Annotated in this window: 53 protein-coding genes and 1 tRNA gene (1 of these 54 running past the window's edge); 30 read left to right on the top strand and 24 right to left on the bottom strand. The window is 48.8% G+C overall.

The genetic code is table 11. The features are described from left to right. From I0P70_RS19020 to mutY, 6 genes are all read right to left on the bottom strand, one after another. Nucleotides 1-626 carry the beginning of a hypothetical protein gene (locus I0P70_RS19020; RefSeq protein WP_196120730.1) on the bottom strand. 835 nt of this gene lie to the left of the window's left edge, so only the first 626 of its 1,461 coding nucleotides appear in the window; its start codon is at nt 624-626; its stop codon lies off the left edge, out of view. 182 nt (nt 627-808) lie between these two features. Continuing rightward, on the bottom strand, nt 809-2,905 hold the full coding sequence (gene recG / locus I0P70_RS19015; RefSeq protein ID WP_196120729.1) for an ATP-dependent DNA helicase RecG: 2,097 nt from the start codon (nt 2,903-2,905) through the stop codon (nt 809-811). Nucleotides 2,906-3,546: 641 nt separating this feature from the next. Next, a complete protein-coding gene (gene gldD / locus I0P70_RS19010; RefSeq protein WP_196120813.1) occupies nt 3,547-4,101 on the bottom strand; it encodes a gliding motility lipoprotein GldD in 555 nt (184 codons plus the stop codon). 25 nt (nt 4,102-4,126) lie between these two features. Further along, nucleotides 4,127-5,380: a gliding motility-associated protein GldE gene (gldE, locus tag I0P70_RS19005; RefSeq protein ID WP_196120728.1), complete on the bottom strand. Its 1,254-nt coding sequence runs from the start codon at nt 5,378-5,380 to the stop codon at nt 4,127-4,129. 143 nt (nt 5,381-5,523) lie between these two features. After that, entirely contained in the window at nt 5,524-6,006 is a 483-nt protein-coding gene (locus I0P70_RS19000; RefSeq protein ID WP_196120727.1) for a single-stranded DNA-binding protein, read from the bottom strand. A gap of 110 nt (nt 6,007-6,116) precedes the next feature. Then, a complete protein-coding gene (gene mutY, locus I0P70_RS18995; RefSeq protein ID WP_196120726.1) occupies nt 6,117-7,208 on the bottom strand; it encodes an A/G-specific adenine glycosylase in 1,092 nt (363 codons plus the stop codon). A 352-nt stretch (nt 7,209-7,560) separates the two neighbouring features. On the opposite strand from mutY, the gene I0P70_RS18990 reads away from it, so the two are divergent. The 3 genes from I0P70_RS18990 to I0P70_RS18980 all read left to right on the top strand — a co-directional run bounded on the left by I0P70_RS18990 (nt 7,561) and on the right by I0P70_RS18980 (nt 10,595). Beyond that, nucleotides 7,561-7,866, top strand: a complete 306-nt coding sequence (locus I0P70_RS18990; RefSeq protein WP_007655567.1) for an HU family DNA-binding protein — start codon at nt 7,561-7,563, stop codon at nt 7,864-7,866. A 73-nt stretch (nt 7,867-7,939) separates the two neighbouring features. Continuing rightward, the gene (locus I0P70_RS18985; RefSeq protein WP_196120725.1) at nt 7,940-8,800 is read left to right on the top strand and encodes a lipopolysaccharide assembly protein LapB; all 861 of its coding nucleotides are present in this window, start codon (nt 7,940-7,942) and stop codon (nt 8,798-8,800) included. A 208-nt stretch (nt 8,801-9,008) separates the two neighbouring features. Continuing rightward, nucleotides 9,009-10,595 (top strand): Rne/Rng family ribonuclease, encoded by a 1,587-nt coding sequence (locus tag I0P70_RS18980; RefSeq protein ID WP_196120724.1) that lies wholly within the window; start codon nt 9,009-9,011, stop codon nt 10,593-10,595. Nucleotides 10,596-10,679: 84 nt separating this feature from the next. On the opposite strand, the gene I0P70_RS18975 is transcribed toward I0P70_RS18980, so the two are convergent. Further along, nucleotides 10,680-11,357, bottom strand: a complete 678-nt coding sequence (locus tag I0P70_RS18975) for a porin family protein (protein ID WP_196120723.1) — start codon at nt 11,355-11,357, stop codon at nt 10,680-10,682. Nucleotides 11,358-11,424: 67 nt separating this feature from the next. Here I0P70_RS18975 and gldB point away from each other — a divergent pair, with 67 nt between their 5' ends. Both gldB and I0P70_RS18965 read left to right on the top strand, forming a co-directional pair. Beyond that, nucleotides 11,425-12,420, top strand: coding sequence for a gliding motility lipoprotein GldB (gene gldB, locus I0P70_RS18970; protein ID WP_230392299.1), 996 nt, complete (start codon nt 11,425-11,427; stop codon nt 12,418-12,420). A 29-nt stretch (nt 12,421-12,449) separates the two neighbouring features. After that, entirely contained in the window at nt 12,450-13,652 is a 1,203-nt protein-coding gene (locus I0P70_RS18965; protein WP_196120722.1) for a glycosyltransferase family 4 protein, read from the top strand. Between the two features lie 3 nt (nt 13,653-13,655). Here I0P70_RS18965 and I0P70_RS18960 read toward each other — a convergent pair whose 3' ends face one another. Next, nucleotides 13,656-14,189 (bottom strand): hypothetical protein, encoded by a 534-nt coding sequence (locus I0P70_RS18960; RefSeq protein ID WP_196120721.1) that lies wholly within the window; start codon nt 14,187-14,189, stop codon nt 13,656-13,658. A 305-nt stretch (nt 14,190-14,494) separates the two neighbouring features. On the opposite strand from I0P70_RS18960, the gene I0P70_RS18955 reads away from it, so the two are divergent. Further along, a complete protein-coding gene (locus tag I0P70_RS18955) occupies nt 14,495-15,019 on the top strand; it encodes a DUF4890 domain-containing protein (protein WP_196120720.1) in 525 nt (174 codons plus the stop codon). Nucleotides 15,020-15,083: 64 nt separating this feature from the next. Here I0P70_RS18955 and nth read toward each other — a convergent pair whose 3' ends face one another. The 6 genes from nth to I0P70_RS18925 form a co-directional block, all read right to left on the bottom strand. Continuing rightward, entirely contained in the window at nt 15,084-15,770 is a 687-nt protein-coding gene (nth, locus tag I0P70_RS18950) for an endonuclease III (RefSeq protein WP_196120719.1), read from the bottom strand. A gap of 19 nt (nt 15,771-15,789) precedes the next feature. After that, nucleotides 15,790-16,020 carry a hypothetical protein gene (locus I0P70_RS18945; protein WP_196120718.1) on the bottom strand — a complete coding sequence of 77 codons (231 nt, stop codon included), beginning with the start codon at nt 16,018-16,020 and terminating at the stop codon, nt 15,790-15,792. After that, nucleotides 15,995-16,597 (bottom strand): RNA polymerase sigma factor, encoded by a 603-nt coding sequence (locus I0P70_RS18940; protein WP_007655595.1) that lies wholly within the window; start codon nt 16,595-16,597, stop codon nt 15,995-15,997. Before I0P70_RS18940 ends, I0P70_RS18945 begins: the two co-directional genes overlap by 26 nt. A 381-nt stretch (nt 16,598-16,978) precedes the next feature. Next, nucleotides 16,979-17,368 (bottom strand): group III truncated hemoglobin, encoded by a 390-nt coding sequence (locus I0P70_RS18935; protein ID WP_196120717.1) that lies wholly within the window; start codon nt 17,366-17,368, stop codon nt 16,979-16,981. 158 nt (nt 17,369-17,526) lie between these two features. Further along, nucleotides 17,527-17,862 carry a hypothetical protein gene (locus I0P70_RS18930; RefSeq protein ID WP_007655597.1) on the bottom strand — a complete coding sequence of 112 codons (336 nt, stop codon included), beginning with the start codon at nt 17,860-17,862 and terminating at the stop codon, nt 17,527-17,529. A gap of 403 nt (nt 17,863-18,265) precedes the next feature. Then, nucleotides 18,266-18,388: a 30S ribosomal protein THX gene (locus tag I0P70_RS18925; RefSeq protein WP_196120716.1), complete on the bottom strand. Its 123-nt coding sequence runs from the start codon at nt 18,386-18,388 to the stop codon at nt 18,266-18,268. A gap of 347 nt (nt 18,389-18,735) precedes the next feature. On the opposite strand from I0P70_RS18925, the gene uvrA reads away from it, so the two are divergent. The 7 genes from uvrA (at nt 18,736) to I0P70_RS18890 (ending at nt 30,910) form a co-directional block, all read left to right on the top strand. Beyond that, entirely contained in the window at nt 18,736-21,543 is a 2,808-nt protein-coding gene (gene uvrA / locus I0P70_RS18920; protein ID WP_196120715.1) for an excinuclease ABC subunit UvrA, read from the top strand. 230 nt (nt 21,544-21,773) lie between these two features. Continuing rightward, the gene (gene tpiA / locus I0P70_RS18915) at nt 21,774-22,535 is read left to right on the top strand and encodes a triose-phosphate isomerase (protein WP_196120714.1); all 762 of its coding nucleotides are present in this window, start codon (nt 21,774-21,776) and stop codon (nt 22,533-22,535) included. Nucleotides 22,536-22,627: 92 nt separating this feature from the next. After that, on the top strand, nt 22,628-22,999 hold the full coding sequence (locus I0P70_RS18910; RefSeq protein ID WP_040574044.1) for a DUF6150 family protein: 372 nt from the start codon (nt 22,628-22,630) through the stop codon (nt 22,997-22,999). 9 nt (nt 23,000-23,008) lie between these two features. Then, on the top strand, nt 23,009-23,839 hold the full coding sequence (gene prmA, locus I0P70_RS18905; RefSeq protein WP_196120713.1) for a 50S ribosomal protein L11 methyltransferase: 831 nt from the start codon (nt 23,009-23,011) through the stop codon (nt 23,837-23,839). An 18-nt stretch (nt 23,840-23,857) separates the two neighbouring features. Beyond that, nucleotides 23,858-28,648 carry a hypothetical protein gene (locus tag I0P70_RS18900; protein ID WP_196120712.1) on the top strand — a complete coding sequence of 1,597 codons (4,791 nt, stop codon included), beginning with the start codon at nt 23,858-23,860 and terminating at the stop codon, nt 28,646-28,648. A gap of 162 nt (nt 28,649-28,810) precedes the next feature. After that, nucleotides 28,811-29,455: a glycerol-3-phosphate 1-O-acyltransferase PlsY gene (gene plsY / locus I0P70_RS18895; protein WP_007655617.1), complete on the top strand. Its 645-nt coding sequence runs from the start codon at nt 28,811-28,813 to the stop codon at nt 29,453-29,455. A 93-nt stretch (nt 29,456-29,548) separates the two neighbouring features. After that, a complete protein-coding gene (locus tag I0P70_RS18890) occupies nt 29,549-30,910 on the top strand; it encodes a dipeptidase (RefSeq protein WP_196120711.1) in 1,362 nt (453 codons plus the stop codon). A gap of 92 nt (nt 30,911-31,002) precedes the next feature. On the opposite strand, the gene I0P70_RS18885 is transcribed toward I0P70_RS18890, so the two are convergent. The 8 genes from I0P70_RS18885 to I0P70_RS18850 form a co-directional block, all read right to left on the bottom strand. Continuing rightward, on the bottom strand, nt 31,003-31,662 hold the full coding sequence (locus tag I0P70_RS18885; RefSeq protein WP_196120710.1) for a porin family protein: 660 nt from the start codon (nt 31,660-31,662) through the stop codon (nt 31,003-31,005). 156 nt (nt 31,663-31,818) lie between these two features. Continuing rightward, entirely contained in the window at nt 31,819-32,484 is a 666-nt protein-coding gene (locus I0P70_RS18880) for a porin family protein (RefSeq protein ID WP_230392298.1), read from the bottom strand. 357 nt (nt 32,485-32,841) lie between these two features. After that, nucleotides 32,842-33,426 (bottom strand): porin family protein, encoded by a 585-nt coding sequence (locus I0P70_RS18875; protein WP_230392297.1) that lies wholly within the window; start codon nt 33,424-33,426, stop codon nt 32,842-32,844. 244 nt (nt 33,427-33,670) lie between these two features. Beyond that, nucleotides 33,671-35,209 carry a YifB family Mg chelatase-like AAA ATPase gene (locus tag I0P70_RS18870; RefSeq protein ID WP_196120709.1) on the bottom strand — a complete coding sequence of 513 codons (1,539 nt, stop codon included), beginning with the start codon at nt 35,207-35,209 and terminating at the stop codon, nt 33,671-33,673. A 264-nt stretch (nt 35,210-35,473) separates the two neighbouring features. Then, complete coding sequence (gene lpcA, locus I0P70_RS18865; protein WP_196120708.1) at nt 35,474-36,049, bottom strand: D-sedoheptulose 7-phosphate isomerase; 576 nt, start codon at nt 36,047-36,049, stop codon at nt 35,474-35,476. An 8-nt stretch (nt 36,050-36,057) separates the two neighbouring features. Then, on the bottom strand, nt 36,058-36,399 hold the full coding sequence (locus I0P70_RS18860; RefSeq protein WP_196120707.1) for a hypothetical protein: 342 nt from the start codon (nt 36,397-36,399) through the stop codon (nt 36,058-36,060). A gap of 128 nt (nt 36,400-36,527) precedes the next feature. Beyond that, nucleotides 36,528-38,366 carry an ABC transporter ATP-binding protein gene (locus I0P70_RS18855; protein WP_196120706.1) on the bottom strand — a complete coding sequence of 613 codons (1,839 nt, stop codon included), beginning with the start codon at nt 38,364-38,366 and terminating at the stop codon, nt 36,528-36,530. A gap of 258 nt (nt 38,367-38,624) precedes the next feature. Continuing rightward, nucleotides 38,625-40,304, bottom strand: a complete 1,680-nt coding sequence (locus I0P70_RS18850) for a hypothetical protein (RefSeq protein ID WP_196120705.1) — start codon at nt 40,302-40,304, stop codon at nt 38,625-38,627. Nucleotides 40,305-40,520: 216 nt separating this feature from the next. Between I0P70_RS18850 and upp the strand changes: the two genes are divergently transcribed. From upp to I0P70_RS18835, 3 genes are read left to right on the top strand one after another with little or no spacing between them, the layout of a single operon-like run. Beyond that, nucleotides 40,521-41,183, top strand: coding sequence for a uracil phosphoribosyltransferase (gene upp / locus I0P70_RS18845; protein ID WP_196120704.1), 663 nt, complete (start codon nt 40,521-40,523; stop codon nt 41,181-41,183). Nucleotides 41,184-41,198: 15 nt separating this feature from the next. Then, nucleotides 41,199-41,642, top strand: a complete 444-nt coding sequence (locus tag I0P70_RS18840) for a GNAT family N-acetyltransferase (RefSeq protein ID WP_196120703.1) — start codon at nt 41,199-41,201, stop codon at nt 41,640-41,642. Between the two features lie 41 nt (nt 41,643-41,683). Then, nucleotides 41,684-42,133 carry a small multi-drug export protein gene (locus I0P70_RS18835; RefSeq protein WP_196120702.1) on the top strand — a complete coding sequence of 150 codons (450 nt, stop codon included), beginning with the start codon at nt 41,684-41,686 and terminating at the stop codon, nt 42,131-42,133. Between the two features lie 37 nt (nt 42,134-42,170). On the opposite strand, the gene I0P70_RS18830 is transcribed toward I0P70_RS18835, so the two are convergent. After that, nucleotides 42,171-43,511 carry a DEAD/DEAH box helicase gene (locus I0P70_RS18830; protein WP_196120701.1) on the bottom strand — a complete coding sequence of 447 codons (1,341 nt, stop codon included), beginning with the start codon at nt 43,509-43,511 and terminating at the stop codon, nt 42,171-42,173. 305 nt (nt 43,512-43,816) lie between these two features. Between I0P70_RS18830 and I0P70_RS18825 the strand changes: the two genes are divergently transcribed. The 9 genes from I0P70_RS18825 (at nt 43,817) to I0P70_RS18785 (ending at nt 51,006) form a co-directional block, all read left to right on the top strand. Continuing rightward, complete coding sequence (locus tag I0P70_RS18825) at nt 43,817-44,248, top strand: hypothetical protein (RefSeq protein ID WP_196120700.1); 432 nt, start codon at nt 43,817-43,819, stop codon at nt 44,246-44,248. A 64-nt stretch (nt 44,249-44,312) separates the two neighbouring features. Further along, complete coding sequence (locus I0P70_RS18820; RefSeq protein ID WP_196120699.1) at nt 44,313-45,545, top strand: serpin family protein; 1,233 nt, start codon at nt 44,313-44,315, stop codon at nt 45,543-45,545. Nucleotides 45,546-45,648: 103 nt separating this feature from the next. Next, nucleotides 45,649-46,983, top strand: coding sequence for a dihydroorotase (locus I0P70_RS18815; RefSeq protein WP_196120698.1), 1,335 nt, complete (start codon nt 45,649-45,651; stop codon nt 46,981-46,983). 23 nt (nt 46,984-47,006) lie between these two features. After that, nucleotides 47,007-47,477 (top strand): DinB family protein, encoded by a 471-nt coding sequence (locus I0P70_RS18810; protein WP_230392296.1) that lies wholly within the window; start codon nt 47,007-47,009, stop codon nt 47,475-47,477. A gap of 62 nt (nt 47,478-47,539) precedes the next feature. Continuing rightward, on the top strand, nt 47,540-47,908 hold the full coding sequence (locus I0P70_RS18805) for a hypothetical protein (protein ID WP_196120697.1): 369 nt from the start codon (nt 47,540-47,542) through the stop codon (nt 47,906-47,908). 134 nt (nt 47,909-48,042) lie between these two features. Further along, nucleotides 48,043-48,119 (top strand) — tRNA-His (locus tag I0P70_RS18800). Between the two features lie 153 nt (nt 48,120-48,272). Continuing rightward, nucleotides 48,273-49,196, top strand: a complete 924-nt coding sequence (locus I0P70_RS18795; protein ID WP_196120696.1) for a PfkB family carbohydrate kinase — start codon at nt 48,273-48,275, stop codon at nt 49,194-49,196. Nucleotides 49,197-49,348: 152 nt separating this feature from the next. Then, nucleotides 49,349-49,573 (top strand): hypothetical protein, encoded by a 225-nt coding sequence (locus tag I0P70_RS18790; RefSeq protein WP_196120819.1) that lies wholly within the window; start codon nt 49,349-49,351, stop codon nt 49,571-49,573. 197 nt (nt 49,574-49,770) lie between these two features. Next, nucleotides 49,771-51,006: an NAD(P)/FAD-dependent oxidoreductase gene (locus I0P70_RS18785; RefSeq protein WP_196120695.1), complete on the top strand. Its 1,236-nt coding sequence runs from the start codon at nt 49,771-49,773 to the stop codon at nt 51,004-51,006. Here the strand turns inward: I0P70_RS18785 and I0P70_RS18780 are convergent. Next, the gene (locus tag I0P70_RS18780; RefSeq protein ID WP_196120694.1) at nt 51,003-52,727 is read right to left on the bottom strand and encodes a M61 family metallopeptidase; all 1,725 of its coding nucleotides are present in this window, start codon (nt 52,725-52,727) and stop codon (nt 51,003-51,005) included. The genes I0P70_RS18785 and I0P70_RS18780 overlap by 4 nt on opposite strands. A 229-nt stretch (nt 52,728-52,956) precedes the next feature. Here I0P70_RS18780 and rpmH point away from each other — a divergent pair, with 229 nt between their 5' ends. The 5 genes from rpmH to I0P70_RS18755 all read left to right on the top strand — a co-directional run bounded on the left by rpmH (nt 52,957) and on the right by I0P70_RS18755 (nt 56,566). Continuing rightward, entirely contained in the window at nt 52,957-53,115 is a 159-nt protein-coding gene (gene rpmH / locus I0P70_RS18775; RefSeq protein WP_007659000.1) for a 50S ribosomal protein L34, read from the top strand. Between the two features lie 41 nt (nt 53,116-53,156). Beyond that, complete coding sequence (gene rnpA / locus I0P70_RS18770; RefSeq protein WP_230392295.1) at nt 53,157-53,561, top strand: ribonuclease P protein component; 405 nt, start codon at nt 53,157-53,159, stop codon at nt 53,559-53,561. A 29-nt stretch (nt 53,562-53,590) separates the two neighbouring features. Beyond that, nucleotides 53,591-55,240 (top strand): S41 family peptidase, encoded by a 1,650-nt coding sequence (locus tag I0P70_RS18765; protein WP_196120693.1) that lies wholly within the window; start codon nt 53,591-53,593, stop codon nt 55,238-55,240. 105 nt (nt 55,241-55,345) lie between these two features. Further along, on the top strand, nt 55,346-56,044 hold the full coding sequence (gene tsaB, locus I0P70_RS18760) for a tRNA (adenosine(37)-N6)-threonylcarbamoyltransferase complex dimerization subunit type 1 TsaB (protein WP_196120692.1): 699 nt from the start codon (nt 55,346-55,348) through the stop codon (nt 56,042-56,044). 9 nt (nt 56,045-56,053) lie between these two features. Continuing rightward, complete coding sequence (locus tag I0P70_RS18755) at nt 56,054-56,566, top strand: DUF2480 family protein (RefSeq protein ID WP_196120691.1); 513 nt, start codon at nt 56,054-56,056, stop codon at nt 56,564-56,566. Nucleotides 56,567-57,671 lie beyond the last annotated feature (1,105 nt).

Below are 57,671 nucleotides of genomic sequence, written 5' to 3'. Positions count from 1 at the left end.
TCATTCACGATCACCTCAGCTGATACAATACCGCGCAGGTCAGTCAGGCTGTACTTCGTATCTTTTACTTTCTGAAGTTTGCCGTCATACAGGCTGCCGCTGATAGACTGCAGAACCTGATTGCCAGAAACGCTATAGCGGTAAGCCAGCAGTTTGGTGCCGTCAGGTGAGATAGCTATACCCGCTTTACGGGCATTGGCTGAGGCTTCGAGCAATAGCACGGGCTTCTCTTTCTGACCGCTATGCAGGTCTACCCGATGCGCATACAGCGCTTGGTTGCCCTGCTCGTTTGTGCGGTGCGTGACCAGCAGTACAGCATCCTGGTTTCTGGCAAAAGCTTCCACCGTTTCTTCAGCGGCTAGTGGTACAGCGGCTGACCAGGCTTTTTTGAGGGCGGCATTGTAGCGTTCAATGGCATATTCAGCTGGCTTGCTGCGGCTGAGGATTACAAAGCCCTCGGCTCCCAGCGGGAGCGTCTTGCTGCTAATGCTCTGGTTATACTGGTCCTCTGTGTTGTCAGGGAGATAGGTAAAAGGTATAGCGGCTTTGCGACCTTGGGACTGCGCAGTTGTGGCAGTATAGCATAGGCCCAGCAAAATGAATATGAAGAGGTGAAGTGCTTTCAAGGGTATAAGGTATAGCGGTTTAGAAAATCAATGTAAGGACAATGTAAGTAGCACATAAATTTGCTGTATACGGTTATACTTTGCAAATGCCTATATAGTAAACTGCAACTTGTTTCGCGTGGAACCCACTTTTAAATATAATCAGATTTGTGCTCAGGCCACTATCATAATCAGGGCAGTCTTTAACTTATGCGGCTCCAGTTGATAGTGTTCACACTCAATGATTTGATGTGACGCATAATGTTCTGATTCTGTGCTTGCTCCAATTGTGGGTCTTCGTTCAATACACGTTGAGCAGCTGCACGAGCCTCCTGCAGGATAGGCGCATCTTTGGCCAGGTCAGCGATGAGCAGGTCGAGCACACCGCTTTGCTGCGTACCCATCAGGTCGCCCGGTCCGCGCAACTTCAGATCAATGTCAGCAATCTCAAATCCATTGTTGGTGCGCACCATCGTCTCCAGTCTGGTCTTGCTATCTTTGCTCAGCTTATATCCTGTCATCAGGATGCAGTAGCTCTGTTCAGCACCCCGGCCCACCCTGCCACGCAACTGGTGCAGCTGTGACAGACCAAAGCGCTCCGCACTCTCGATAATCATCACGGAGGCGTTGGGCACGTTTACGCCTACTTCAATTACAGTCGTAGCTACCATGATCTGCGTCTCGTGGCGCACAAAGCGCTGCATTTCGTAGTCTTTGTCCTGCGCCTTAAGTTTGCCATGCACCATGCTCACCTGGTACTCCGGAAATGCACGGCGTATACTTTCATAGCCGTCCATCAGGTCCTTGTAATCCATCCCTTCCGACTCCTCAATGAGCGGGTACACGATGTATACCTGGCGGCCCAGCTTGATCTGGTCGCGCACAAATTGGAATACCTTCAGGCGGTGTGAGTCGAAGCGGTGCACGGTCACGATCTCTTTACGGCCGGCTGGCATTTCGTCGATCACCGACACATCCAGGTCGCCGTAGAGCGTCATGGCCAGGGTGCGGGGTATAGGCGTGGCCGTCATCACGAGTACATGTGGGATAATGCGTGGGTTCTTACGCCACAGCCTGGAGCGCTGCTCTACTCCGAAGCGGTGCTGCTCATCCACAATGCAAAGACCCAGGTTATGAAACTGTACCACGTCCTCCAGCAGGGCATGCGTGCCCACGATCATTTTCATTTCGCCTGAACGCAGTTGCTCGTGTAGCACTTTGCGATCTTTTGTCTTGGTGGAACCAGTAAGCTTGCCAATGTTTATACCTAACCGGTCAGCAAAAGCTTTGAGGCCAGTATAATGCTGGTCCGCCAGAATCTCAGTAGGTGCCATCAGCACAGACTGTGCTCCATTGTCAGCAGCGATCAGCATGGTAATGAAGGCCACGATGGTTTTACCTGAACCCACATCGCCCTGCAGCAGGCGGTTCATCTGCTTGCCGGCTGTCAGGTCTTTATGTATTTCCTTGATAACCCGCTTCTGTGCATTGGTCAGGTCGAAGGTCATGTGATTCTTGTAGAACTCCGTTACCGTCGGTACATGCCTGAACACCTGACCGGCTAGGTCAGCACGGCGCACTGTTTTCTGGCGGAGCAGACGCAATTGTATGTAAAAGAGCTCTTCAAATTTGAGCCTGAACTTAGCGGCATTATACTTCTCTACTGACTGCGGAAAGTGAATGTTGATCAACGCATCCCGCTTGCTCATCAGGCGATAATGTTCTATAAGCTCCGGTGAAAGCGTCTCGTTAATATTCGGCACTGCCACCTTGAGCAGCATCTCCATGTAGCGGGCTATGACCCTACTCTCAACACGGAATGCCTTTAGCTTCTCGGTGGTATGGTATACCGGTTGCAGAAAAGAGGTCGTCTGTTTCTCTTCCCCCAATTCCTCCAGTTCGGGGTGCGCCATGCTCCACTTGCCATTAAACGAAGTAGGCTTGCCGAACACAATGTAATCGGTGTGGTTCTTTAGCGACTTCTGCATCCACTTCACCCCTTTGAACCAAACCAGCTCCATCTCGTTGCCATCTTCGTCCACTAGGGTAGCGGCCAGGCGTTGCTTACGGCCTTCGCCGAGCACTTCCTTACCCCGCACACGCCCACGTACCTGCACATAAGGCATGCTTTCGTCCAAGTCTACTATTTTGTAGAACTGGGTGCGGTCAAGATACCGGAAAGGGTAGTGCTGAATGAGATCGCCGTAGGTATAGATGTTGAGCTCCTTCTGCAGCAGCTCAGCCCGCTGCGGCCCCACGCCTTTCAGAAATTCGATCTTGGTATGGAAGAAGTTGTTCAAGGGTGCTAGCTCAGGTTAGGTAAATAAAGTATAGCAGGTATACCTGACAAAAATAAGCAAAAGCCCCGACAGGTGTAAGTGCTATCGGGGCTTTTGCTTTGTGTATGTTAGTAAGTTGGGATTATAGTCAACTATCTTTAAATAAGATGTCGGCCTATAGCCGCGTTTTTAACTATTATCAGTAGAAAAGGCGATATAATGGATAGCAAAACGTATAGCCATCCCGCAACCCTAACTGCCTTTGTATTTGCCCAAGGCTTATCTTTATAATGATTGTATACTTTCATCAGTTTGTCGCCCCTTATATAGATAAAGTAGACAAAGATGAGGTTAACTACCAGTATTAGTGGCAAACTAGATTTGGAGAATCCGACACCATAAGCGTGAGGGTCTTGAATCGCGCGTATAAGTGTATATAAGAAAAGCTCTTGAGCAGACAGTACAATAGTTAAAGCTGGTAATGCCCCATATTGTGGATTAAACACATCATTTCGATAATAGTTAGAAAGAAGGTAGTATGGTAAATGAAAAAAGTTTAAAATCATCAGAATTCAAAGGCAAGGGAGAATACGCGAATATTGCCACAAGCTAGTAGGAGCTGTTAAGGTTTTCTAACAATCAACAATTAACTTCCGAAAAACTTATTCCCTGTTCTTAAACTCCAGCGTATTCAGCATGTGCACAATATCCTTCTTCACATACTCAATAACCGGAGCCAGTGAGTCATTTTGAGTGGCGGTTCTGAAATAAAGCGCCCCACGGAAGAAGTGATTGGTCGTATCGGTTACATAGAACTGGAACTGGCTTGGAATCTCGCCTTCCAGTTCAAACACAGAGGCAATGTCCCCTTGTGGCGTTCTGATTTCGGTTTCCTCGATTGAATACGCCTTTATCTGATGTTTGCCAGTCAGTTTGCGCGCATCCTCGATCAGGTTATTCAACATCCTCGGATCATTGTTGATCGCCTTGTATGTTAGCTGCACGTTGGCTCCCAGGCTTGGATAGATGATGTTAATCCAGTGTGGCTGGGCAATCATTGAAGAGTCAGGACGTATTTTGGCGTGCTTCGAATACTCAAAGGTATACGGATGCTCGTCCTGCAGCTGTTGGTAAGCAGCTTCTGGCAAGTCGATGCGGTTGTATCCTTTGGGTTTTGGGGTGTACTCGGCGGTACAGCCGGCGATGGCAAGGGCCATACCTGCCCATAGGGCCAACTGCAGTTTAGCTGACTTTATGATAGTGCTCTTTTTTACTTGCGACATTAATCTTGACTCGTTTTACACGCTTATTGTCCGCCGACTCCACTGTAAAGTAGTAGCGACCATACGACACTTCTTCGCCTACGTATGGTATGCGACCAAAAAGTGCGAGCATCAGGCCTGCTACTGTTTCGTGCTCGCTCTTTACTTCGTTAAAGGCATCGAATGGAACTTCTGTTATCTTACAAAAGTCATGCAGCGATGTTTTACCGTCAAATATAAAGGTATTTTCGTCGAGTTGTGAGTAAATGATCTCGTCCTCGTCATCAAACTCGTCATTAATCTCACCTACAATCTCCTCAATAACATCTTCCATAGTAAGCAGTCCTACCGTAGTGCCATACTCGTTCACCACAATTGCCATGTGCACGTGCTTTTCTCGGAAGTCCTGCAGCAGGTTGGAGATGTGCTTGGTTTCCGGCACATAGAAAGGCGCTCTGATCAGGTTCTGCCATTTAAAGTCAGCTCCTTTGTCGAGGTGCGGCAGCAGGTCTTTTACATAGAGTATGCCGTCGATGCTGTCGGTGCTTTCGGTATAAACCGGCACGCGCGAATAACCCCACTTGATGATCTGCGGAAGCAACTCTGGCAGTGTAGCGCTCTGTTGGAAAGCCACGATATCCATACGTGGACGCATGATCTGTTTCACCGTGATCGAACCGAAGTTTACGATCCCCCGCAGAATCTTGCGCTCTTCAGGTGACGTCTCTTCGTTGGTAAGGGCCACATCCAGACTATGGTGCAATTCTTCCAGTGTTTGGCTATAAGCACGCACACGGTAGCGCTTGTCTATGAAATTGCTGATACCTGTCAGCAACCAGGCAAGCGGTCGTAGCACAGGCCGCAAAGCATCCAGAATCGGAGCCATGCGCTGCGCAATGGCAGTACCGTGCTTGCGGGCATATACCTTAGGAAGTACCTCCCCAAAGAAAACAATCAGAAACGTAACCACTAGCACACTGACCAGCATTGTGGAAGTTGCCAGCGAAGTAGAGCCGACTAACTGCCACGCAATGTAGGCGCAAAGCGTGATGATACTAACATTGATCGCATTGTTGATGATCAGGAGCGAAGCCAGTAGTTGGCGGGGGCTCTGCAGGAGGTGGTGTACCAGTTGAAGCTTTTTGTCTTTGCTTGTTCTGGCTTTTTCAATCTCCTGAGGGGTGAGAGAGAAAAAAGCTGCCTCCGCCCCCGAAGTGAGGGCAGAGAGCAGCAATAAGATAAAGCAAACCGAGATGGCTGCGATATATTCAATTCTAAGTAAAGCTGTTGCGCTTTGTAAAAGTTGCAGTAAGCTATAACTTAGGGGGTCTCCAGAATCTAAACTGTCCAAAATTAGATAGTTAGGTTAAACATAGGTTAGAACGGCAGGTCGTCTGGCTCGTCGTTCTGGAAGGCAGATGCATTGCCTTTGCCTGATGAGGCGGCAGTACCCTGACCTGATGAGGATTGTGATGAAGCGCCACCCTGGAAGCCGCCTGAGCTGCCATTGCCGCCTGTCTGCGCTTCGGTGCGAGAAGTCAGCATAGTCATGCTATCGGCTACAATCTCGGTTCTGTAGCGCTGCACGCCGTCTTTATCCTGGTAGTTGTCCGTGCGAAGCTTGCCCTCAATGTAAACGGAGTGCCCTTTGCGCACATACTTTTCGGCTACCTCGGCCAAGCCACGCCAAAGCACGATATTGTGCCACTCGGTGCGCTCCTGGCGTTCGCCATTTTTGTCTTTGAATGTTTCAGAAGTAGCGATCGGGAAACGCGCTACAGCTACACCGCCTTCAAGGTGGCGAACTTCTGGGTCCTTACCAAGATTTCCGATAAGGATTACTTTGTTAACACTTGCCATGTCTTTTTTTGTTAAATATTAAATTGATTAGGGCTACTCCGACAACCAAGCCGGAGGCAATTATGGCTACTGAACCTTTAAAATGCATTTTCATGCAGAAAAGTTTCAGTTTATAAATTTAGTAAAATCTTCTCATCTTTCAAATAGCTGTCGATAAGAATTGGCTTCGGCAATGCCTCTATTTTTTCAGATGAATAAGGTGCCAGTCGCGCCTCCTGCAAAACCTCTTTACTTAAACGAAAATCGAGCTGAATGAGGTAAAACCGGGCTGTTATTTTCTGGTGACTGAGCACATGCTTATAGTCTTTGCGCGGTGGCAAAAGATGGGATTCCTGCACTGCTATACCTGCATCGTTCAGTTCTTTCAGCAGCCTGGCGGTATCCAGGATTTTCGAGTCGCTTTCGTGCAGGTAAAAATCATACAATCCTTCCCAAATATCGCCGCTCAGGCGCTTACGCATGTAATATTGCTCCTCGTGCACAAAAACCATGTAGTGGAAAAAGCGTGGGCGGGCGGCCTTTGCCTTTGACTTGACAGGAAGCTCCTGCACCAGGCCATGTGTGAAGGCGAAGCAGGACTGCTGCAGTGGGCAGAACAGGCAATCAGGCATGACGGGGGTGCATTGAATAGCGCCAAATTCCATAATGGCCTGGTTGAAGGTGTCAGGCGCTTCGGCCGGGATGAGTTCGTTTGCCAGTTGCTGAAATACCTTGCGCGATGCAGGCGCCGCAATGTCATCTGATAATCCAAATACACGGGCCAGCACCCTGAAAACGTTGCCATCGAGCACGGCAGCCCTCTCCCGAAAGGCAAAAGAGGCGATAGCGGCAGCTGTGTAGCTTCCCACGCCCCGCAGTTTGAGGAGCTCTTCATACTTGTTTGGGAACACGCCGCCATACTCCTGCACGATCTGTTTAGCCGTGTGGTGCATATTACGTGCCCTGGAGTAGTAGCCAAGTCCCTGCCAGAGGCGTAGCACTTCATCCTGAGGGGCCGCCGCCAGGTGCTGCACGGTTGGGTAGGCCTCGGCAAAGCGTTGGAAGTATGGCAGTCCCTGGGCTACGCGTGTCTGCTGCAGGATCACTTCAGACAGCCAGATCAGGTATGGATCGGTGGTGTCGCGCCAGGGCAGGGCTCTTTTGTGACGCTGGTACCATGTCAGCAAGGTGTTTGAGAAGTATGTGCTAGGAGTGTTTTTCATAAAAAATGGTCCCTTGGGCTCAGGCAGCTTGAACAGACAAATGTAAGACATTGTTCTGAGTGCAGAAGGAATGTATTGGTGTCAGTTTTTGTATCTTATTAAAATATAAGTAGATACGTGGCGTTAGGAAGAGGGCAAGCTGGCATGGGTATTGCAAGAGAACCGTCAGTCAAAAGGTGTGAAGAGGGTATATGAACGGCAAGGCTAAATCTGTAATAATTTAGTGCTAAAGCTTTTACTTGTCGAAAAGTAGGTATACCTTTGTGCCCCGAAAAATGGGGAACGACAGCGCTGTTGTATCTCCTGAAAAAGAGAAAGTTAACTTATTACTAATTTATAAAAATCTAAGAAAGTGACTAAAGCAGAAGTAATATCAGAAATTGCTGATAAAACAGGGATTGATAAGGCTGATGTGCAATCTACCATTGAGGCATTTTTCAAAGTGGTGAAAGACTCTATGGCCGATGGCAACAACATCTACGTGAGAGGTTTTGGAAGCTTTGTAAACAAGAAGCGCGCTAAGAAAGTGGCTCGTAACATTTCGAAGAACACTTCCATCATTATTGATGAGCACTTTATTCCAAGCTTCAAGCCATCCAAGACCTTTATTGCTAAGATTAAGAACAGCAAAAAGATCAAAGAACTGGCTCATTCTTAATTCTTTCGTATATTTGCCGGTTGCCTGTCTGGTTATCCTTTAAAAACAGTCATTTACAAAAACACAGAAACACATGTCACGCGCTCAAATACTGATACTTGTAGCAGCAATTGCTTTGGCAGCGGCTATGTTCTTTCTGCCTAAAGTGGTTGTGACGAAGGATGATAGCACAGTGGCTGCAGAACAAGCCTCTGCCATACCTGAGGGACACTCTGAAGATGATGGGCATGACCATGGACCTTCGCCAGCCGCTGCGGCTGACGGAGTGCACTCCACGGCCACACCAGAACAAATGATGGAGCTTGCTACTGTACGTGCACGCTACAACAAAGCATCTGATGCCAAGACGCGCGGCCTGTTAGCCAGTGAACTGGCGGCTGCTTATGCCTCAGCAAGTAAGTTTGACAGTGCAGGTTACTATTACGAGCTAGCTGCTGAAGCCCGTCCGGGTGAGAAGAACTACCGTAAAGCAGGTGACCAGTACTTCGAAGCTTTTACTTATGCAGCAACACAGCAGCGTGCCAGCGAAATGGGCGGTAAGGCCCGTAGAATGTACGAGCAGGTACTGAAGAATAATCCTTCGGACATGGATGCGAAAACAAACGTAGCCATGACTTACATTGCCAGTGAAAACCCTATGCAGGGTATTACGCTGCTGCGTGAGGTAATTTCGGCAGACCCGAAAAACCAGAAGGCGCTGTTTAACCTCGGTATTCTGTCAGTTCAGTCAGGGCAGTGGGACAAAGCCGCTGAGCGTTTCCAGGAGTTGACAACCGTTAACCCGGAACACGTGGAAGGCACTTTCTACCTGGCTGTATCACTTGTTGAAACCGGTAAGAAAGAAGAAGCAATCAGGACTTTCAATAAAGTGAAGACCATGAGCAGCGACCCTGCTCTGACAGCTTCCGTTGACGAGTACCTGGCAAAACTGTAATAAAAGAAATAATCATTTAATAAAAATTTCAAGACTATGCCTTGCGGAAAGAAAAGAAAAAGACATAAGATTGCTACTCACAAAAGAAAGAAGCGTCTAAGAAAAAACAGACATAAGAAGAAGTAATTTCTTCTGCGTTTATTGAGGCCCACATTGCTTCTGCAATTGTGGGCTTTGGTCTATACATCCAACTAATCTTTGAGAGAAATTGAGTAACGAGCTTATTATCAATTCTACTCAGGATGGAGAGCGCATCGCCCTATTACAGGACAAGAGACTTGTAGAGTTTCACCACGAGAAAAAGGATACGAACTACATTGTAGGGGATATCTTTCTGGGAACTGTAAAAAAGGTAATGCCAGGCCTAAACGCCGCTTTTATTGACATTGGTTACCACAAGGATGCATTTCTGCATTACCATGATCTGGGAGCCAATGTCAAAACCCTGAACAAGTATGTGAAAGCGGCACAGACACAGAAGAACGCTTCTGCAAAGCTTAACCAGCTTAAATTTGAGCCAGAAATTGACAAACTGGGCAAGATCGCTGATGTTCTGAAAAAAGGACAGCAGGTATTGGTGCAGATTGTCAAAGAACCGATTTCAACCAAAGGACCGCGTCTTTCATGTGAGCTTTCGCTCGCCGGTCGATACCTGGTGCTCGTACCGTTCTCTAACACGGTAAGCGTATCCAAAAAGATCGTAAGCAAGGAAGAGCGCACGCGCCTCAAGCGCCTGATCAACTCGATCAAGCCCGAGAACTTTGGCGTGATCATCCGGACAGTGGCAGAAGGCCGTGAGGTAGCAGAGCTCGACAGAGATTTGCGCAACATGGTGGAGAGCTGGGAAGAAGGCTTTAAATCGCTGAAGATTGCCAAGCCCAATGACAAGATCATTGGGGAATTGGGACGTTCTTCGTCCATACTGAGAGACTTAATGAACGAGAGCTTTGACAACATAGTAGTCGACGATGAGTCGCTCTATGACGAGATCAAAGCATACATCGGTAGCATTGCGCCAGATAAAGTAAAAATTCTGAAGCATTACACCGGTAAGACAAAAACCTTCGAACACTTTAACATTGAGCGGCAACTAAAGGCTGCATTCGGTAAGACAGTGACCATACCAGGCGGCGGATACCTGGTGATAGAGCACACCGAAGCCCTGCACGTAGTCGATGTAAACAGTGGGAATAAATCTAATACCGAAACCGATCAGGAGGCTACCGCGCTGAATGTGAATATGATGGCTGCCAGAGAAGTGGCCCGTCAGCTGAGACTCCGGGATATAGGTGGTATCATTGTAATTGACTTCATCGACATGAAGTCGCCCGAAAACCGCCAGAAAGTATACGAGGTAGTCAAAGAGGAACTGAAGAGAGACCGATCCAAGTCGACAGTTCTGCCTATCTCTAAATTTGGCCTGATGCAGATCACGCGTCAGCGTGTAAGGCCAGAGCAGAATATCGTGACCGGTGAAGTATGCCCTACTTGTAACGGTACCGGTAAAATATCTGCCAGCATTCTGATTACTGATGAAATAGACGTAGCGGTAGACGACCTGCTTACGAGACACAACCATAAGAGCCTGACATTGTACGTACACCCTTTCCTGTATTCTTATTATACATCAGGTGTCGTTTCAAAACAGATGAAATGGTTCTTCCACTACTTCAAGTGGGTGAAATTTGTAAAAGACACTTCGCTCGGTATTACTGACTTTAAGGTAATGGACGATAAAGGCGAAGAAATAGAGCTGCGCACCGCCCTGACGGAGGTGAACGGGACGCAGGAATAAGAAAATTTTAATCAGATTCGATGGCAACAAAAAGGCCGCTCTGTTCATTCAGAGCGGCCTTTTTGATTTGTAACAAGTCTATACTTAGAACTTGATGCCCACATCAAGGGATACCCCATTGTTCTTGATCGCAATATTTTTGTCACCTAGTCGGTCGCTATAAAAATCGTCAATATTACTCAGACCACGCAGGTAAGTAACTCCGCCAAATAGTTTAGTGCTCTGGCCAAGTTGCAGTTCGGCACCAGTACCTAACAAAGCGCTGGTTTCAAAGATATTGAAGCGCTTCGCTGTCTTTTCACCATTGATCACTTTCTGGTTGTTTACCTGGGCTGACACCTTGGTGCCAAGAGCACCACCTACCTGGAAGTACAGGATCACATCAGGTGCTACCTCATTCGTGAATAGCTTAAGCGTGAGCGGTATTTCCAGATACTGCACTGTCAGGTCATCCTCTACTGGCACTGTCGTTGGCTGGCCGTTCGGATCTTGTGAAGTAAAATCATACTTGATTTTAGAGCCTTTGCTGCGGAACATCAAACCTGAGCTGAAGGCATAGTTGTTGGAGAAAAAATAATCACCAACCACACCTACACCAACACGCAGTGTATTGCTGCTTTTTTCAAAACCGTGTCTGTCTTCAGCTATAAAGCGATTGCCTGAAATGGTAGGGGAGAACTGAATGCCAATTTCCATTTGGGCCATAGCAGTGGATGTAAAGCCCAAAAAGAGCAGCAGGAATGCGAGTTTTTTGAATTGCATGTTAATTTGTCGCGTTAATTTATTCTAATACGGGATAACCCTGTATTTTTGTATTAAATATTCGGCAATGTATCACAGATTATTATTACTCGCAACCATCCTATTGCTTTTTAGCTGCAAGAAGAAGGAGGGCTGCGACATACCTGAAGAAATAGAACGTATACCTGTAACGGTAGAGATCGAGCGACTGGAGAAACCCTTTTTTGCGGCAAACTCAAAGCAGGACATCGCTACTTTCCTTGATAGCAATCCCATCTTTGCGGAGCGTTTCATCCAGCGCCGGAACTACCCTTCGGATTCAGCCGTGATCAATGCGATGCATGGGCTGGCGACTAATCCTGAGCTTCAGAAGCTGGCTCAGGAGGCAGACCAAGCTTTTGGTGACATGTCCACAGAAAAGCAGCAGCTCCAAACAGCTTTCAAGCATATCAAACATTATTATCCTGAGTTTAAGGAGCCGCAGGTAAAGACATTTGTCTCTGGCCTCAACCAGGATTTGATGGTATCAGACAGTCTGCTGGTTTTCGGCATTGACTTTTTTATCGGCAAAGACGCCAGTTACCGACCTGATACCTACGATTACATCCTGAAACGCTACGAGCGCCCGAACATGGTGCCAGCCGCCATGTTACTACTGTCTAATCGGTTCAACAAAACCAGTTTTCTGGAGCGTAGTCTGCTCGCCGAAATGGTGAATACAGGCAAAGCTTATTATTTTGTGAAATCCATTATGCCTTGCACGCCGGACTCTACTATCATAGGGTATAGTGGGCAGCAACTGGCCGATGTGCATCACAACGAGGGCCGTATCTGGGCGCACTTCGTTGAAAAAAAACTGCTCTATGAGAAAAGCCCATTCGTAGTGAACAAGTATATCGGCGAGCGACCTAATACGCCCGAAATCGACCCAACCTCTCCTGGCCGCCTCGGTACCTGGGTAGGCTGGCAGATTGTACGCAGGTATATGGAGCGCAATCCGAAGGTCACCTTGCAGGAACTAATGGCCGACGACGATCACCAGAAAATATTCAACGAATCGAAATACAAGCCTGAGAAGCGATAGTTCTATACCTCGCCTCTATACCTGCGCGCATGCACATAGCTATTTTCAATCAGCATCACCACAATCCGGACTGCCCCTCTACCTGCAGGCACTACACCTTTCTGGAGTACCTGGCAAAGCGGCATAAGGTGAGTCTGGTAACGAGCAGCGCCTGGAAGCAGCTTCGCATCACAGACAGGTATAAGTGGGTGCCGGAGGGGGTAGAACTGTACGAACAGGAGGTGCCCTACAGCAACAAAATGGGTGTGCGCAGGCGCTTGGTTTCCTATGGCGGCTTTGCAGCCTACAGCCTGGCTAAAGGGCTTTCCATACCTAAGCCTGATGTAGTTTGGGGGGTGTCAACGCCACTCTCTACACCTTGGATGGCAGCCCGTGTCGCAAAGATGCGTGGTATTCCGTGGGTGTTTGAGGTACAGGACCTGTGGCCTAGCTTCCCGATTGAAATGGGAGCAGTAAAGAAGGAGTGGCTAAAACGACGCCTGTTCAGGCTTGAGAAGAATCTTTACCAGAATGCCAGCCACATCATCACGCTTTCTCCGGATATGGAAGATTATGTGGTGAGGCAAGGTATAGCGAGGGATAAGGTAAGCACTATCCTGAATGGCACTGACTTGGAAATGGCCGATGCTGCGACTCCTGAGAGAGTAGCAGCACTGCGAAAGCAATATCAGCTGCAGGGCAAGCAAGTAGTGCTCTATGCAGGCACCTTTGGCCGTGCGAATGATATACCTACTATTATGCAGGCAGCTGAGGCAATGGCTAACCAGCAGGACATTGTGTTTGTGCTGGCAGGAGGAGGCTACTATAACGACGAGCTGCGGAAGCTGTCGCTGCGCCTGCCTAACCTAGTGCTGATGCCGCCACAGCCGCGCCCTGATGTGTTCACTCTATTCAAATTGGCAGATCTGGCGCTCATTACCTTTAACGATTTGCCTGTGCTCGCCTCTAATTCTCCGGCCAAGCTTTATGATAGCCTGGCCTGCGGTGTCCCGGTGCTGGTGACTAATCCCGGTTGGACAAAGACATTCGTGGAGCAGTATAACTGTGGCTGGTACAGTCCTGCGAGTCAGCCTGAACTGTTGGCTAAGAAAATAAAAGAGATCATGTCTGATCGTGAAATGCGGCGACAGGCCGGGGCCAATGGGCAGTCAATCGCCCGGCAGCTGTTCGACCGCCAGCAACTTGCTGCCCAGGTAGAGCAAATTTTGCTGCAGGTGGCAGGCAGGGTATAGGCTTTAGTCTTTGATACTCGCGGACAGGTGTCTGAAGTCTTCTTTAAGCTGTGGTGCGTTTGCGGCCAATGTCCAGCAAATCACTTTGTAGAAATGCGTTTTTGTTTCTACAGCTGTGATGAGCATAAAGAAATCGCCATCTTCGTCAGTCCACTTCAGTTCGCTTTGCGCAACATGGTTTCCATTTGATTCGAAAACCTTGGCCTTGCTCAGTTTGCGTCTCTTTTCCTCCTTTTTGTAGTCGGCGGCAAAGCTGTCCAGAAAGTCTGCTGCATTCTCAAACCTCATGCCCTTCAGTTCAAGCTCTTCTTTCGAGTCCTCTATCACGATGGTATAAGCCTCTTTATTTTTATTGAAATACTGCAGACTGGCAACATCGTTCAGTTCATAAGTTTTCACCATGTAGCTGGGTATTTCCATTGAATAGGAGTGACCTCCTTTGCGCTCAGCAAACTGCGTTTGAGCATGCGCGGCAGAGTAACTGCCCAGGAGGAGCAGGAAGAAGGTTAATAGTTTAGCGGGAGTAAAAGTTTGCATAAGCTTATAAAAGTATAATGATGAATAGCTAAATATAGGAAGTTGCATTTATTTTGTGCAATTATTTTTCTGATTCAATAACTCCAAGAAAGGTATAGAAACTGCTCAGGTGTTGCCAGGGTGTTAAAGCCAATGGCCCTTTGGCTTCGATTATGGCTTTGCAACACAGATACTTGTGGCGTTGCGTGAGGAGAGGGCGAGTTTTTGGCATAGCCTTTGATTATGCAGGTATAGCAGAGCATATTTTCAGGCCTGGGCTTTGCTACTAATCGAACTTACCATAAAATATTGAAGGAGAAATAAAGATGAAGAAGATAATAGCAGCCCTTTCGCTAAGTATGTTAGTTGCAGGTGGTAGCGCTTTTGCTCAGACCTCAACCAAACCGCAAGACCAAAAGCCCCGCAGTGAAATGCGTGCAGCCATGAAGGACAGAACCCAGAAAAGCCCTGAAGAGATGGCTCAGATGAAAACCGATAGAATGGCTCAGAGGTTAGAGTTGAACGCAGCTCAGAAAAGCCAGTTACAGGCACTGAACATGCGACAGGCGCAGGAAATGAAAGCTATGCGTGAGAGTCATAAAGCAACCGGAGAAAAGTCACCTGAGCAGAGAGCTCAGATGCAGGAAGCCAGAAAAGCAAATCACGATCAGTGGCAGGCTGAGCTGAAAAGTATCCTGACTGCAGAGCAGTATGCGAAACACGAAGCCGATCGTGAGCAGATGAAGCAGAAGCGTGCTGATGGCAGAAAAGGCCAGAAATCAGGTGAGCATAAGAAATCTGGCGAGCACAAAAAAAGAGGCGAATACAAGAAGCAACAGCAGGGAAAGTAATCCCTTATAAGATCCCATAGTTAAAGCGCGGGTAGACCATATAGTGTCTGCCCGCGCTTTTTTATTAGGCTATACCTCCGACTTTGTTTTCAGGATCGTCAGGTATGTTGGGATAGTGCTTTTGAAAGAACGCACAGAAATGCGTGAGCGGGCATTCCTCACACTTGGGCCTACGGGCGATGCAGATGTAACGCCCATGTAGTATGAGCCAGTGATGTGCTTTCGCAATGAGTTCCTGCGGCAGGTTGGCTACCAGTTCTTTCTCTACCTCGAGGGGAGTTTTGGCTGTCTTCGAAACCAGGCCGAGGCGTTTGCTCACCCGAAACACATGCGTATCCACGGCCATAGCTGGTTGGTTCCAGATCACCGAGACGATCACATTGGCGGTTTTGCGACCCACCCCAGGCAACTTCACCAGTTCCTCCACCGTGCTGGGCACCTCTGAGTTGAACTGCTCCACCAGCATTCTGCCTAAACCAGCCAAGTGCTTGGCTTTATTGTTAGGGTATGAAATGCTCCTGATAATTGGGAATATCTCTTCCGGAGTTGCGGCGGCCAGGTGCTCGGGTGTAGGGAATGCCTCGAACAGGGTAGGCGTTACCATATTCACACGCTTATCTGTACACTGGGCGCTGAGTACAACGGCTAGTATCAGCTCATAGGGATTGGAGTAAGCCAGTTCAGTTTCCGGGTCCGGAAAGTTCTGCGTAAAGTGCTCGATCAGCAGCTTGTAGCGTTCTTGTTTGCGCATAAAAAAAGTTTGCAGTCGGTTAAGACTGCAAACTTAAGCTTTTTGAGTAATTTAAAATGTTGTCGATAGACCGCTGGCTTGGGCTTTTGGCCGCGCCGTCAAGCAGTCGCTGGAGTAGCATGAGATCAGAGCAGCTATCTGCCAGCTCGTTGTCGTGCATCAATGCTGTTTCCAGTTGCTCGAGCGCAGGGTCTGCCAACTCATTGTATACGTACTGGATTAGCTCATTCTGAGTAGAGGTTTTTATCATAAGCAATCGTGCTGTTTAGCATCTTTTTTCTTAGGTTGATCAATGCGTAGCGCATACGACCTAAAGCTGTGTTGATGCTCACACCGGTTGCTTCGGCTATCTCCTGGAAACTCATATCGGCATAGTGACGCATCATGAGTACTTCCCGCTGCGCCTGTGGCAGCGTTTGGATCAGCTCGCGCAGTCTGGCATGGGTGTCCTCCTTGATCTGCTGTGACTCAGCGGAGTCTTCAGCAAAAGACAAGGCATTGAACACATTACTACCGTCCTCCAGCGTGATCATCGGGCTTCGTTTCTCTTTACGGAAAAAGTCGATTGCCAGGTTGTGGGCAATACGGCATATCCATGAAGAAAACTTGCCTTCTTCGTTATACCTGCCGCCCTTCATGGTATGGATAGCCTTGATAAAAGCGTCCTGCATGAGGTCCTCAGCGGTATACGTGTCTTTAACAATCAGTAAGATCGTAGTGAATACTTTGTTCTTGTGTCTGTTTACTAGCTGTTCAAACGCATTTTCGTTACCTGCGATGTAGAGCGAGACTAAAGCAGAGTCGCTCAGCTGGGTAGTTGTATTCATCGTAAAGCTACATTAGTTTAACGTAGAGCTTTATACCATATTGTTGCGTTAGGCTGTTAGAACAGATATTTTTTTGAAGTGTAAATCAAATATAGGGAATGCATTTTGACTGTGCAACTATAGCCGGGTGCCCTTAATAAAAAATATTAAAGAAGCTATGTGCCAGTTAAGAATTACTGTTCCCTGATATACGGCAAGATAATATAAACGTATATGCTTTCAGTTAAATTTATTTTTCAACATATAGTGCAGCTATATATAATATTGATAAGGAGATAATTAAGAGGTATATGCTGAGCTGATCAGGTACGGCTAAAATCAAAGCGGCAGCTTTACCGGTTATATCGGTAAAGCTGCCGCTTTGATTTTTATGGGACTACCTTATAGAGTTACTTCCTTGCCTATAATGCCGATCAGGCCCATTTTCATCTGGAATACCTGCGCAATGCTGGTGGCTTTTTGCTTCAATTCCTTTGTTTTATCTCCTTCAAACAGTTCATCTGCAGTTTCAGTAAACAGCACTACCCAGCGAGCGAAATGCTGCCTGTCTACTGGCAGGTGCATGTGCTTTGGGAAAGGCTGCCCCTTGTAGGCCATGGTGCCGAACAGCACCGAACTCCAGAAGCTGTACATTATGGGGAGATGGTGCTCCCAGTTTACTTTCGCAAAGCCATTGAATACAGGTCCTAACAGGTCGTCCTCGTTTACTTTGGCGTAAAACGAGTCAACCAGCAGTTTTATATCCTGTTCATCTCTTATATCTTCCTTCATTTGCTGCAAATCGAAACCTTATAGGGTTACAAAAATACCAGCATAGAAGCGCGATAAAAATGACATTCGTCACTATATGAATACAAGGGGCATAAAAAATCCTTCGCAAGAGTTGAAATCTGTACGAAGGATAAGTTTGTAAATGCAATTGATGCAGCCTATTCGCGGTTATACCGTTTCAGGCGGTTCAGGATCAGGAGCAGGCGGCGGTTAATGTCGCGCTCCTCCACAGGTTTGCACTGTGCAGTGATATCGGCAGGGCGTTTCAATTTAGCCTCTACAGCTTTCAGGTGCTCCAGATAGCACTCAATGGTCGTGCAGGAGATATTCTGAAACTGAAGGCCTTCCCCGTCAGCTACTTTGCTGTTCAGGTTAATTGCTTTTGCGATCTCGGTGTTAATCAGTTTAGTTACGTCAGTGCTTGAAGTAATTTCCTGCTGGTACACCTTCTTCTCGATGTTCTCCAATAAATTGCGGATGTCCAGTTGTTCCATGGTGTTAATATTTTTAAATTTTTACTTATCAATAGAGTCGGCAGTTCCTCTGCTCAGGATACGGTCCTGAATTGGCTGCGTTAACCCACAAAAGGATTGTTAATAAAAGAATAATATGGCGCTTTCAGCACCGGAAGCATGCGTAGGCATAGGTTGGTGATGGCTGGCATGCAGGAGTCGGCTTCTGGCTGAGGGGGTGGCCGCTCCCTAAAAAATTATACTTCTATACTGGGGTGAGTGTTACAGTAAAAAGCCTAAAAAATAAAATATTTAATTATTTAGGAACATCACTCTGAAAAGGCATGCAAGTCAGGGGGCAGCAAGCATAAAAAGCATGGCTATACCTGTTGCCTTTGCGGCGAACAAGGTATAGCCATGCTTTAAATTTCGAATAGCCTAAGCCTTAGCTGGCAGCGGCCTCTTTCTTCTCGGCAGCTTTTCTTTTGGTTGCCTGTCTTGGGCGGCTGTTGCCATAAGTGCCCTTCACAATTTTGCCTTTCTTCGATTTTTTATCTCCTTTTCCCATGTTGTATTGGTTTTAATGGTTGTAGTTAGCAACCCATACATACGAAATCGGAGAGCTGCAGTTCAGGCTTTTTTTAGAATGGAATCGCCTTCAGGAACTGTAGGTGAAGCCTGTGCGGCGTGTGTTGAAATCAGGATGGGGCTATACCTGTAAATAGTCATAGAAAGCTAAACCTTTTTACAGCTGCAGGTGTTTCAAAAGGATGCCATGTTGCATGCTATGGCGAAATGCCAGGTACAGGGCCAAAGGCTAAAAAGCCTTCTGAATGCGACAGGGTATTTGTATCTTTACATCGTATAAAACTCAGTTCGTCATGCGTGGGCTTTATCTTGTCTGCGCTATACTTTATGGCAAACACATCCGAAAATAACCTCGATACGCTCGACCCGCGCCAGCACATCATCATCAAAGGCGCCCGCGTGCATAATCTTAAAGATCTCAGTGTGGCTTTGCCGCGCAACAAATTCATCGTCGTGACCGGCCTTTCCGGCTCCGGTAAGTCATCGCTGGCTTTTGACACCTTGTATGCCGAGGGGCAGCGCATGTATGTGGAAAGCCTGAGCTCTTACGCCCGCCAGTTTCTGGGGCGTATGGATAAGCCTGACGTGGACTACATCAAAGGCATCAGCCCGGCTATTGCCATTGAGCAGAAGGTGAGCATCAAGAACAACCGTTCTACAGTGGGCACCAGTACCGAAATCTATGACTACCTGAAATTGCTCTACGCCCGCATTGGCAAAACCTACTCTCCGGTTTCGGGTGAGGTGGTGCAGAAGGATAGTGTAGCCGATGTCGTTGACTTTATCTTCTCGTTGGAGGATGAAGCCCGGGTCATGATCCTGGCACCGCTTCAGTTGCATAAGGAGCGCACATTGGCCAAAGAGCTGGACCTGCTGCTGCAGAAGGGCTATTCGCGCATCTATGCTGACGGGCAGGTATACTTTATCGAAGAACTACTCGAGGAGAAAAAACCGAAGCTAGGCAAGGAGGTGTACATCCTGGTAGACCGGGCAGTGATCTATAAATCAGATGAAGACCTACAGTTCCGCATAGCTGACTCGGTGCAGACAGCTTTCTTTGAAGGCCACGGGGAATGCCGTGTGAAGTTTGGAGACGGAGAGGAGCGTGTATTCTCGGACCGCTTTGAGCTGGACGGCATCGTGTTCGAGGAGCCATCTGTCAATTTCTTCAGTTTCAATAACCCTTATGGTGCCTGCCAGACCTGCGAAGGTTTTGGTAGTGTGCTAGGTATAGACCCGGACCTGGTGATTCCTGACAAAAGCCTTACGGTTTATGAAGGAGCGATTGCCCCCTGGCGTTCTGAAAAGATGAACGAATGGCTGCAGCCGCTCGTGAAGAATGGCATCCGCTTCGACTTCCCGATACACCGTCCTTTCAACGAACTGTCTGAAAAAGAGCAGGAGTTGCTCTGGACCGGGAACAAATATTTCGAAGGACTCAACGACTTCTTTAAGCACCTGCAAGCGCAGACGCACAAAATACAGTACCGCGTGATGCTGTCGCGCTACCGTGGCCGCACCACCTGCCCTGACTGCAAAGGTTCCCGCCTGCGCAAGGACGCCAGTTATGTAAAGATCAATGATAAAAGCATCACTGATCTGGTGCTGATGCCGATCACACAGGCGCTACCGTTTTTTGAGAACATGCAACTGACCGAGCACGAGCGCAATGTGGCTGAGCGGCTTGTAACCGAGGTGTCCAACCGACTGGGCTATCTGGTGCGCGTAGGCTTGGGTTATCTCACGCTCAACCGACTTTCTAATACACTTTCAGGCGGTGAAAGCCAGCGTATCAACCTGGCGACTTCGCTGGGCAGTGCGCTGGTAGGGTCCATGTACATTCTGGATGAGCCGAGCATCGGTTTGCACCCCAAAGACTCTGAGCAGCTGATTAGTGTGTTGCGTACTTTGCAAAAGCTGGGCAATACCGTGATTGTGGTGGAGCACGAGGAGGAAATGATGCGTGCCGCTGACCAGTTGATTGATATTGGACCTGAGGCTGGCTCCGGTGGCGGCAACCTGATGTTCCAGGGTACGCTGGAGGAGATGACACGCACCGCCGATACTTATACCGCTAAGTACTTGAGTGGTGAGATGGAAGTATCAGTGCCGGCCAAGCGGCGCAAGTGGCGCAATGCCATTGAGATACAAGGTGCGCGTGAGAACAACCTCAAAAACCTGAGCGTGAAAGTGCCGCTAGGCGTAATGACCGTGGTGACAGGTGTGAGTGGCTCTGGAAAGTCAACCCTAATCAAAAAGATACTGGCTCCGGCCATGATGAAGCTGCATGGCAACACAGCCGAGGCTACCGGTAAGTTTGATAAACTGGCAGGCGACTATAACAAGATCAAGCACGTGGAGTTCGTGGACCAGAATCCGATCGGCAAATCGTCGCGTTCCAACCCGGTGACTTACGTGAAGGCTTACGATGCCATCCGTTCCCTTTATGCCGATCAGCCGTTGGCCAAGTCCCGTGGTTTCAAGCCGTCGCACTTCTCATTCAACATTGAGGGTGGCCGCTGTGAGGTATGCCAGGGTGAGGGGCAGGTGAAGATCGAGATGCAGTTCATGGCCGATATCTACCTGACCTGTGAGAGCTGCAACGGCCATCGCTTTAAACAGGATGTACTCGATGTGAAGTATAAAGAGAAGAGCATCTCAGAAGTACTGGATATGACCATCGCCGACAGCATCGACTTCTTTGCCGACCAGTCGAAGATCATCGAGAAGCTGAGGCCGCTAAACGATGTGGGCTTAGGCTACATTCGTCTGGGGCAGTCGAGTAACACGCTCTCGGGTGGTGAGGCACAGCGTGTGAAGTTGGCGTCCTTCCTGACAAAAGGCGTGCAGGCACATCAGGAGGATATCCTGTTCATCTTTGATGAGCCGAGCACCGGTCTGCACTTCCACGACATCAACAAATTGCTGCAGTCCATCAATGCGCTGATCGAAAACGGCAACACGGTTGTCATCATTGAGCACAACATGGACATCATCAAATCAGCTGACTGGATCATTGACCTGGGGCCGGAAGGGGGCACCAACGGCGGACACCTGCTCTTTGAAGGTACGCCGGAGGAGATGGCCAAACTGGAGGATAACCATACCGCCAGGTTCCTGAAGGAGAGACTGTAAGGTATACCATAAGCGTATAGCAAATGCCGAAGTAACATCCGTTGCTTCGGCATTTTTATTTAATGGCTTTCAGAAACAGGTATAAGGATGTCCTCCTCGCCCTTTACTTTCTACGCTATACCTGACTTGCGCGAAAATGCGGATAATAGGTATAGCAAATTTTCCTAACTTGCCGTAAAGCAGCGAAGACTGTTCCATTAAGTTATACTATCATCAACAAAGCATAAAACATGAGAAAACAAATTGTTGCAGGAAACTGGAAAATGAACAAGACCTACGAGGAGGCACTTTCGCTGGTATCGGAGATCGATAATATGGTGAAGGACGAAGTGAACGGCAATGTGACCGTAATCGTGGCGCCGCCTTTCCCTTTCCTGCAGAGCGTGGGTAAGCTAACACAGGGCAACGACCTGATGCACCTGGCTGCTCAGAACGTGAGTGAGCACGACAGCGGCGCCTATACCGGAGAGGTATCAGCTGCCATGCTGAAGTCAGTAGGGGTGCAATATGTGATCATTGGTCACAGTGAGCGCCGCATGTACCACCACGAAGACGCGCAGGCACTTTACAAAAAACTGAAAGCAGCCATCGCACAGGGTATAACCCCGATCTTCTGCTGCGGTGAACCACTGGAGGAGCGCGATGCTGACCGCCACTTCGACTATGTGGGCAAGCAGCTGCACGATAGCCTTTCTTACCTGAGCAACGAGGAGTTTGATAAAGTGGTGATCGCTTACGAACCGATCTGGGCCATTGGTACCGGCCGTACTGCCAGCAGCCAGCAGGCGCAGGAAATGCACGCTTACATCCGTGAGCAGCTTTCGCGCATGTTCGATGCAGAGGCGGCTTTCAACTGCTCCATCCTGTACGGGGGCAGCTGCAACCCGGGCAATGCCAAAGAACTGTTTTCTCAGCCAGATGTGGACGGCGGCCTGATCGGGGGGGCATCACTTAAGTCTAGAGACTTTACCGATATCATCAAATCGTTCTAATAATCAGATAACACAGGAAAAAAGGCTGCCCGCTATATAGTTGGCAGCCTTTTTTATTGCAGATATAGTTATATTTGGCTAAATTATCTGTTATGATTCTAATAATATCCTTTTGGCTTTCGCTGCTCCCGTATTTGACAGCGCCACAGCCGGCAGCTGAGCCGTCTGTAAGGGTGGCTGGTAACGACATTTGCCGCATCTATGGCTCTGTATACCTGGAGCGTGACCCGAAGTATAAAAACACAGCCGCTTACACGGTGTACCTGGGCGATGAAGAAGCCTTTGCCTCTATGGTAGTGTACCGCGAGAGCAACAAACTGTTTGCCGACGGTACTGGCATCTGGCACATTACCAACAAAAAAGCCTTTGCCGACCACGTGCTCTACGTGACTGATAACCGAAATTTCGCTGATTTTACTGTACATTTTACCAACGTGCGCTCTTACGCAGCGTGCCGCCCTTAATTATCGCACATGGATTTTATAGAAGTAGCCCTGAAAGTAAACCCTGAGTTTGCCGACATTTTCACTGCCGAGATGGGCGAGTTGGGTTTTGACGCCTTTGTGGAAACAGAGGAGGGGTTCAACGCTTACATTGATGAAGATAAATTCGACCAGCACGAGTTGGACAACATGATAGCCCGCTATGCTGGCTATACCACGGTTGAGTATCAAGTGCAGAAAATCGAGCGCCAGAACTGGAACGCCGAATGGGAGCGCAATTTTGAGCCGCTTTTCATCGGCGGGCAGGCATCGGTAAGAGCTTCGTTTCACGAGAAACCAGCCGAGGCAAAGTATGACATCGTGATCAATCCGAAAATGTCGTTCGGTACAGGCCACCACGAGACAACCACCCTGATGATTGAGAACCAGCTAACACTGGACCACCAAGGCAAGCGTGTGCTGGACATGGGTTGTGGTACAGGTATACTGGCGATCATGGCGGGCGAGTTAGGCGCTTCTGAAATCGTTGCCGTAGAAATAGAAGACTGGACAGTAGAGAATGCCCGCGAAAATGCGGAACTGAACGGTTACGGAAACATTGACGTGCGATTGGGAGGTGCCGAGACCATTGAAGGAGACCAGCCTTACGATATTATTTTGGCCAATATTAACCGCAACGTGCTGCTTGATGACATGCCGGCTTATGTGGCGGTGTTGAAACCAGCAGGTACGCTGTTGTTGAGCGGCTTTTATACTGAAGACCTGCCGGCGCTGCAGGAGCGTGCAGCCGAGCTTGGCCTGACTTATGTATCCCACCGGACAAAGAACAACTGGGTGTCTGCTATTTTCAAGAACAGCTAATCGAAATCCTTCCGACCTATGAAATATAAACTTCTACCCTTTTTATTCTTTCTGGCTGTGTTCGCAGCACAAGCCCAGACCAAACTGTCTACCGACCCAGAGCAGTACATCACGGATGCCAAAAACATGCTGGTGACCGGGAAGGCCAAAAATGCCGAAGCTCTCGGTGCTGCCTTGGAAAGTGTATGGGGCAACCAGCGACTCTCCGAAAAGCAGAAGCAGCAAGTGGTTGATATTTCGCAGCTGATGTACCGCAAGAAAATGCGCGTTAATCCGCATTACGAGAACTTCTACGAGATGCTGGTGGGAGCCGTGAATCATCACAACATGCGCGGCGCTCAGATCGACAACATGCTGGAAGTAGTGGCCAAGGCTGTGCAACAGGATGAAGGTATAGCGCTCGATCGTTTCTTCCAGACCAGCAGCAGCTATCTTAGCTCAGGTATACTGTACCAGAACAAACAGTATACCTTACGCACCGTAGGCGGGAGCGTAAGCTTTGCCTATGAAGGAAAGGCGGCTCCAAAAGACAAAGAAAAGTCTGCGGAGGTGAGTGACTGGGACAGCTTCTCATGGGATGATGAGGTAGCGGGTGAGAGCAGCGAGGCCACCGCCGACGACTGGGGTGATGCCTGGGACACGCCAAAGCCCGCAGCCAAAAAAGTAGACCCGAAGGTAGCAGAGAAGAAGCGCCGCGACGATTTTAAAAAGATGTTCGTGCCTGCTCAGCCGAAGGTAAGCGGACCGGTGATGAAACTGGAAAACGTGAACCTGAGCTTTGCAACCATCCACGATTCTACCGCCATCATGAAAACGAGCGGACACCTGATGCTGGCCAATAACCTGTTTGTAGGGGAAGGCGGGTCATTCTCGTGGGAAGTGGACGGCAAGCCTGTCTCAGCTGCTTTTAAAGCCTTCAATTTTGATATTACAGCAGCCGCTTTTAAAGTGCCTGACGCGACCATTACCTACAATGCTGTGCTGGATGCGCCGATTGAGGGTGTTTTTGAGTTCAGAAGCTCAAAAGCTGGCACTAATGGAGAAAAGTCTTACCCGCGTTTTGCCTCTTTCACGAATGATGCGAAAGTGAAAAGCCTGGGCAAGGATATTGTTTATACCGGGGGCTTTACGCTGGCCGGTGACCTGATTGGCAGTAAGCCCTTGGATGGTAGTGTGTCGGCCTTAGCCGTACTGGAAGATGGGAAAAAGAAATTTCGGTCGATGGCGCACAACTACAACCTGAACGATTCGATCATATTTGCTAATAGAGCCTATGTAGCCATTTACCAGAACCAGCGCCGGGACTCGTTGACGCATCCGGCCATGCAGTTGCGCTACTCCAAGCCAACCCGCGAACTGGTGCTAACCCGCGACAAGGGTGTGTATAGCAAAACACCATTCTACGACAGCTACCACAAGTTTGAGATCACAGCCGAACGCCTTGCCTGGAACCTGGGCACACCACATATTAACTTCTCGATCCTCAACACGAAAACACTCATACCGGTACAGTTAGAATCGGCGCAGTATTTCTCTAACATGCGTTTTCAGCAGTTGGTAGGAGTAGCTAGTTTCCACCCGCTGCAGGTGCTGGTATCTTATGCGGCCAAAGCCAAAACCAATGATTTCTATGCATTTGATGTAGCGAAAGCCTCAAAACTGAATGAAAAGGCGGTACAGGAGGCAGCTATCAGCCTGGCACGGGAGGGGTATCTGACTTACGATGGGCAGTCGCACTTTATCTCCCTAAAGCCGAAAGCCTGGCATTATGTGGGTTCTGCGCAGAACCTGAGCGACTATGACCACTTGGTGATCAAGTCAGTGGTGCCATCTGGCCGCAATGCCACTCTTAACCTAAGCAACAACCGCCTGACAGTGCGTGGTGTAGAGAAAATGGCATTCAACAACGACTCATCCGCAGTGTACGCCGTACCTGATAGCAACATTGTGCACTTGCTCGACAACCGTAACATGGAGTTTGGAGGTAAGCTATACGCCGGCCGCCTTAACTTCAGAGGCTCCCAGTTCAAGTTCGATTACAACGAGTTCATGATCGACATGCAGAAACTGGACACGGTAGCCTTTGTAACGAAGAAGCGCCGCGCAATTGGCAGGAAGAAAGAGCTGGAGCAGGTGATGACCAGCCGTTCGGGCAACATGTCCGGTAAGCTGTATATCAATAAGCCAAACAACAAATCAGGCCGTAAGCACTATCCGGAGTACCCTAAATTTGACTCACCAATGGGTGGGCAGGTGGCCTTTGCCAGACCAGACGTACTGGGAGGAGCCTATGATAGCACTGTTTATTTTGACATCCCGTCCTACAAACTCGACAGCTTGAGCAAAGGTAAAAGTATGATTGGCTTTAGTGGCACCTTCCATTCAGGAAGCATCTTCCCGCCGATCAAGACCAAGCTGACCATGATGCCGGATGAGACCCTGGGCTTCTACTACCAGCCAGGCCCTAACGGGCTGCCAGCTTTCGGCGGTAAAGGTATAGCCTACGACACCATCATGATGAGCTCCGAAGGTATACAGAGCCGGGGCACCCTCAAGTACCTGACCTCAACCTTTGAAGCGCCGGAGTATACCTATTACCTCGATAAAGTAGTGACACAGAAGGGAGCTAGTGCCAAAATGGAACCGGGAGGAGGCGAGGCCAACTTCCCTGTGGCAAGCCTGGGGCAGTATGAAATGATCTGGATGCCGAAGCAGGACACCATGTACGTGATGGCCGCTGCCAAAGACCCGATGAAGATCTACAAAGAGGAGTTCAAGTTTACGGGCACGGCTAAACTTTCACCGGGCGGCCTGTACGGCGATGGTGAAATGGATAATACCGATGCCAACATCGTGTCGAAGAAACTGTCCATTAAAGGGCGTAGCCTTTCAGGCAACAATGCACAGATGATCGTGAAGTCGGACGTGGAAGGTAAGCCGGCCATGAAAGCGACAGATATGGCTATCAGTTATGACCTGGATAAACGCTTTGTGGAGTTTGGCAGTGAGCAGAAGGGCGTAGCCAGTATAGAATTCCCTAAAGCGCAGTACAAGACTTCGATGAGCCGTGCTACCTGGGACATGAAACAGCAAAAGGTAAGCCTGGCAGCCGATGGTGCAGGAGGGAAAAATTACTTCTACTCACAGCATCCGGAGCAGGACGGCCTTTACTTCAGCGCAGCTACAGGGGAGTATGACCTGAAAGTAAACTCCATTCTGGCTGGCGGTGTGCCTTACATACCGGTAGGCGATGTGCACATTATACCTGACAGTGGCAAAGTAGCCGTAGCGGCAGGCGCTACCATCACTACACTGCGCAATGCCCGTGTGATGGCTGACTCCCTGCAGCAGTTCCATAAGCTGTATTCCGGCAACATCGACGTATTGTCACGTAACGCCTTTAGTGGTACAGCCGTGCACGATTATCAGAATGCAGCTTCCGATTCGTTCAAGCTGCAATTCGCGGATTTCGTGTACAAGCAGCACCAGTTAAAAAAGAAGGAGAACATCAATACGACCTATGCGCAGGCATTGGTTCGTGATACTGACAACTTCTACATCTTCCCGCACATCCGCTACAGAGGTAACGTGAAAATGTATGCTTACCGTCCGCACATGGACTTTGATGGCGATTTGAAGCTGAACTTTACCGGAAACGAGGAAGACTCAGACTGGTTCCCTTTCAAGCGCGACTCCCTGAACCCGGACAATGTGCGCATCCCGATCATGAAGCAGAAGGCTCCGGACGGCAACCAACTCTACACTGGCCTGCACCTGTCGCGTGGTACGTTCAAACCTTACAATACTTTTGTTTCGAAAAAGCAGTACGACGATGACTTGGACATCTTTACTGTGAGCGGCGACTTGTCATATGATAAGGCGAACAGCGAGTTTAAGATCACTGATGCGGCCCGATCAGCTGCCGGATCTTATGAAGGCAACGAACTCCGTTACAATGAAGGCACCAAAACCGTAGCGTTTGAAGGCAAACTTAACCTGGTAAACTCATTGAAGGATTTCGGAATAGAGTCGGCAGGTACAGGTATAGCCAAAGCTGATAGCGGCTATTATGCTGTTGATGCGCTGATGGCCTTTGACATGAACATGCATTCGCAGGTGATCAGTGGGCTTGGCAAAAAGTTAAACGAAACTGCTATACGAGGAGGCGGTGACCAGGCAAGTACTGAAGAGATGCTTTACAAACTGGGTAACATCATCGGCAACCGCGATGCGCAGCGCTACCGTGAGCAAGGCGGACTGATCACTTTACCAAAGCTTTCGAACAAGTTGGTGCGCAGCATGGTGTTCCACAACGTAGACCTGCGCTGGTCCAACAAAACCAATGCCTGGTACAGTGTAGGAAAACTAGGCCTCTCTAATGTGCTGAAAGAAGAGATAGGGGCTGACATGGACGGCTTTATGGAGATCAAGCAGGACCTGAACGGCGAACCGGTGGTGAACCTATACCTGCAGGCCGATCCGTATACCTGGGTGTTCATGAGCTACCTGGAGAACGGATTGGTAGTCGTATCATCTGACGCTGACCTGAACAAGACCATCCGCTCCAAAGCCAGTGGTGGCCGCAGCCGCAAGTACGGCATGTACATGGGCGAGAACATCGACAAAAACCGTTTTGTGGATCAGTTCAAGCATGACTACCTGAACGGTAAAGATGCTTTCAAGATGGCAACTCAGGCACCAGTAGCAGAGCAGGGTGGGTTTAATGTTGCCGAAGATGAAGTAGAAGATACCAAAAAGAAAAAGAAGAAGAAAAAAGGAAATGTGGAGGAGGAAGAAGGCTGGCAATAACCGATACCTGCACTCCGGCCGTATAGGGAAAGATAGCCCTCTTTTGGATATTAAATTAACAAGTCCCTATATTTGGGTTCTTTTAGATTAAAAAAACACACGTAAACTGCACTTAACTTTGTTAAGTATAGTTAATGCATACAAAAAGCTGACACACGCGTCATGAACATACTTTTAATTGCCGCTTTATTTATAGTAGCATACCTGATCGGATCAATTTCTACCGCCGTTTGGATCGGCAAAGCTTACTACGGAATTGACATTCGCCAGCACGGTAGTGGAAACTCCGGAGCAACAAATACATTCCGGGTGCTGGGCAAAAAGCCGGGCACAATCGTGATGCTGATCGACATCTTTAAAGGATGGGTGGCTACTTCGCTGGCAGCTTTACTGGTAATCTTCAACGCTGTGCCCGCCGAAGATTTGATCATCTATCAGTTGGCAATGGGTGCACTGGCAGTGGTAGGACATATCTTTCCGGTGTATGAGCGCTTTAAGGGCGGCAAAGGTGTGGCAACTTTACTCGGTATGATGCTGGCCATACACCTGGAAGTGGCGCTGATGTGCATGGTTATTTTTGTAATCGTGCTCTTTACCTCTAGGTATGTGTCGCTGGGTTCTATGATCGCGGCATTGGCATTCCCGATACTACTGTTGCTGCCACGTTTTCACCCTGACAACCCGATCCTGATCATATTCGGATTTGTGGTGTTTGCCGTGGTGGTTTTAACGCACCGTAAGAACATCAATCGCCTGATCAACGGCGAAGAAAGCAAAGCCAACATTAAGTTGGGGCTGCGAAAATAGGTATAGCAGTCCGCAGGTATAAGCATTCTAAAAGCCACTCTTTCCGAAGGGTGGCTTTTTTCGTACCTTTAAGGCAAGACATTTATCTAGACTATGAATCAATATATCACTGACAACAAAGACCGTTTTATAAACGAACTGCTGGACATGCTGCGAATGCCTTCCGTAAGCGCCGACCCGAAGTTCAAACGAGATGTACTGCGCACAGCTGATTTTGTAGCCCAAAAGCTGCGCGAAGCTGGTGCTGATAAAGTGGAACTGTGCGAGACCGGCGGTTATCCGATTGTGTATGGTGAGAAAATAGTGGACCCCTCATTGCCTACCGTACTGGTGTACGGCCACTATGATGTGCAGCCTGCTGACCCTTACGAACTGTGGCACTCGCCTCCGTTTGAGCCTGTGATCAAGGACGGCAAAATCTACGCCCGCGGTGCCTGCGACGACAAAGGTCAGATGTACATGCATGTAAAGGCATTTGAAGTGATGATGCAGAACAACGCCCTGACCTGTAACGTGAAGTTCATGATCGAGGGTGAAGAAGAAGTAGGATCCGCCAACCTGGCTACGTTCGTGAAGAACAACAAAGAGAAGCTGGCTGCCGATGTGATCCTGATATCTGACACTGGTATGCTGGGCAACGACACGCCTTCTATTACAACTGGTCTGCGTGGCATGAGCTATGTGGAGGTAGAGGTGACTGGCCCGAACCGTGACTTGCACTCTGGCTTGTATGGCGGTGCTGTGGCGAACCCGATCAACATCCTGTGTCAGATGATCGCGTCGATGCACGACGAGAATAATCACATCACCATACCTGGATTCTATGACAATGTGGAGGAGCTGAGCCAGGAGGAACGTGCCGAGATGGCCCGCGCTCCTTTTAGCCTCGACAAGTATAAGCAGGCGCTTGACCTGCCGGATGTGCATGGCGAGGAAGGCTATACCACTATGGAGCGCAACTCCATCCGTCCGACACTGGATGTGAATGGCATCTGGGGTGGCTATATTGGTGAAGGTGCTAAAACGGTTATTCCTTCGCAGGCCTTTGCTAAAATTTCGATGCGCCTTGTGCCGAACCAGTCATCTGAGGAAATCACAGAGAAATTCAAGAAGCACTTTGAAAGCATTGCGCCGAAAAGCGTGAAGGTAGTGGTTCGTCCGCACCATGGTGGCGAGCCAGTGGTGACGCCTACAGATTCGGTTGCTTACCAAGCTGCTGCAAGAGCTTATGAAGAAACATTTGGTGTGAAGCCAGTGCCAGTGCGTAGCGGTGGTTCTATTCCGATCGTGGCTATGTTCAAGTCTGAGCTCGGACTGGATTCGGTGCTAATGGGCTTTGGTCTGGATACGGATGCGATCCACTCACCAAATGAGCACTTCGGTGTATTCAACTTTATGAAAGGTATAGAGACGATCCCACAGTTCTATAAATACTATGCAGAGATGAGCAAGTAAGCCTCTTCGCTAAAGAAGAACAGCCCTGTTACTTAACTGAAGTAGCAGGGCTGCTTTGTTTTTAGGTACAGCTAAGGTACAGCAAACTGCCCTTACCAGTTGCCCGGCCGGCGTGAAGGCATCATAAAACCGATGGAGAGTTGCCATACAAGGTTGCGCTGGCTCAGGTCTGCTTTAGGAAATGGGCGCAGACTAGCTGTGTGGCGTACGTTCAGGAAAAAACCACTCTCGAGCATCAAACCACCGCCTATAGCATAGCCGGCATCAAAGCTGTTAAAGTCATCGCGGCTGAAATCTTCCCGCCCAAAAACTACAGGAGGATCAACGGAAGGGTCGGTGCTGACAATGTTGACCTTATTGCCGACATTGAGCAGGTAGCCCATGTAAGGACCGGCTTCTACAAACAGAGCTGCTTTCTGCAACTTGATCATAAGAGGAAGCTCTATATAATCGAGCCGGAGGTCGCCGGTTAGGGCCGTCTCAGCAGCTGTGTTTAAGGTATAGTTGTCGTAGGTAAAGCCCTTGCGACTGAAGTGTAGTTCGGGCTGTACTGATAAGCGGGAGGCAAACTCGTAGGCGAACACAAAAGCGCCGTGTATACCAGCCAGATGGTTGATTTGGTCAGAGGGGGCATCGGAGCCAACTGCTTTAGAGAAGCCACCCCCAGCCTTTACGCCGTAGCGGTAGTACTGAGCTTGCACCGAAAGTGAAGTGACTAGCAACAAGGCCGTCAGGAGTATGATCTTTTTCATAATTTCGGGTATAGTAAAAAAATTAGGTATAGAGCTGTAGTTAATAGTACTCCTGAGGGCGGCATTTAGTTAAGCAGTAGGTATAGTAGGTACAGCCGAAACAAAAAAAGCCGCCAGGTGCTTAGCACCCGGCGGCTTTCTCATTGGGAAAGATAATTAGCGATTAGTTGGCAGTGCAAACCCTACTGTTACCATAAAGGTAGAGTGGCGGGCATTAGTCAGGTCACCTTCAAAGTTCACGTCTTCCTTCACGAAATCACTGAAAGCGCCGTTGTAGCGTACTCCAAAGCTGATGGCATTGTTAGCTGAGGTGAAGCCTATGCCAGCTGCGTAGCCTACTTCAAACTCAGAAAGCCCTTCTTTGCTTTTCTCGTCCCGATTGGTCGACTGCAGCGTACCGTTTATATACGTTCTGGTTTCATTGTTGACGCTCAACAGGTATGAGGCCTGCGGACCTGCTTCGAAGTAAAGAGGGCCTGCTTTGATTCTGGCAAGCACTGGAAGATCGATATAGTTATAGTTTACTTTACCTTCACGTCTTCTTGTCTGACCAAGCAATGTAAACTCCGAATCCTCATTCTTAAAACCCTTAACAGAATAAAGTAACTCTGGCTGTATCGAGAAGAAGTTGTCTACGATGCCGAAGTTGGCCATGATACCGGCATGAAAGCCGACTTTGTTGTTGAAACGATCCTCGTCACGCAGGTCGCCTGACAGGTTAGAGATATTTGCACCGCCTCGTATACCGAAGCTTGCACTTTGTGCCTGGGCACCAACTGCAGTCACTACTGCAAACACGAACATTAATAATAGCTTTTTCATAATTGGGTATTGGTTATTTTGGTATAATCTGAGCAATATACGTGCAGAACTATATTTTTATTGAGTAAATGCAGGCAGTATTTTTAGCGCTAATGTGGCATCTGGTTGACTATCAGATTGATAATTTTTTAATAATTGCACTTTATTCTACTCCTTTTCCAGTCGCCTGATCTCTGGAGCGGAAGTAAGCTATACCTTATTACAAACAGTGGCTTGATTTGTTGCACGTACTTGGTGAGTGGCACTTGTATGATGGTCGGAAGAAGGAGGGGAGTAGGTATGGCAGCTATACCTGAAAAAGCCCCGGCACGAACCGGGGCTTCAGTAATATAGTTTTATTTTGTACTAATAGCGCTTTTATCTGCCGCCAAACAGGTAGCCGAGCGTCAGCATGAATACGTCATTACGATAGTTGCCTATGTTTGTGTTGTCATAAAGCTTAGAAATATCGCCATTGTAACGGACGCCAATGCTTAAGCCTAGTGGAGTTGCCTGCAAACCAACACCGGCAGCATATCCAAAACTAGTACGTTTGTAGTCATCTAAGTCTTCAGTAATGGTTGTGTTATTCACATCTACTTCACCGCCTATCCTGAATGACACCTGCGGACCTGCCTCAAAATAAAGCGGACCAGCGTTTACGCGGCCAAGCACCGGCACATCCAGGTAATTGATTTTCCACTTCACATCATCTGCACTGGTTTCGGCACCCTTCATAGAGTAAAGCACCTCTGGCTGTATCGAGAAAAAGTTGTCAACTGATAGTGGGAAGTTAGCAGTCAGACCAGCGTGTCCACCCCAGATGCGATCCAGGTTGTCGGCATCAGATCCGCCAAAGCCAGCATAATTTACACCCGCCCTGATACCTAGTCGTGGGCCCTGTGCATGTGCCGCAACCACTGTGGTCATGGCTAAAACGAGCATTAAAATTCTTTTCTTCATAGTAGTAAATGGTTAGTAGGTTAAGTGTATTACCGTCAGGTCTTGTCTTCTTCGGTTTATGTTCCTGACGTCCCATATTACGCAGCCTCCCAAGAAAAGTCTAAAAAAGTTTTAGATTTCGCGTGGCATACAGTGCAATTAAAAAAGTAAATTAAAACGGCATTAAAAAGAAAAGTTCAACACCTTTTTAAGATGTTGAACTTTGTAAGTATTTAATATATAGATAGTTGAGTTTTGAGGTGCGTTAGCCTGCCCAACCGTCTCTGTCTAAGCTGCGGTACTGAATAGCTTCTGCTAAATGTTCAATTTTAATTTCTTCACTATCAGCCAGATCGGCGATGGTCCGGCTCACTTTCAGGATGCGGTCATAGGCACGGGCCGAAAGTCCAAGACGCTCCATGGCGGTCTTTAGTAGGGTGCGTCCGGCGTCAGATATCTGACAGATCTCTTTCACCATTTGTGAAGGCATCATGGCGTTGGAGTGCATGTAGTCAAATTCATTGAAGCGCTCCCGCTGAATCTCTCTTGCCCGAACTACCCGCTGTCGTATGGTCTCGCTGTCTTCCGACTTCCGGGTTGCGGTCATTTCATCAAAAGTTACGGGCGTTACTTCTACATGTAGGTCTATTCGATCGAGCAATGGGCCGCTCACCTTGTTGAGATAGCGCTGCACCAAGCCAGGGGCACACACGCATTCTTTCTCGGGGTGATTGTAAAATCCGCAGGGGCAAGGGTTCATGCTGGCAATGAGCATAAAGTTGGCCGGAAAGTCCAGAGTAGTTTTGGCCCTGGATATAGTCACACGTCGCTCTTCTAATGGCTGACGCATTACCTCTAGGGCAGTGCGCTTGAACTCTGGCAGCTCGTCGAGGAAAAGTACCCCGTTGTGAGCTAGGGAGATCTCGCCGGGCTGCGGTATACCGCCGCCGCCCACCAGGGCCACATCAGATATGGTATGGTGGGGTGCCCGGTATGGTCGGGTAGAAAGCAGGGAAGAAACCTCGCCCAATTTGCCTGCCACTGAATGTATTTTTGTTGTTTCGAGTGCCTCGTGCATCGACAGCGGCGGGAGGATAGAAGGTAGCCGCTTGGCCAGCATGGTTTTGCCCGCTCCCGGAGGTCCGATCATGATCACATTGTGACCACCGGCGGCTGCGATCTCCAGCGCCCGCTTGATATTCTCCTGCCCCTGCACATCCGAAAAATCGGCCGCGTACTGGTTAGCCGAATTCTGAAACACATCGCGGGTGTCTACTTTGACAGGCTGGATGTCGAGCTCACTATTTAGAAAATCGATGGCTTCTTTGATGTTCTCAACCCCAATCACATCCAGGTTATTCACAATCGCCGCTTCGCGGGCATTGTGGGAAGGCAGTATGATGCCTTTGAACCCTTCTTTGCGGGCTTGGATGGCAATAGGAAGCACTCCTTTGATTGGCCGGAGCGAACCGTCGAGTGACAATTCCCCCATGATCATGTACTGTGAGAGCTTATCAGCGGCCAGCTGTCCACCGGCTGCCAGCATACCCATCGCGATGGTGAGATCATAGGCAGCACCTTCTTTCCGGATGTCGGCAGGTGCCATGTTGATGATGGTTTTCTGGCGTTTGAGCTTGTAGCCGTACTGAGCCAATGCTGATTCGATACGCTGTTCGCCTTCTTTAATGGCATTGTCGGGTAGGCCCACCAGGAAGTACTTTGCGCCGGCGCTCACACTCACTTCCACGGTTACGGTATAGGCGTTCACGCCTTGAACGGCGCTGCCAAACGTCTTGATAAGCATAGGGGTTAGATGTTGATCTATAAATGCGATTTTGATAATTCAGATTCGCAACATTGGCCACTGCCAATTGATTCCGAGTCGATAGGGTAAAAATACAAAATGTAGTTTGACCGTTAGCTGCAAACAGCAATCAACTGGCTATCAGATTGTATGAAACGCATGTATAGCGCACTATAAAAGAGGGGGCAAAACAAAGGACGTATATTTTCAGGTATACCTATACCTGAAAATATACGTCCTCCGATGGCTTATACCTAATACTAGTTAAGCGCAGATTCTCTTTTCAATGAGAAGAATCAGAATATGAATGACTTTGATATGAATCTCTTGCACACGGTCGGCGTAGCCTTGGTGTGGTACGCGCACTTCCACGTCGCAATGGGCGGCCAGTTTGCCCCCGTCTTTGCCGGTGAGCCCAACTACCGTCATGCCTTTGGCCTTGGCGGCGGCGGCGGCTTTAAGCACATTGGCAGAGTTGCCGCTGGTACTGATGGCCAGCAACACATCGCCATTGTTGCCTAAAGCTTCGATGTAGCGGGAAAAAACATGATCGTACCCATAGTCATTGCCCACGCAACTCATGTGGCTCACGTCGGAGATAGAGATGGCAGGAATAGCCTGGCGGTTGTTGCGGTAGCGTCCTGTCAGTTCCTCTGCAAAGTGCATGGCATCACACATGGAGCCACCGTTGCCACACGAAAGGATCTTACCACCTGCTGCTACAGCATCGGCCATGGCATTGGCCGCTTTTTCGATGGCGGCAATATTATTAGGGTCTGCAATAAAGTTGTTGAGCGTCTGTTGCGCTTCCTGCAGCTCCTTGATTACGATCTGGGTCATGTATTATATTAGTTGCTCGCTACAGCCATCTCCATCCGGACAGATTCTTTGTAGCTGTTGCTTCTGTATGCTTGTTTACGCTCATACAGATCGGCTTTCAGCTCGTTGATTTTTACCTGAGCCATGTGCCTGTCGTATTTGAGCGACGTAATGTAAAGTTTTCCAATTAACAACTTTACCAGCATTAATCCGGCGCCTACTGCTCCGAGTGCTTTGTAAAGGGTGAGCGCCTGTTCTTCAGTCGCAATCTCAAATATGGCTTTATGGTCTAGCAAGTCTGTTAGCAAAAGTGCTATAAACATAGCGTAGCAAAAAACGACCACATCAGAGAGTGTCTTAAGTTCTTTCATGCTTCAAGGTTGGATTTTGGTGCAAAACTGTATCGGGCTAAGCTATAAAAAAATATGAATATACCGAAACGTTAACACTAAAATTTAATTTAAAGCAATGGTTGGTAACACAAAAGCACTAAGTGCTACTATGACACCAGTTGCATTTGTGTAAGTTTTGCGTACAATCCGCCGTGCTGCAGTAGGTCCTCATGACTGCCGCGCTCTACAATGCGGCCCTGTTGTAATACTACAATCTCATCGGCGTGCTGTATAGTGCTCAGTCTATGCGCAATTACAATCGAGGTTCTGTTCTTCATCAGGTTGGTGAGTGCTTCCTGCACCAGTTTCTCCGATTCAGTATCCAGTGCCGAAGTAGCCTCGTCCAGAATCAGGATCGGCGGGTTTTGAAGAATCGCTCTTGCAATACTCAGGCGCTGGCGCTGCCCGCCAGACAAGCGGCTACCGCGATCACCGATCATGGTCTGATAACCTTCCGGCGTCTTCACAATGAACTCGTGCGCGTTGGCAATCTTAGCAGCTGCGATCACTTCCTCTTCTGTAGCGTCAGTTTTGTTAAAGGCGATGTTGTTGAAAATGCTGTCGTTGAAAAGTATAGACTCCTGCGTTACCACGCCCATCGTATCACGCACCGACTCCATGGTATAGTCACGGATGTCGTGCCCGTCAATCAGGATACTGCCTGCCGTCGGGTCGTAGAAGCGTGGGATCAGGTCGGCCAGGGTAGACTTGCCACCACCGGAAGGACCAACCAAAGCCACGGTTTTGCCTTTCTCGATCGACAAGTTGATGTCTTGCAGCACAGCGTGGTCTCCGTAGCTGAAACCCACATTCTGGAACTCGATCTCGTGACGGAACTCCGGCAGTACTTTCGCGTTAAGTTTGTTCTTTACCTGCGGCTCTGTATCGATCACCTGCAGGATGCGGTCGCCGGATACCAGGCCGCGCTGTATGTTGCTGAACGCCGCAGACATGGCCTTAGCTGGCACCAGCACCTGTGAGAACAGGATGATGTAAGTTATAAATTCTGCCGCGCTAAGATCAGATTCCTGGTTCAGCACCATGGTGCCGCCAAAGTATAGAAGCAAGGCAACTACCGTCACACCCATGAACTCCGAGAACGGAGAGGCAAGATCACGCTTGTAGGCAATAGAGCGTTGTAATCGAGCGTAGCGACTATTCTGATCATGGAACTTGTCGAGGATGTAGGGCTCAGCATTAAAGGCTTTGATCACCCGAATGCCGCTCAGCGTTTCGTCGATAATAGTCAGTATAAAGCTCAGTGACTCCTGGCCTTGCTGGGCGGCCCGCTTCAGGCGCTTGGCTATACCTGCAATGAGTATACCTGAAAGCGGAAGAAGGATCAATGTGAAAAGCGTGAGCTTCACCGACATAGTAAAGAGCACGACAAAGAAAGCGATAATAGAGATTGGCTCACGAATCACCACCGTCATCGTGTTCACCACTGAGTTTTCCACCTCCTGAATATCCACGGTCAGGCGCGTCATCAGGTCGCCTTTGCGTTCGTTGCTGAAATAGCCCATGTGCAGCTGTGTCACCCGTTCGTAAGTGGCATGGCGGATCTTCTTTACTACATGTGCCCGAAGAGCGCCTACCACCCTAAAAGCCAGGTACTTGAACAGGTTAGCCAGGAAAACCGAGATCACCACAATCACACAGACGAAAAGTAGTGCCCCCTGCCGTCCCTGCTCCAGAATGACCTGCCCGAAGTGGAAGTTAAAGAAGTCTTTGAAATACTCGAGTGAGAGGCTAAAGTCAGGCTTGGTTGTCACCATGGTCGCAGCTTCATCGGCGCCCACGGTACCAAAAAGCACGTTGAGCAGCGGAATGAGCAGCGTGAAGTTGAGCAGGCCGAAAATGATGCCCAGTATGGTGTAAATAGTATAAAGCGGCACAAAGCGGCTATAAGGCTTTGCGAACTGCAGTATCCGGAGATAAGTCTTCATGTTGATATAGGCCATCCTTACCTGTTGCAGGTATAGGAGGCTGCTCCGATTGCTCCCCGTAATGCACACGGGAATCTTGACGGAAGTTTTTAAGTATTAACGAATTACAATATTGTAGGCCGCGCTCTACCTGCTGTATGCTTAGCCGCTGCAAAGATAGCTAAATTAGGACAGGTATGTATAGCGAGCTTTTAAAACGAAAACGGGGAGCCTTTATTTCTAAAGGCTCCCCGCTCAGGTGATAGCTAAACCTGTCTGTTAAAATTCATGCAGGCGCTGGGCAATGTTCCAACGCAGTGCTACTGATGTGAACACCGTGTTTTTGCTCAATGTGCTTACATCAGCCTCTGTGCGGCGAATAATGCCTTTCAGGTCCACGAACAGGTTGTGCCTGAACTGGTAGGTGGCTGTCAGGTCGAGGTGTAGCTGGTTGGTAGTAATGCCTTGCGCAATCTCGTGCCCGTATGTATAAGGGCGCAGATTATAGTCCAGGTTTACGTTATTGCCCCAGTTGATGGTATCGCCTTCTGCCGTGATCTCGTCCTGACCGAATCGGGTTGCGATGGCCTTGCCTACCAACTGGAGGCGCGGCAGTGGCTGGTAGCGGGCTATACCTACAAATTCATACAGGTTGGCACCCATCGGGTGGGCCAGTGGCTGGCGGTTGTGCTGATAGTTGGAGCTGCCATCGCGGTGCTGGTAGGTATAAGGGCGTATGATGTTCACCTCGCCCTGCAGGTCAAAATTAGAAAGCCCGAAAGCATCGATATACTTCGCACCGATTTGACCGGCCTGCTTGTTGGCCCACCAGCCATTACCACCTGTTACTTCATCGAGCACAAATTCGTCGAGCACCAGTTGGCCATAAAGCTGCGCGGTATTGAACAGGTTCCAGCGGAAATCAAGACCGAGCAAGGCGTTGTCCTGGCTGCCGAGGTTGTGCTCCACACTGCGGTAGAAGATAATCGGGTTCAGGTACTGCAGCTCAAACCGGCCTCGTTCGCGACCAAAAATGACCTGCTCAAATAAGCCTACATTAAGGTTGTCGGTGATATTGATGCCCAGGCGGTGCAGGGCCATGTATTTCTTCGGCAGCAGGCGATCTCCACCACCGCGACGGCGGTAGTCGGCAGTGAGCTCCTGGAACAGGTTCATGTAGTGCAGCTTCCATACACGGGTATTCAGTTTGAGGAAGAATGCCGGCGGTGCGTAGTCAGAGTATACCAGCGAACGGTAGCCATCGCCGATGAAGTGGCGGTCGTGGCCCAGCTGTATCTCCACGTGCTTCGAGAGGGAGTAGTTCATGTAGCCGCGTGCCGTCAGGAAGTCGTAGCCGTCGCCTTTGAAATCTTTCCAAAGTCCTTCGTGCGGAACCACCCCATCACGACGGATGCGGTCCTCCACATAATCAGCAAAACGGGCCTGGTTCTCTCCGATAAAGGTATAGAAGCCGAAGCGATTGTCGATGCTTCCCTCGATCTGAATACCTCTTGTGTTGACATAGCGTATGCCATCGCTCTCGCGGTCATTGCCGAGCTCCAGGTGCAGTACCGGATTCACGCGGAGAGTGAAATCCTCAGAGTCGTAATGATAGAGGTCCGTTTTGTTACGGTAGAATGTGTTGAAGATCGGGCGCTCGCTGATGTTATCGTTTGCCTGTGTGGTGTAATTCCAGTTGTCGTTGAGCAGGTACTGGATATTGAACATGTCGGCGTTAGAGCGCGGCTCACCAATGGCAGCCTCAGCTAGTTCAGCTACTTCTCTGCGACCGATCGGGCGTACGTTGGTGTGCATCTGCGGCACTTTTGAGCCCAGTTTGATCTGGTAGCGGTCTATCAGGTGATAGGTGTCGCGATCGTATGGCACATACACATCCTGCGCCTGCACAACAGGTATAGCCAGCAGACTAAGTGCCATGGCGGCAAGTATATTTCTCATAAGAGGAAAGTTCTAATCAGGGGAAAGCGATTTGTAAGGTACTTGTTTAGAATTCACAATATTAACAAAAACACATGAAATTGCATGATGCAGATTGTCGAAAGCAGGTATAGCTCAGCCTTATACAGGTAGGGCGCCTGCACGGTTTAACGTTTTTGGCAGCCGGAGATTGCCGTACGCCCGAAAGACCTTATCTTTAGGTCATTAAAAACAGTCATGCTCATGCAAAAAGATAACCTGCACATACTCACAGCAGCCCCGTCGCTTGCCAACCATTTTGTAGCCGAACTGCGCGACGTAACGGTGCAACACGACAGCCTGCGCTTCCGTCGCAACCTGGAGCGTTTGGGTGAGCTGCTGGCTTACGAGATATCCAAAACGCTGCCTTACGAAACCCGCGACATCGTAACACCACTGGCTACTACGCAAACGCAGCTACTGACTGCGCAACCAGTGCTGGCCACGATTCTCAGAGCCGGCCTGCCGATGTACAACGGCATGCTTAATTACTTTGACAAAGCTTACAGCACGTTTGTAGGCGCTTACAGAGTGGAGGAGCAGAACACCGAGCTGCAGATCAACATGGAGTACCTGGCCTCAACGGACCTGCACGATAAGATCCTTATCCTGGCGGACCCGATGCTGGCCACCGGTCGCTCACTCGTGAAATCTTATAAAGGGATGCTGCGCCACGGCAAACCGGTGCAGGTGCACATTGCCGCTGCCATAGCCTCTCCGGAGGGAGTGGCTCACATACAGCAGGAGATTCCGGAGGCGCACATCTGGCTTGGCGCTATGGATGATCATCTGAACGAAAACTTCTATATCGTACCCGGTCTGGGCGATGCCGGTGACCTGGCTTTCGGGCCGAAGGTATAGCCATACCTGCCAGCAATGATCAGGCCCTATACTCCAGCCGACCAGGAGGCGCTTCTGCAGCTTTTGCGGCTCAACACGCCAGCTTACTTTGCTCCTGAAGAGGAAGCCGACCTGGTGCTATACCTGCAGGAGCGCCGCGAAGATTACTTTGTGGTAGAGCAGGAGGGACAGGTGGTAGGTGCCGGTGGTATCAATTATTTCGATGGCTATACCTGGGGCAGGCTGTCCTGGGATTTGATCCACCCTGCATTTCAGGGCAAAGGCATAGGTCGGCAGTTGACGCTGTTTCGCATCGCTAAGCTAAAGGATATGCCTGGTATGCAATGGCTGCAGGTGCGGACGAGTCAGTTGGTGTATCCGTTCTACCAGAAGCTGGGCTTTGAACTGGAGCAGGTGGAGCAGGACTTTTGGGCGCAGGGAATCGATCTGTATCAAATGAAAATGAATCTGGGCGCTTAGAGCCTGCACATAATTAAACTTGAATTAGCGTTCAGTAGGGATTGGAGGAGCTTCTCAAATACATGTCGGTATACCTGATCAGCATGGTCAAGTTCATTGGTGGACCTTTGGCAGGGATGTCGCTGGGGATGGCTTACCTCGAAACCGTGCTTCTGACCGTAGCCGGCATGATGACGAGCGTGCTGGTTTTTTCATTTGTTGGGAGAGAAGCTGCCCGATGGTACTCCCGGTATCGACGAAACTACAACCGACCAGTTTTCAGCCGCCGGAGCCGCCGGGTGGTGCGAATTTGGCGCAACTTTGGCGTTGTGGGCGTTGCCTTCTTCACGCCGCTTTTTCTTACACCTGTTTTCGGTACTATAGTAGCTGCAGTGTTCGGTGTGCCACGTCGGCAGATCTTCCTGCACATGCTCTGGAGCGGCACCATGTGGGGCTTTGTTCTGACAGGCCTGGTGTACCGTTTTCAGAAAGTAGCGCTCGAGTATCTGTAAACAAAAACACCCCGCCACATCGGGCAGGGTGCTTATCTTATCTCTTCTTCTTTTTTGTCTTTTGCCAGAACGAGGCTCTGGGGTCGCGCTTGCTCTCCGGGCGCTTTTTAGGTATAGCTTTCTTCTCGTGGAAGGCACCCTTAAAGTCCGGGTTCTCGCTGCGCTTCTGGTGGTCAATGTCACGGGCAATCGCCTGCTGCTCCTCAAATGTGATGTCGTGAATTTTCACTTCCGCTGGCATCGGCTCCTCCGGTATCTGCATTCGGATCAGTTTCTCGATTTTCCGGATATGGTACATCTCGGCTGGGTTCGCAAACGTGATGGCAGCGCCCACATTCTCGGCACGACCGGTACGTCCGATGCGGTGCACGTAGTCTTCGTACACAAACGGTACGTCAAAGTTGATCACATGACTCACCATCGTCACGTCTATACCTCTGGAGGCTACATCAGTTGCTACCAGGAAGCGGACTTCGCCGCTTTTAAAGGCTTCCATGGAGTTGATGCGTGTGTTCTGCCCTTTGTTGCCGTGGATGGCACGCACTTCGCCGTACTCGCGCCGCTCTAAGAATTTGGCCACGTTTTCAGCATTTTTCTTGCTGCGGGTAAAGATGATCACGCGGTTGAAAGTTTCTTTGTCCTGAATCAGGTGCTCGAGCATGGCAATCTTGGTGCGCAGGTTCGGCACCTGGTACAGCACCTGGCTCACCGTTTCCACCGGTGTGGCCTGCGGCGTTACCTCTATGCGGGTCGGGAACTCCAGGAATTCTTCAGACAGCTCTACCACTTTCGGGTGCATGGTAGCCGAGAAGAGCAGGTTCTGGCGCTTGCGTGGCAACACTTCCAGCAACTGACGGATCTGCGGCATAAAGCCCATGTCCATCATCTTGTCGGCTTCGTCCAGCACCAGCGTTTTGATTTCCTTTAATATAAGTTCGCCTTTCAGGTATAGCTCCATCAGGCGCTTGGGTGTGGCTACGAGTATGTCAATGCCTTTATTGATTGTCTCGATCTGAGTTTTTGGGCCCAGTCCGCCATAAATAACGGTGTGTCGCAGGTCGGTATACTTACCCAGCAGCGTGATATTCTCCTCGATCTGCATGGCCAGTTCGCGGGTAGGCGCCAGGATGACAGCACGCGGGTTGGTGCCCTGCGCATACTTTACCTTCATCAGGATTGGTAGCAGGAAGGCTGCGGTTTTGCCCGTGCCTGTCTGGGCGATGCCCATCACATCGTGCCCGCCCATGATCACAGGTATAGCTTTGAGCTGAATGGGAGTAGGCTTCTCGTAGCCTGCCTCCTCAATGGCGTTGAGCAGCTGACGGTTCAGCTTAAAATCCTCGAATGTGCTTATTTCTTTTTCGGCTTCTTCTGCCATGGTATTTCTAATCGTGTTGATATGCAAAGGTACGGGAAATTTGTGGGAGGGTGCGAAAGCGTGTATAGACGAGCAGGTAATTATGCGTATATTGTATTTTTGAATACTAATTCTAATGGAGAAAGTAGTTAAGAAAAATGGGCTGCGAGAACAGTAATCGGGCTTTGCCTTTTGGTAGACTAAGTTGATGGAAGAACGTTTAGCTACCGTTGAGACTCTGAGAAATCAATATATCCAATTCATGAAGAAAGATGCTGAGCCAAGACTTCAGAGAGTTTGTAGTATTATGAATTACAACAAGGTATATGGAGAAGCCAATGAGAAAGTTCTCAATATTTCTACTCATTATTTGTTTTGCCTGTCTCAGCTCTTTTCAGGGCGTTTTTCCTGAGCGGGTTTCTTTGATCAAATTGTTGGCAAATCCTGATGAATACCATGGTAAAAAGATTATGGTGACGGGTTTTCTGCATCTGGAATTAGAGGATAACAGTTTATATTTCTCTAGAGAGCATGCTAATTATCTAAGTACCGAAAATGCTGTTTGGGTGAATCTTGGCAAAAACATACGTGTAGAAGATAAAGAAGGCTCACAAACTTCCATTGATGCTTTGAACCGGAAGTATGTCATGATTATTGGGAAATTCAATAAAGATAGAACTGGGCATATGGGTTTGTTTTCTGGTGAGATAGAGGACATAGAGAGGATTTTTGAATTGAAGAAGTTATATCATGATTGACCTCATGCAACCATCTCACCCCCATTAGGGTCTTTCAGGTATAGACCTTAATCCAATGTTCCCCATGAGCAAAAGCATATTATTGTCAGGTATAGCCTTTGTGGCGATGAGTATATTATCGGGTTGCCAAAAAGAGATGGTGGACGAGGGGCCAAACACACCCAATATCCGTCCGTTGACAATACAGGAACAGAAAACGGTAACCAGCTCCAATGACTTCGCTTTTAGGTCCTTTGCAGAGCTGAGCAAAGCCGAAGAGGCCGATAATATTTTCATTTCACCGCTCAGCATCAGCATGGCGCTTACCATGACATACAACGGAGCGGATGGCGAGACAAAACAAGCCATCGGACAAACGCTCGGATTCGAAACCGCCACTGATGAGGAGATTAACAAGTCCTTCAAAGACCTGATTGCTCTGTTGCAAGGTATAGACAGGAAAGTGATTTTTACATCTGCCAACTCACTATGGCATAGCAACCTGGTGCGGCTGCAGGCGCCGTTTATCCAAACGAACAAAGAGTATTTCAACGCCACTGTGCAAGGCCTAGACTTTGCATCGCCCGCCTCTGTTGGCCATATAAACAACTGGGTGAAAAACAGCACCAACAACAAGATTGATAAAATACTGGATGAGATAAAGCGGGATCAGGTTTTGTTCCTGATCAATGCCATCTATTTTAAAGGCACCTGGACCTATCCTTTCGATAAGGCACTAACTAAGCCGGGGCAATTCCTGCTTGAAAACGGCAGCAGCGTGACCCAGGATTTCATGACCATGAAAAAGGGCGAGTACCTGCACTACCGCGACAACACCGTTGACCTGATCGACCTGCCTTACGGAAACGAGCAGTACAGCATGACAATCGTGATGCCAAGCGGAGAAAATACTGTGCAGAGCATTATCCCGCAGCTAAATCCAGACAACCTGTCGAAGTGGCTTGCAGAAGGGCGCAATGTAAGCTGGGAACTCCATATGCCGAAATTTAAGATGGAATACGAAGAAGAGTTGAACTCCATGCTGATTAACCTGGGAATGGGCGTTGCTTTTTCGGGCGGGGCGAACTTCAGCCGCATGATAGAGGGGCATAACAACCTGGCGATCTCACAGGTGAAGCATAAAACCTTTGTGGAAGTAAACGAAGAAGGCACAGAAGCCGCAGCCGTCACTTCTGTAGGTATAGAGTTAACATCCATGCCAGCCAGCTACCGTGTAGACCGCCCCTTCGTGTTCATGATCCGGGAGAAATCCTCCGGTGCCATTCTCTTCATCGGCAAACTGATGCAGCCGGAGTAGTGGTAGGTATAGCTTTTATCTTCCAGGTATAACAATCGGAGTGCTTTTGTGCGGGAAACTTTGCTAATGTGTGTTAACTTTGTCTAGCACATACCTTAGCAGCATGAAATCTATCCTGATAAAGAACGCACAGCTTGTAAACGAAGGAAGCACCACCACAGCCGATGTGCTGGTAAAAGAAGGCCGCATCGCACAGATCGGGCAAGGTATAGAAGCCGAAGCCGACCAGACGATTGATGCTACAGGGCTTCACTTGATTCCCGGTGCTATCGATGACCAGGTACACTTCCGTGAGCCGGGTCTCACGCACAAAGCCAATATCGAGACAGAAGCAAGAGCAGCTGTGGCTGGCGGAACGACTTCGTTTATGGAGATGCCGAACACGGTGCCAAATGCCATAACGCAGGAACTGCTAGAAGATAAGTACAAGATTGCAGCCGAGACATCACTGGCGAACTACTCTTTCTACATAGGTGCCACCAACGATAACCTGGCGGAGGTACTGCTCACCAACCCCAATACTGTTTGCGGTATCAAGATTTTCATGGGTTCTTCCACGGGGAACATGCTCGTGGACAATGAGCAGACGCTGGACCAAATCTTCGCGAAGGCCAAACTGCCGATTGCTGTGCATTGCGAGGACGAGCAGACTATTCGCGACAACATGGCCATCTATGAGGAAAAGTACGGCGAGGATATACCTATAAAGTGCCACCCCGAGATTCGCAACGAGGCGGCCTGTTTCAAATCATCCTACCTGGCCGTAAAGCTTGCTGAGAAGCACAATACCCGCCTGCACATCCTGCATATTTCCACGGAAGAAGAGCTGAAGTTGTTCCGCAACGACATTCCGTTGGAGCAGAAGCGTATAACCGCTGAGATATGCGTGCACCACCTGTGGTTTGATAAAGAAGACTACGACACGTTCGGCACCCAGATCAAGTGTAACCCGGCTATAAAAGAACACCGTCACAAAGAAGGCTTGCTACAAGGACTGCTGGATGACAAGCTCGATGTGATCGCCACTGATCATGCCCCACATACCTGGGAAGAGAAGCAGGGCAAGTACAAGCAGGCACCGAGTGGTGTGCCGCTGGTACAGCACTCGGTGCAGATGATGCTCGAGTTTGTGAAGCAGGGCAAACTGACGATCGAGAAAGTGGTGGAGAAAATGGCCCACGCGCCTTCCATCCTGTTCAACGTGCGCGAACGTGGCTACATTCGTGAAGGCTACTGGGCCGACCTGGTGTTGGTGGACCTGAACAAACCTTATACTGTTAGTAAAGAGAACACTTATTATAAGTGCAACTGGTCACCTTTCGAAGGCCATACCTTTAGCAGTACCATCACCCATACCTTGGTTTCCGGTCACCTGGCCTTTTCCAACGGCACCTTCGACGAGAGCAAGAAAGGAGAGCGCCTTTTGTTCGACAGATAATTCCATGATTCAATAAGATAGGTATGGAGAGCATTATGTCGCTGCAGTATGATTGGGTAAGAGGATCGAGAGAAGTCCTCCTGCAATACTGTGAAACCATTTCAGCAGCGGACTTTTGCCAGGAAAACAGCTCCTTCGGAAGAGGAAGCATTCGGAACCTGCTGGTGCATATCGCCAATACCTATGAATTCTGGCTTGGTGAGCAGGCGCTGCAAAAAGAGATGACATATACGTCCTACGAAGCCGTTCAGAATATTAAAGATGCTTGGCTACTGTTCCAGGAGGTCGATAAACTGGTAGAGGAATTTGTGGCGAGCTTTGGCCGAAGTTACCTTGCAAACCTGGAAGTCAGTATCAATGATACGAGTACCAAGGCCAATCCGCTCAAGCTGTTTACCCATGTCATTACGCACGAGTATCACCACAAAGGACAGATCCTTTCGCTTAGCCGGCACTTGGGCTATGTTCCGGTTGATACCGATATTATGCGCTAGATTAAAACAGGGAATTACATTTGATAGAGAACCTCAGGTAGGAGAATATAGGGAACGAGCAAATGGAGTTAACAAAGTTCAAGGAGTTGCATGCCCGCTTTTTTGGGAAAGAACTGTCTGAGGAAGTGCTACAGTCGGAGGAGTACGAGGCGTACGAAGAAGCTATACATGAAGACGAGGCCTGCTATAACTGGGCAATTACCGATAAACTAAAGAGCAAAGGCTTTGCTTATGAAAGCTACTGCTGCCTGATGATGGCTGACAAGGTATACGAAAGCCTGGATGCCGACGGTGAGATCAGGTATGACGATCCGGAAGTAGTGATCAATCAGTGGGATGAAGGACTGTACGGTATACCTGTGCACAACGGCAGCGCCACTATGGTTGTAATCAACTATTGCCCCTGGTGCGGCACGAAACTGAATAAGTAGTTACTATACCCTGCGAGGGTTGATTTGTAAGTCTAAAGCAAACAGGGTGATACGAATTTTATTCAAAAAAAATGCGTTCTGCGTATTGTAAATAAGAAAACGACACGTATATTTGCATTCTCAAACGAGACACGGTGGTTGTAGCTCAGTTGGTTAGAGCACCAGATTGTGATTCTGGGGGTCGTGGGTTCGAGACCCATCTTCCACCCCAAGCCCTTGAAGCAAACCTTCAGGGGCTTTTTTCATTTATATTGCATTGCTAAATGGCTGAATAGTTGAATTGTTGATAATAAACTCATTAGTGAAACAACAATTCAACCATTTAACAAGCAACAATTAAGTTAACAATCAACAATTAGAAAATATGAGCTTAGTAGTAGTAGGTTCAATGGCGTTTGACGCACTCGAAACGCCCTTCGGAAAAACAGATAAGATCGTTGGCGGTGCTGCCACATACATTTCGCTGTCGGCTTCTTACTTTGTAAAGCCCGTGAACGTGGTGTCAGTTGTGGGTGGCGATTTTAATCAGGATCACATCAGCCTGATGCACCAGCGCAACATCAGCACCGAAGGCGTGCAGGTAAAGGAGAACGAGAAGTCTTTCTTCTGGTCTGGCCGCTACTTCAACGATATGAATAGCCGCGAGACACTGGTAACGGAGCTCAACGTGCTAGGCGACTTCGATCCGATTATACCTGAGGCTTATCAGAACTGCGAGTACCTGATGCTGGGCAACCTGGCGCCACAGGTACAGCGCACAGTGTTGGAGCGCCTGACTAACCGCCCAAAACTGATTGTGATGGACACCATGAACTTCTGGATGGACATTGCCATGGAGGAGCTTCAGCAGACGATCGGTATGGTGGATGTGCTGTCAATCAACGATGAGGAGGCACGCCAGCTGAGCGGCGAATACTCTTTGGTGAAGGCTGCCCGTAAGATCATGGCGATGGGACCAAAATTCCTGATCATCAAGAAAGGAGAGCATGGCGCCCTGTTGTTCCACGACGACAAAGTATTCTTCGCACCAGCCCTTCCATTGGAAGAGGTGTTTGATCCAACTGGAGCAGGCGATACCTTCGCTGGCGGCTTCATCGGTTATATCGCCGCTACAGGTGACATCAGCTTCGAGAATATGAAGCGTGCCATCATCCATGGTTCGGCTATGGCTTCGTTCTGCGTAGAAAAATTTGGTACTGAACGTTTGAAGAAATTGGATCAGCAGGAGATTGACAACCGCGTGCAGCAGTTTGTGAGCCTGGTGGCTTTTGACACGGTATTGTCTTAAATATAAGTAATTTATGTGTTTTTAAAAGGGAGGCTTCGGCTTCCCTTTTTCGTTTTCTGGCAGGTATAGCTAGCAACCTGAATTGCATTGAAATGTAACAAAGTAAAGCGTCCGGTGGTAAACCTATACTATAACGCTAAATGAAGACAACTATGAATGACGATAAAAATAAGCAAAACCAAAAAGGAAACTTGCAGAAACAAGGAGAGCAGAACGCTACTTCTAAAATAGAGAATAAGCGTCAGCAAGAAGGGTACAACGAGCGTGTAGCCATTGACCCAGCGAAAAAACTGCAGCAGGAGGATGACTCTAAAGTGCAGAATCCGAACCGCAACTTAGCAAAGGGCGGTAACAACATGCCTTACAAGAAAAAGTAATAATAATGCGACCTAACCCAACCTAGTGGATGGTATTAACAATACCTTTTACAATAAGTAAGCACACTAGGAATACAAAATAAGACTATGGAAAAGGAGAGGAAGGCCTAAGGGCTTTCCTTTTTTTATGTTCTTTTTTGAACAGGTATAGCACTAGGCTCGTGTTTGCTGTTTATTTTTAGTCTCAATTCAACTGCATGCAGCAACACAACATCTGTATATTGGGAGCCGGACCGGGCGGGGCTACGGCAGCGCTGCACCTGGCCAATAAGGGCATACCTTGTACACTTCTTGATAAAGCCGTATTCCCCAGAGATAAGGTATGCGGCGATGCGCTGAGCGGCAAAGTGGTGAACGAACTGAGGCGTATCGATGCCAGCTTGCCTGCTCTGTTGGGCGAACAAAAAGAACAGCTGCCTTCGTGGGGTATTCATTTTATCTCGCCAGCCGGACATAAACTGAGCGTGCCATTCAAGCATAATTATGATCCCACACAGGATACTCCGTCCGGTTATATCTCCAAGCGGATAGACTTCGACAACTTCCTGATCGAGCAGGTAAGGCTGCGGCCTGAGATAACACTGCTGGAAGGTGTTGACATTGCAAAAGTGGAGCGAAATGATCAGGGCTTCATGTTGACAGACAAGAGCGGGCAGTTTCAACTGAACACCCGTTTGCTGATCGTAGCCAACGGGGCGCACTCGGCCTTTGCGCGACACGAGGCAGGTATAAAGCAGGAACCGGAGCACTACTGTGCCGGCTTACGGGCCTACTACAAAGATGTAACAGGGCTGGACAAGGACAACTTCATAGAGCTGCACTTCCTCAAAGATTTTCTGCCGGGCTATTTCTGGATCTTTCCGCTGCCGGGTGGCTATGCCAACGTGGGGGTAGGCATGCTGAGCGAAACAGTGAGCCAGAAGAAGGTGAACCTGAAAAAGGAAATGCTCCGCATAATCGAGAACCATCCGGAGTTCAGGCAGCGCTTTGCCAATGCCGAACTAATGGGCGATATCAAAGGCTATGGCCTGCCGCTAGGGTCTAAGAAGCGCGTAATTTCTGGCGACAACTACATGCTGGTGGGAGATGCCGCTTCCCTGATAGACCCTTTTACCGGCGAGGGTATCAGCAACGCCATGATCAGCGGTCGCTGGGCAGCCACACAAGCCGAGCTGTGTCTGCAACAGCAAAACTTCTCTGCTGACTTTATGCAAGGCTACGACAAGGCAGTGTATAACCGCCTCTGGAAGGAGTTGAAGCTAAGCCGCCGTATGCAGCGCCTGCTGGACTATCCGTGGCTTTTCAACCAGGTAGCCAGCAAAGCCTCTAAGAACCAGGCGCTGGCCGAAACCATTTCCTGCATGTTCACCGACCTGGACCTGCGAGAGCGGCTCAAGCAGCCATCTTTCTACCTCAAGCTACTTTTTAACTAAAATTCCTGTTTCAACCAGAGCTTGAAGTTCTGCTTCTCAGCGTCTGTCGCGTCTGATCGCTTGGCAATGCTATACTTAGTGTAATAGGTTTGCTGGGCTGGCTGCAGAACTACCTGGCGAAGCTGCTTATTCCTGAAGAGTGTCAATTCTAGACCTTGGCTAAGGTCCATGTCAGCCAGCAAAGGCTGCAGGTTTTGCTCAATTTTCCGTCCGTTTACCGCTATCAGTTCATCCTCCACACTTAATGCCATGTAAGCAGGTGAGTCAGGTGCAATGGCTGTTATTTTGGTCATTTGGGTATCAGCAACCGTTTTGAAACCGAATAGGCGCTCCGTGATCATGGCGTTTTCTTCTGCCTTGAGTGTGCAGCCTACATACCTTAGCGCTTCCTCTAAAGCCTCCTCAATAGGAGCGGTGCCGTTGATATACCGTTCAAAATAATGCTTAAACTCTTCCCCTCCGACACGCAGCACAAGCTGTTCATAATCCTGTTCGGTGTAGCCTATACCTTTTTTGCCAAACCCTTCCCAAAGCTGGCGCATTACCACGTCCAGGCTGGCTTGATTGTTCGTGCGCTGCCGTAGTTGCAGGTCGAGTAACAGGGCCGTTAAAGCTCCTTTGATGTAGATTGAAACTTTACGATCAGGCATACCAGGTTTGTAGCCGTCCAGCCAGAGGTCGAAAGAGGAGTCGGCGACGGACATATTATTTCGACTGTAATCGGCGAAGTAGCGCTGTAGGGTCGTGTTGAGTTCATCGAAGTACTGCGCTGCTGTAAACACGCTTGAGCGGGCCAGCATGTAGTCGCCGTAGTACGTTGTTATACCTTCCGCCACATAGCCCGTCCGGAAGTAGTTTTCACCTGTAAAGTCATAAGGCAGCATTTCTTTAGGCCTGATCTGCTTGACGTTCCACGTGTGGAAGAGCTCGTGCGAACTAATGCCCAGAAACTCCTTGTACAGAGCAGGCGTCATCAGCAGTTCGCCTGGGCCAAGCGTGATGACCGTGGAATTCACGTGCTCCACTCCGTGATAGAAACGGTAGGGGAGGATCTGGTTCAGGTAGTGGTAATCCGCTACCGGAAAATTGCCGAACACCCTCATTTGTTCTAGCGTGAAAGCTCTGAAATCCTTTCTGATTCGCTCCCAGTCCGGTCGGCAGTCACCTTGTATCCAGATGTGGAAAGGTATATCGGCTACGGTATAGGTTTCCTTTTTGAGCGAGGCGCTGGCAATCAGTGGACTGTCTACCAATTGATCATAGTTCTCGGCCTGCAAGGTATGGCGCTCCGTTTCAGGAAGCCCGCAGGCAATTTGCCAGTCCGCAGGTATGGCGAGCTGCAGTTGCTGTGGCTCCTGCTCGCGGCCTTCCACCGCCATCAGGCAGTTGATCCCATTCAGGTATAGCTGCTCCTCGTCGAGCCAGGAACCGCCTCCGTCCATCTGCCGGGCATAGAAGCTGTAGCGTATCTCGATCTGCGCTGCACCATTTGTCTCAACCAGCCATCGGTCCTTGGTGACTTTGCGCACAGGTATAGTTGCGCCGTCTGCATGGGCCGTAACACCGCGCAGCTTCTGAGCGAAGTGCTGTAGCTCGTAGCGTCCAGGGCGCCAGGCGGGCAGCTGCAGGTATAGCTCCTGCTGACTGTTATCAGGTATCGTGAGGGTGATATCCAGAAAGTGCGTGAGCGGGTTGGTATAGGAAATATGGTGCCGGATCATAACAGGTGATGGTATGGGGTTCGGTATAAAATTAAAGTAATTTGCGCTTAACCCAGGTATACGGGGCTCGCAGGATGTCCAAATTAAGGTATAGCTACGCGTTATTAATGGTTTAGAATGATCAGCAAGCCCGTTTTTCTGTATTTTTTGAAATAATATAGGAAGTGGGATTGCTATTTTAGAAAAGCTTCCCTAATTTTGCAGGCCATAATAAAACCATTGGCAGACGATGAAAAGAACATTCCAGCCTTCGCAGAGAAAAAGAAGAAACAAGCACGGTTTCAGATCAAGAATGGAAACCGCTAACGGAAGAAGAGTGCTAGCTAGCAGAAGAGCTAAAGGCAGAAAGAAACTGACTGTTTCTGACGAAAGAAGACACAAAGCTTAGTAATCTGGTTGTGCTTTGCTCAGCCCGGAGCCGTCATGCGTATGGATCCAGCTAAAGATAAACCAGCAGAGCAGCCGATTTCTTATACATATTCGAAAGAAGAACGCTTGTGCAGTAAGCGCCTTATAACGCTACTGTTTAGCAAGGGTTCTTCTTTTAATTTGTATCCGCTCAGGTTTGTGTACCACACACCTGAACATGCTCTTTCCGACAGTACACAGTTGGTTATATCGGTCTCGAAGCGCCATTTTAAGCGTGCCGTCGACCGTAACCGCCTGAAGCGTCAGATACGTGAGGCTTATCGCCTTAACAAGCACATTCTTACCCAGCATCAAGGGCAGGCCCCCAGCCTCCTTGCCATTATTTACATTGGCAAGGAAAAAAAATCCTTTGATACAATCCAAAAAAAACTAATTTCCGGTTTGGAACGTTGTTTGACTAGATAGTCTTACCCCGCCCCTAAACCCGGAATATTATGTACAAGAAGTCTATAGCCGGCCTCCTCATTGGCTGCCTTGCGCTGACCCTCTTCTCCTTTAAGACAGAGTCGGAGCGCTATTTCGAAATTGCCAAAAACCTCGACGTTTTTGCCACACTTTTCAAAGAAGTAAATACCTACTATGTAGATGAGGTGCCGCCTTCCAAACTGGTGCGCACAGGTATAGACGCGATGCTCAAGTCGCTCGACCCTTATACCAACTACATTCCCGAAGACGATATTGAAGATTTTCGTACCATGACCACCGGTCAGTATGGCGGTATTGGTGCGCTCATCGGCAGCCGCAACAACAAGATTGTGGTGCAAATGCCGTATGAAAATTCCCCGGCTCACAAAGCGGGGCTGGTGATCGGCGACGAGATCGTTAAAATTGACGGCGTAAACGTTTCCAGCAAGACTACTTCTGAAGTGAGCAAGCTGCTCAAGGGGCAGGCTAACTCCACTGTGAAACTCGAAGTGCGCAGCTACGGTCAGAGCAAATCCCGAACAGTAGAGCTAACCCGCGCCAACATCATGGTTGACAATGTGCCTTACTACGGCATGATTGATAATGAGATTGGCTACTTCCAATTGTCAGGCTTCACAGTCGATGCCTCTAAGGAGGTAAGGACCGCCGTACAGAAACTGAAAGAGCAGGGAGCGAAGAAGATTATTTTCGATTTGCGTGACAATCCGGGTGGTTTGCTGCACGAAGCCGTGAACATCTCCAACCTGTTTGTTGATAAAGGCCGGGATATCGTTAGCACCAAAGGCAAAGTAAAGGAGTGGAACAAGACTTACAAGGCGCTGGATGAACCACTCGACAAGAGCATGCCTATGGTAATCCTGACCAGTTCACGGAGTGCTTCGGCCTCGGAGATTGTGGCTGGTGTGATGCAGGACTATGATCGTGCCGTGCTGGTAGGGGAGCGCACATTTGGTAAAGGTCTGGTGCAGGCTACTCGTCCGCTTTCCTATAACTCACAACTAAAAGTAACAACTGCCAAATACTACATTCCGAGCGGCCGTAGCATTCAGGCGATCGACTACAAGCATCGCAATGAAGACGGTAGCGCCGGCAAAATTCCGGATTCACTTAAAGTGGCTCACAAAACGGCCGGTGGACGTATTGTCTACGATGGCGGCGGTGTAAGCCCGGATGTGGAAGTTACCCGCAAGACTTACTCTGAAATTGCCAGAACCATCGCATCCAAAGGTTACTTCTTTGAGTACGCCAATAAGTATAGAGCAGAGAACCCCACTATACCTTCGGCCAAGCAGTTTAAGTTGACTGATGCCGACTACCAGAAGTTCGTCGCTTTCCTGGATAACAAAGACGTGAACTATACGACTAAGATAGAACGCGAGCTGGAAGATCTGACAGAGCAGGCAAAGGATGGCAAGCATCTGGATGACATCAAACTGGAACTGGATGCCATTAAGAAGAAGGTTTCGCATAACAAGTCGAATGACCTGATGCGTTTCCGTGCTGAGATTCAGGAAATGCTGGAGGCTGAAATCGCTTCCCGTTACTATCTGCAGAAAGGCTATATCGAATCTTCATTCGATGACGACCCGGATATATTAATGGCAAAGCGTGTGCTCAGCGATCAGCAGGAGTATGCATCTTTCCTGAAAGTGAAATAAAAGGATAAGGTATAAATAGAAGGGTGATGCCAGTCCGGTATCACCCTTTTTGTTTCTTGGTCTTTCGGGCGTACTTTTGTCATCACATTCATTATAAGTTCAATTATGCCACTATTGCTCGCGCTCGAAACCTCTTCTACTGTATGTTCTGTTGCCTTGTATAAAGGAGAAGACCTGCTTGGGGCATCTGAGCTGCAGATTGAAAAATCCCACTCCTCCCATATTACAGTCATGATCTCGCAGCTTGTCGAGAACTGTGGCTATACCTTGCACAACCTGAGTGCGGTAGCTGTGTCAGGAGGACCGGGGTCTTACACGGGTTTGCGTATAGGCAGCTCTACTGCCAAAGGACTTTGTTATTCACTAGATATACCTTTGCTGGAGGTCTCTACTTTATATGGGTTGGCGAAGCAGGCGATCGATAGTGTACCTAATGCGCAGCACTACTTGTTTTGCCCTATGATAGATGCCCGCCGTATGGAAGTCTATACCTGTCTGCTCAACTCCGACCTGGAAGAGCTGATGCCAGTGACTCCTGTAGTATTGGACGAGCAAAGCTTTCAGAAGCAACTAACAAGTCAACCGATCATTTTCTTCGGCAACGGAGCTGGCAAGTTCAAAAAGATGGTGGAGGGAAATAAGCATGCGTTGTTCGTAGATAGTATACAACCATCTGCAAAACCGATCGGTCAACTGGCGATGGCGAAGTACGAGCAGCAGGCATTCGAAGACGTGGCCTATTATGAACCCTTCTATCTGAAGGATGTTTATATAACAAGTCCTACTAAGAACACGATTAAATAAGCTATAGCAATGTCAGATATAATAAACAAAGTAGCACAAAGCGCACTCGTGACGCTAAACCTGGAAGAGCTGCTTCATCCGGGTGAGCGGGTGGTGTATGATATTAAAGATAACCTGTTTCAGGGTTTGATTCTTCGGGAGAAGGATTTCAGAGCCTTCGTAAAAGAGCATGATTGGTCCGTGTATGCAGGAAAGAACGTAGCCATCATTTGCTCAGTTGACGCTATCGTGCCGACCTGGGCCTACATGCTGCTCGCAACTAAGCTTCAGTCGCATGCTAATTACTATGTGTTCGGCGACCTGCAAGCACTAGAGCAAGCATTAATGCAGGAAGCGATTGCTAAAATAGATCCGGAAGAATATCGGGATGGAAAAGTTGTTATCAAAGGGTGCGGCAGCATACCTGTTCCAACTTATGCTTACGTAGAGATCATGCGAAAGCTCTTGCCAGTTGTAAGTAGCCTGATGTATGGCGAACCATGTAGTACGGTGCCATTATATAAGAAGCCAAAAACAGCATAAGCTGATTTTAGCATAAGACAGATAGCAGGGCCCATTCTTCAGGAAAGGGCCCTGCTGCTTTATATATAGTGTAAGGAATAGAGGAGCAGTAGTAAAAGGTTATAGAGAAGCGTAAGTGAAAGCGAAGAAGATAGATTAAAAAATAAATCGCGTTTGGAACTTCAGGGAGGGAAAACGATGTTACACTCTAGCGCGCAGGGAACTGAAGCGAGAAGCATAGGGCATATCCATAGATTGTATAAACAGTCTCCTTATGTAGTTGCCAACTAAACAACCTTTCTTGGAGTCTTAAAAGAGCTCTGAAAACAAACAGACTCTTAGCATTCCAGGAAAGAACAGCCTGTATTGTTAAGAGATGGCAAAAACCCGGAAAAAAGTTTGAAACTATTCGCCGTGCGGATCAGGCACTTAAGCGAAACCGCCCGGGGAGAGGGGGCAAAGACGGGGGCGGGCCCTTGCGGAGAAGAAAACTTTTGCGACCTTTGCACTCCCCACACGGTACAACGGGTCGGGAAAAAGGGACTCCGGCAGGGAGCCTACCGGGGCTGGAATCGATAGAAGAAAAGCCGGAAAAGAATACTGAAAAAACTTTTGCAGAGTGCTTGCGGAATTGAAAACTCTGCTTACCTTTGCAGCCCGCTTCAGATGGAAGCTACTCCGAGAGACACCTGGTAACAGGGTCTGCAGGAAAAAGGAAAAAAAGTTTTTAAAAGGTATTGCGGATTTAAAAAGTCTTCTTACCTTTGCAACCCGCTCCGAGACGCAGGTTTCGAAAGCGGAAACGAAAGTGCTTCTCGGTTGAACGGGCTAAGAAAAAAGAGAAAAAAAAGATTGAAAGTTTGCTTGCGGATTCGGAAAAGTTTCCGACCTTTGCACACCGAAAACGACGAACGCTTCACACGGAAAGTCGCTTCGGAACACAAGCGACACACACGCCTTATTATAGAGGCGGCTAGCGGAAGAAAAAGTCTTCCGGAAAGTTCTTTGAGAGATTGTTGAGACAGAAAAAGAAAATAAGATAGGTACATCCGCGCGGGTGTGACGCAAGTCACCCACCGCGTCAATTCAAGAGAATTAAAAGGAAAGGGCCGCGGGTCGAACGGAC

This window comes from Pontibacter sp. FD36 (genome assembly GCF_015686655.1).
GTDB lineage: Bacteria > Bacteroidota > Bacteroidia > Cytophagales > Hymenobacteraceae > Pontibacter.
This window is presented reverse-complemented; position numbering and strand designations above follow the sequence as displayed.

Excerpts from the sequence above, each read along its gene's own strand:
- lpcA (WP_196120708.1), bottom strand. The coding sequence starts at position 36,049 with ATGACCCAGATCGTAATCAAGGAGCTGCAGGAAGCGCAACAGACGCTC.
- I0P70_RS18960 (WP_196120721.1), bottom strand. The coding sequence starts at position 14,189 with ATGCAAACTTTTACTCCCGCTAAACTATTAACCTTCTTCCTGCTCCTC.
- I0P70_RS18850 (WP_196120705.1), bottom strand. The coding sequence starts at position 40,304 with ATGAGAAATATACTTGCCGCCATGGCACTTAGTCTGCTGGCTATACCT.
- I0P70_RS18790 (WP_196120819.1), top strand. The coding sequence starts at position 49,349 with ATGAATGACGATAAAAATAAGCAAAACCAAAAAGGAAACTTGCAGAAA.
- I0P70_RS18885 (WP_196120710.1), bottom strand. The coding sequence starts at position 31,662 with ATGAAAAAGATCATACTCCTGACGGCCTTGTTGCTAGTCACTTCACTT.
- I0P70_RS18925 (WP_196120716.1), bottom strand. The coding sequence starts at position 18,388 with ATGGGAAAAGGAGATAAAAAATCGAAGAAAGGCAAAATTGTGAAGGGC.
- I0P70_RS18815 (WP_196120698.1), top strand. The coding sequence starts at position 45,649 with ATGAAATCTATCCTGATAAAGAACGCACAGCTTGTAAACGAAGGAAGC.
- I0P70_RS18785 (WP_196120695.1), top strand. The coding sequence starts at position 49,771 with ATGCAGCAACACAACATCTGTATATTGGGAGCCGGACCGGGCGGGGCT.
- I0P70_RS18965 (WP_196120722.1), top strand. The coding sequence starts at position 12,450 with ATGCACATAGCTATTTTCAATCAGCATCACCACAATCCGGACTGCCCC.
- I0P70_RS18820 (WP_196120699.1), top strand. The coding sequence starts at position 44,313 with ATGAGCAAAAGCATATTATTGTCAGGTATAGCCTTTGTGGCGATGAGT.
- nth (WP_196120719.1), bottom strand. The coding sequence starts at position 15,770 with ATGCGCAAACAAGAACGCTACAAGCTGCTGATCGAGCACTTTACGCAG.
- I0P70_RS18875 (WP_230392297.1), bottom strand. The coding sequence starts at position 33,426 with ATGAAGAAAAGAATTTTAATGCTCGTTTTAGCCATGACCACAGTGGTT.
- mutY (WP_196120726.1), bottom strand. The coding sequence starts at position 7,208 with ATGAAAAACACTCCTAGCACATACTTCTCAAACACCTTGCTGACATGG.
- I0P70_RS18935 (WP_196120717.1), bottom strand. The coding sequence starts at position 17,368 with ATGAAGGAAGATATAAGAGATGAACAGGATATAAAACTGCTGGTTGAC.
- gldB (WP_230392299.1), top strand. The coding sequence starts at position 11,425 with ATGTATCACAGATTATTATTACTCGCAACCATCCTATTGCTTTTTAGC.
- I0P70_RS18765 (WP_196120693.1), top strand. The coding sequence starts at position 53,591 with ATGTACAAGAAGTCTATAGCCGGCCTCCTCATTGGCTGCCTTGCGCTG.
- I0P70_RS18930 (WP_007655597.1), bottom strand. The coding sequence starts at position 17,862 with ATGGAACAACTGGACATCCGCAATTTATTGGAGAACATCGAGAAGAAG.
- I0P70_RS18805 (WP_196120697.1), top strand. The coding sequence starts at position 47,540 with ATGGAGTTAACAAAGTTCAAGGAGTTGCATGCCCGCTTTTTTGGGAAA.
- uvrA (WP_196120715.1), top strand. The coding sequence starts at position 18,736 with ATGGCAAACACATCCGAAAATAACCTCGATACGCTCGACCCGCGCCAG.
- I0P70_RS18780 (WP_196120694.1), bottom strand. The coding sequence starts at position 52,727 with ATGATCCGGCACCATATTTCCTATACCAACCCGCTCACGCACTTTCTG.
- I0P70_RS18860 (WP_196120707.1), bottom strand. The coding sequence starts at position 36,399 with ATGAAAGAACTTAAGACACTCTCTGATGTGGTCGTTTTTTGCTACGCT.
- upp (WP_196120704.1), top strand. The coding sequence starts at position 40,521 with ATGCTCATGCAAAAAGATAACCTGCACATACTCACAGCAGCCCCGTCG.
- I0P70_RS18945 (WP_196120718.1), bottom strand. The coding sequence starts at position 16,020 with ATGATAAAAACCTCTACTCAGAATGAGCTAATCCAGTACGTATACAAT.
- gldD (WP_196120813.1), bottom strand. The coding sequence starts at position 4,101 with ATGGCCCTTGCCATCGCCGGCTGTACCGCCGAGTACACCCCAAAACCC.
- I0P70_RS18855 (WP_196120706.1), bottom strand. The coding sequence starts at position 38,366 with ATGAAGACTTATCTCCGGATACTGCAGTTCGCAAAGCCTTATAGCCGC.
- I0P70_RS19000 (WP_196120727.1), bottom strand. The coding sequence starts at position 6,006 with ATGGCAAGTGTTAACAAAGTAATCCTTATCGGAAATCTTGGTAAGGAC.
- I0P70_RS18985 (WP_196120725.1), top strand. The coding sequence starts at position 7,940 with ATGTCACGCGCTCAAATACTGATACTTGTAGCAGCAATTGCTTTGGCA.
- tpiA (WP_196120714.1), top strand. The coding sequence starts at position 21,774 with ATGAGAAAACAAATTGTTGCAGGAAACTGGAAAATGAACAAGACCTAC.
- I0P70_RS18880 (WP_230392298.1), bottom strand. The coding sequence starts at position 32,484 with ATGAAAAAGCTATTATTAATGTTCGTGTTTGCAGTAGTGACTGCAGTT.
- I0P70_RS18825 (WP_196120700.1), top strand. The coding sequence starts at position 43,817 with ATGGAGAAGCCAATGAGAAAGTTCTCAATATTTCTACTCATTATTTGT.
- I0P70_RS18975 (WP_196120723.1), bottom strand. The coding sequence starts at position 11,357 with ATGCAATTCAAAAAACTCGCATTCCTGCTGCTCTTTTTGGGCTTTACA.
- I0P70_RS18900 (WP_196120712.1), top strand. The coding sequence starts at position 23,858 with ATGAAATATAAACTTCTACCCTTTTTATTCTTTCTGGCTGTGTTCGCA.
- plsY (WP_007655617.1), top strand. The coding sequence starts at position 28,811 with ATGAACATACTTTTAATTGCCGCTTTATTTATAGTAGCATACCTGATC.
- I0P70_RS18870 (WP_196120709.1), bottom strand. The coding sequence starts at position 35,209 with ATGCTTATCAAGACGTTTGGCAGCGCCGTTCAAGGCGTGAACGCCTAT.
- I0P70_RS18840 (WP_196120703.1), top strand. The coding sequence starts at position 41,199 with ATGATCAGGCCCTATACTCCAGCCGACCAGGAGGCGCTTCTGCAGCTT.
- rnpA (WP_230392295.1), top strand. The coding sequence starts at position 53,157 with ATGGATCCAGCTAAAGATAAACCAGCAGAGCAGCCGATTTCTTATACA.
- I0P70_RS18955 (WP_196120720.1), top strand. The coding sequence starts at position 14,495 with ATGAAGAAGATAATAGCAGCCCTTTCGCTAAGTATGTTAGTTGCAGGT.
- prmA (WP_196120713.1), top strand. The coding sequence starts at position 23,009 with ATGGATTTTATAGAAGTAGCCCTGAAAGTAAACCCTGAGTTTGCCGAC.
- I0P70_RS18755 (WP_196120691.1), top strand. The coding sequence starts at position 56,054 with ATGTCAGATATAATAAACAAAGTAGCACAAAGCGCACTCGTGACGCTA.
- I0P70_RS18795 (WP_196120696.1), top strand. The coding sequence starts at position 48,273 with ATGAGCTTAGTAGTAGTAGGTTCAATGGCGTTTGACGCACTCGAAACG.
- I0P70_RS18810 (WP_230392296.1), top strand. The coding sequence starts at position 47,007 with ATGGAGAGCATTATGTCGCTGCAGTATGATTGGGTAAGAGGATCGAGA.
- I0P70_RS18890 (WP_196120711.1), top strand. The coding sequence starts at position 29,549 with ATGAATCAATATATCACTGACAACAAAGACCGTTTTATAAACGAACTG.
- I0P70_RS18940 (WP_007655595.1), bottom strand. The coding sequence starts at position 16,597 with ATGAATACAACTACCCAGCTGAGCGACTCTGCTTTAGTCTCGCTCTAC.
- I0P70_RS18910 (WP_040574044.1), top strand. The coding sequence starts at position 22,628 with ATGATTCTAATAATATCCTTTTGGCTTTCGCTGCTCCCGTATTTGACA.
- rpmH (WP_007659000.1), top strand. The coding sequence starts at position 52,957 with ATGAAAAGAACATTCCAGCCTTCGCAGAGAAAAAGAAGAAACAAGCAC.
- I0P70_RS18830 (WP_196120701.1), bottom strand. The coding sequence starts at position 43,511 with ATGGCAGAAGAAGCCGAAAAAGAAATAAGCACATTCGAGGATTTTAAG.
- tsaB (WP_196120692.1), top strand. The coding sequence starts at position 55,346 with ATGCCACTATTGCTCGCGCTCGAAACCTCTTCTACTGTATGTTCTGTT.